Here is a 47,948-nt window from a genome sequence, read left to right as displayed (position 1 = left end):
AACGTCTTTCTTGCCTTTCAGATCATATCCGAGGATCACATATACCGCTTGATCAGATACGCCTTTGTCACCGCGCATTGAAACATAGATACAGTCAACGAAGACAAATGGATAAAATGCCTTGAGCGGTCGATTTTGCCATTCATGCAGCTCGTCAAGCACACTGTCTGTAATATGCGAGATTTGCTCAGCACTGAGCATAAAGCCATAGATGTCATCGATGGTGGAGGAGATGTCTCGCTGACTCATTCCTCTGGCATACATCGCGAGGACTTTTCCTTCAATGGACGAAACGTCCGTCTGTCTTTTGGGAACGATTTGCGGTGTAAAAGAGCCGTCACGGTCTCTTGGGACGCTGATGGGAACCTCGCCTGCTGAGGTTTTGAGGACTTTGGGGGTATATCCGTTGCGGCGATTTGCTGTATCCTTTTCGCTGCGCTCGTTGCTCATGTAACCGAGATGGTTTTCCATCTCGCCGTTGAGCATGGCTTCAAACATGGGACCGAAGATTTCTTTGAGGGCGTTTTGCATGTCTTCTACACTCTTGGGCTGATACTCTTCGATAATTGCCTTAGCGAGCGTTGCACCGCGCCGTGGGAGCCTCTTTGACATAAGGGTTCCTCCTTAGTTTTTGACTTCCCCTCACCGGGAGTGTTCCTAAGCTGTCTTCCTACTTACACAGTTTATTATACACTCCCCGCTTCACCGCGAAGGATTCTCCCTTCGCGCCATAGCCGCACGGGTTGGATGCTCGCACACGGCGATCCACTATGAGCTTAAGCGGGGGACACCCGAACGCCAAGCTGCTCGCGGGCGGTCTCCACAATATACGGCAAGGCGTGGGCAACGGGCTTACCTCGAACATCGAAAGAACTCCAAACGACCGTATAAGCTTGACAGCGCAGGCTGTGCCCCATTCCTGCGTTGGATGACCGAAAGAATCCGTAAGAACAAGTGGTCGAGCGACATGTGCGTCGGGGATGCTAGGGCGAACAAACGGTTCGACGAGGATGGTATCCCATGCACCAAGACGCTTTACAATATGCTGTGGGCGGGTAGGATTCCGCTGACGCTGTTCGATGTCCCGCAAGCGCTCGGACGAAAGTGCAAGCGCAAGCCAAACCGCAAGAACAAGCGCCTGAAAGGGCGTAGCATACAGGAGCGTCCTGCCCTTGTGGACGAAGGCACGGAAATCGGACACTGGGAAGCCGACACCGTTGTCGGATCGCGAAAAGGGCGCGGCGCAGCCGTATTTACCGCTGTGGAAAAGGTGACGCACGACTACATCGCAATCCGCATCTCGGGTCGCACGTGCGCCGGCATTGAAGAAGCCATCGCCCATTTGAAATCGGAATATGGAGAGGACCGTTTCAGCCAAGTGTTCAAGACGATTACCGTTGACAACGGGACAGAGTGCGAGACGTTCACGCAGCTTGAGAGCCTCGGCACGAAGGTGTACTTCGCTCCCCCCTACAGCTCATGGGAACGCCCGCAGAACGAGCGTCACAACGGCATCCTCCGCCAATATATCCCCAAAGGAACGGGCATCGACGGATACAGTGACGAGGACATCCTAAACATAGCGGATGAGATAAACAGCCGCCCTCGTCGAGTGCTCGACTATCAAACACCAGCAGAACTGTTTAACACCTTCTTGGATGAAGTATACGCTATTGAAAATGTTTCTTAATTAAATCACTGTTCAACTTGCTCTTGCAATTCACGGTTAAAAAATAATTATTGATTGCGAAGAAATAACGACGCTAAGCGCGAAAAGCCCACCCTGCCGCAGCCTAAGTGATGCGGTAGTTTCGATGCATAGCTAGGAATTGAGACGAACGCGAGGAAGGCGTAGATGAATCCTACGTCGACGAAGCGTTTGACGAAAATGACGACGCTAGGCGCGAAAATCCCGCATCACGCCTATATACAGAAAAAGACTCCCGACATCCTCGGGAGCCTTTTATTCGCTTCAAATGGAGCTGATTATAGGACTTGAACCTACGACCTGCTCATTACGAATGAGCTGCTCTACCAACTGAGCTAAATCAGCATTGCTAAGTAAGTATATCCAAAAACCCCCATGCTGTCAACCCTGCGCATCAATATTTTTCGATACATCCGCCGAAAATTCAACGTCTCCCTAATGCATTTTTCAACGCGGTTTAATGAACATTTGAAAGAATACGCTTGTAATGAATAGAGAGCGGGGCTTTGCGCCCCATACCCCGGGAGTGAACGATATAATGATACAAAAACTATGCGGCGCTGTCATCGCCGTCTTCTTTGTCCTCTGTCTGCCCCTGCCCTGCCCGGCAGGCGCCGCGGCGAAGATCATCGAGGCGAACGGCGTATACACGATGGGCGACAACGACTCGCCGAAGATCGCGCGCGACGCGGCACGGCAGGAGGCGATGCGCTCCGCCACCGAACAGGCAGGCGTCTACGTCGAGAGCTATACGGAGACGCAGAACCTCACACTCACAAAGGATGAGGTGCGCATGGTCGCGGGCACAGTTCTGCGCGTTTTACAGGAGAAAGCAACGCCGGAACTCATCGGCGACGCATGGCGCTACAGCGTGCACCTCGTCTGCGAGGTGGACACGGCAAAGGTCGATCTCGCATCGCTCGCGTCAAATAAGGCGGAGATCGCGCGTCTCCAGAAGGAGCGCGATGCGCTGAAACAGCAGAACGACGACCTCCTCGCCCGCTACGAACGCGCGCAGGGGACGGAGAAAGCGGCGATCGGTGTCCAGCTCGAGGAGAGCTACACGCTCGGGCGCGTCTTTGACGAGGCGGCGGCGATGATCCAGCGCGGCGAGGAACGCCGTGCGATCGGGGAACTCTCGCATCTCATCGACGATCCGCGCGTCACGGGCAGCCCGCGCGCATACGCCTACTATCTGCGCGGACGCGCCTACTACGAACTGCACAGCGACGATCTCGCCCTCGCGGACTTTTCCTCCGCGGACCGCACCCCGCATACGGACGACCTCTATCCCATCTGGCGCCTCCATCAATACCGCGGGCGCATCTATTACGAGAAAGAACGCTATGACGATGCCGCCGCAGAGCTGCGTCTGGCGTGGGACGCCTCGGACAAGACGGACGACGAACTCTGGATGAACCTGCGGCGTGCCGAACAGCGTGCGGATCAGGAGCGCCGCCATATGGAGCGCGGCGACGGCGGCGCGCGGCGCGGCATCAACTGGACGCAGGTCATCACCGAGATCATCCGGGGATCGATGCAGCAATCGCAGGGGGAGTAAATCATGGGCAAGCGACTGCTCTTTCTGCTTTGCCTGACGCTGGCATCCTTTTGCAGCAGCCCCGCATCTGCCGCGCCGCAGACCATCACCGCCGAGGGTACCTGTATCGTCGGTGACACCGACGCGCCCAAAGACGCCCGCGATACCGCACGCAAAGAGGCGCTGCGCGCGGCGACCGAGCAGGCGGGCGTCTACGTAGAGAGTTATACCGAGGCGAAAAACCTCACCCTCACCAAGGACGAGGTACGCGTTGTTGCGGGCAGTATTCTGAAGGTTCTCCGGGAGGAAGCCATTCCCGAGATCGTCGACGGCAAGACATGGCAGTACCGCGTCCGTCTCACCTGTACCGTGGACACAGACGCGGTGGACGTCGAGTCCCTCGCGCATAAAAAGGAGGAAATCGCGCGTCTCGAGCAGGAGCGCGATGCGCTCCGCGCACAGAACAGTGCGATGCGCCTGCGCGAGCAGGTCGCAAAGAACGCCGCTGACGCCGCGCGCGGATCGCGGCTCGAGGACGCCGTGCCCTACAGCGACATCTTCGACGAGACGCAGCGTCTGATCGATGCGGGCGAATCCGCCGCAGCGGTACAAGAGATCTCGCGGCTCATCGGCGATCCGCGCGTCACGGGCGACGCGCTCGCCTATGCGCACGTCCTGCGCGGGCGCGCGTACTACGAGCTGGGCGACGACGAGAATGCCGTGCGCAGTTTTGCCGCCGCGGACGAGATCACACAAGAGAGTACGGTCTATCCCCTGTGGCGCGGCGATCAGTACTACGGACTCATCTGCGAACGTCACAAGAAATACAAATGGGCCGCCAAATTCCTCCGGCGCGCATGGGAAGCCTCCGACAAAACGGATACAGAACTCGCCACGCAGCTTGAACGCGTCGAAAAGCGCGTCAAAAAACACGGCGGCGCCAATATCATCGGCAATGTGATCGGCGGCATCTTCCGCGGTCTCGGCGCTATAGTAGGAATTGGCTAGTCCATACGGGTCATATGTCCTGAATTTGACACAAATGTTTTTATCATAGTATACTAAGTTTATCATTTTTTTATGATCAATGGGTCGGACTCTCTGCCGGCCAAATGCTTCACTGTACGATTGAAGGAGGATCTTCATGTCTCAGCATTCGATGCGTCGTGCCCTCTCCGTTCTCGCCACCCTAGGAATTCTCTGCGCTCCTCCCCTTCTAATGACCGGCTGTCTTGGCGGGAACTCCGCCGAGAAGGCCGACTCTGCGGTCTCCGGCGTCACATCCATGCTCGCGGGCGACTCCGTGGAGAGCAAGACGGCGGCGCTCGCGCCCTATGTCGAGGCAACGAACAGCTACAACGACAGCGCTGTCACCTTCGCCTTCAGCTATGATCCGAGCCTTCAGAGGATGCGCAGCGGCGAGCAGGTGGATAATATCTCCGTACCGAGCTTTGACCGGCTGCTCGAGGCACTTGAGAAGGCACGTGCGGACAAATCAACCGACGGTGTCTTCAAGGACGTCGACGAAGCCGCCGACGGCGTCATCGCCGTACTGAAAGACCTCGCTCCGCTCGCGCAAAAGATGGACAACTACTACTCAGCCAAGACCTATATGACGGACGGCTACAAAGGCGGCACGGAAATGATCGCCCAGTATCTCCCGCTCTATGACAAGTTCGAAGCCGCCTATCAAAAACTCGACGACGCCGTTTCCGTCCACCACAAGGAACTGCGTACCGCACAGCTCGAGCAGATGCGCAAAGACGGCAAACCCAACGCCGCGAACTTCATCGAAGCAACCATGAAGGTGCGCGACCTCGTCGATATGCTCGACCATGAACCGGTTGATCAGGCGGCGGCGGAGGCAAAGATCGGCGAGATCACGAACCTCGTCGGACAGCTCCCCGATACGAGCGAGACCAAGTCGTACAAGCGTGACGTCAATACCTTCATCGGTACGTTCCGCAGCTACCTTGCAGGCAAGGAAAAGAGCAATGAGGTCATCGACGACTTCAACGACACTGTGAACACCTCCAACCGCGTCGACCTGAACGAACTCGACGGTGGGAAGAAGTAACACACCTGCGAAAACAAAATCCAAAAGAGACGACCGCACTGCATTCGGCGCAGTGCGGTCGTCTTTTTTGCACAGTAAAAACCCCGGCGATGCTTACCGCCGGGGTTCTCTCTATGCGCCGAAGCGCTTTTTGGATTAGGCGAGCGCCTGCGTCTCAACGGTCTGCACCTCGATCTCCTTAATAGAGACCGGATATGCCGTGCCGGAGACGATCGCCTTCTTGTCAATGACGTTCTGGAGACAGCTCGTGACCTCCGCCTTCGTGAGATCGTCCTTCGGGTCGGCAAGGCTCATCGTAATGGTCTTGCCGCTCGTGAGTCCGAGCGTCATGCGCAGCTTCTTCGTTTCCATCGTGCGTTCCTCCTTTCTTCTCATTCATTGTTCGGTCAACCCTCGAGGACTGCCGAATCCGTGCGCGTTACGGTTCCGAGACCGTGCTTTTGCAGCCCCGCGAAGCCCTTGCCGATGGCGAGTGCATCCTCGTCGGTCAGCGCAGGCGCGATGTTGCCGATTGAGCGGTTCGCGTAGGTGTTCTTGCCCGTCGCGTCAACGCCCGTTGCAACCTTCAGCGTGAGTCTGCTCGTCGCATTCTTGCGTGCCATGGAAATCAACTCCTTTCTCTTCGTTCTCGTAAGCCTTACACCCGTGTAACTGCCGGCGCTCAAAAAAAGAGGAGTCGTTGTTAAAAATTTTCTTTACATAAGAACATATTTTCTATATAATATCAATCAGAAAGAAACAGGTGATCCAATATACATGTGCTCGCCGCAGTATGATCTCGCCAATCGTGCGCGGCAGCCGGAGAAAGGAGATCCGAATATGAATTTTTCCAAAAGAGAAAAACTGATGCAGTGCCTGCCCCCGGCGGCGGACATTCTGGCAGTCGTTCCGGTGACGGGTGCAGACGGCGGAAACCAAACGCACATCTACCCCGTCGCGGGCGGCAGTTTTCCTCTCATCGCCGCGGCAGAATATGTGCTCTCCTGTTTGGCGGAGCGCGAAGACAAGGATCTGCGGCTCATCCGCCGCAACGCGGGGCGCCAACTCGCACGGCGGCGCAACATCCCGCTGCCCATCGACATCGGCTGCGTCCTCATCCCCGTGATGATGCGCCCCGTGGACGGGCGGCGCGGCACGCTCGGGTATATCAATATTTCACACGACCATGTGATCGCGCCGGGCAAGGAACAAGGCGCGGACATCCTGCTGCTCAGCGGCGACGTTGTGCGCGCGCTTTGGCAGGCATCCACCATCGTACAGATGCGGAACGAAGCGCGCGGCGTCCACTGGAAGATGATCGTCACGGAGCGCCGCCGACTCTCTGTCGCAGAGGAATATGCCTGTACCGGCACACTGCATTGAATCCTGTACGGCGCCGCGTCCAATACGACAGGAAACGCTTGCATTTTTCTCACCTCCATTGTATGATAACGATACATAACACCGGAGGATACAATATGCAGATTTCAAGTCGATTTACCATTGCCGTGCACATTCTCATCTGTATTGACGTCTTTGGCGATACGGAAACCGAGACCAGCGAGTCCCTTTCGGGGAGCATCGGCGCGCATCCCGTCGTCATCCGCCGCATCCTCGGACAGCTGCGCCGCGCGGGTCTGATCCGCGTCATGCGCGGGCGCGAAGGCGGTGCATACCTCGTGCGCCCACTCTCCGAGATCACGCTCGCGGATGTCTTTCACGCGGTCGAGAGCCTTGGGGGAGACACGCTGTTCAGCTTCCACGAGAACCCGAACCCCGCCTGCCCCGTCGGACGCAGCATCCACGATGTCCTCGACAACCGGCTTGCGGGCATCCAGCGCGCCATGGAGCGCACCATGGAGGGGATGACGCTCGCGGACATCGCAGAGGATGCGCGGCAGGAGATAAAGCGCACGGCGCAGGCGTAACCAAATGAAGTGGATCAGCCACATAACGCTCTCCGGAGTGGTCGCCTACGCGGCAACGCAGGATCCGCTCCCTGCTGCGGCTGCAGCTGTCGGCGCTGTCTTCCCCGACAAAGTGGAGGGGACGCCCGGCTCCGTCGGCTGGAAGTCGTGGCGCAGCCGCCACCGCGGATGGTCGCACTGGCCGATGCTCTACATCGCCCTTCTCGGCATACTATCGCACACATCGGGATATTTCTTCTACGATGCCGCTTTTTTCTCCATCCTTCGCTGGATGCTGCTCGGCGCGCTCATGCACATCGCCGAGGATGCCGTCTGCGGCAAAGTCCCGTTCCTCCTGCCGTCCCAAAAAATCGGTGTACGTCTCTTCACCGTCGGCTCCTTCCGCGAGTATCTCTTTGTGCTCGGGTGTATCGCGCTTGTGTATGCCGCCTCCACTCTCCACGGCGATCTCTAAGCGCATGAATAACCTTATTATGATATAAAAATTCCCGCACAGACGCGATCTGTGCGGGGATTTTTTCCCCATCGTCCGTACTGCGTCTTTGCCGGCTATGCTATAATGGCAGTAATATAGACGCCAACACAGGGGGATCCTATGGAACAAAAAATTTACTGCCGGAGAGCAGCCGATTTTTCAACAAATTATTGCTCGTGCTCCTCTTATCCATTGCATTCGCCGCAGCCGTCAATCACTATGAGGCGACCGCCCTCGTACTGCGCTCTATCCTGCAAGTGTTCTATCCAATCTTTGTGGGCGTCGCCTTTGCCTTCGTCCTGAGCATTCCGCAGGAGGCGTTAGAGAAGATTCTCGGCCGGCATCGGCAAATGCGGTCACATGCAAGAAGCATTTCGATTGCGCTCTCACTGACGGGCGGCATCATCATGCTCTTTCTCTTCGCAAACGCCTTTATTCCGCAATTCATTCAAACACTGCGCGGTTTTGGAACGGCACTGCCGGAGGCGCTGCATGAGGTCGCGGCGGCGCTCAGCGGCGTTCCTACGCTGCAAAAATACGTCGTTGAACTCGAGTCTGTGGACTGGAACCAAATGATGCAGCGCGTGCAGGAATATCTCGCGAGCGGGCAGACAGAAGCAGTCTACAGCGCCGTCCACACGACCGCAGAGTTTGTCACAATGATGGTCGAGACGTTCGTCGGCATTATCCTCGGCATCTATTTCCTCGGTGCAAAGGAAATGCTCACGCGGCAGATGCGGCAAATGCTCTATGCCTTCTGCACACGAAAAAATGCCGACCACATCGCACATATCGGCGGCGTTTTCCGGCAAAAATTTTATGCGTTCGTCTGCGGTCAAATGCTCGATTCCTTTATCTTTATGATGGGACTCTTCACCGGGATGATCCTGTTCGGCATCTCACATGCCGCGATGGTCTCCGCTATCGTCGTCTTTACCGGGCTGATACCGATGGTCGGCGGTGTCATCGGCGGCGCGATCGGCGCAGTCTTCATCTTTGTCGAATCACCGACACAGGCGCTCATCTTCATCATCCTCCTCATTGTCCTTCATCAGATCGACAGTAATTTCATCTATCCCCGGATCATGGGGCGCTCGCTCGGGCTGCCCGAAGTATGGAGCTTCATTGCGATCATCGTCGGCGGCGGACTCTTCGGCGTCCTCGGGATGCTGCTCGGTGTCCCCGTCTTCAGCGCCGTCTATACGCTGCTCGGCGAGTATACGCGCAATCGCCTAAAGGAAAAGGAACATATGCCGTAGGATGATCAGCAGTAAAAGCGATCGTCAAGCATCTCCCATTCCTCTAATACCATATTTTTTTATTATTTATCGATATTTTTATTTATTTATTGTAATTTATTTTATCAAAAACAATTCCATTAATAAAATCGCCTGCGGTACGGATTTCTCCGGTACTGCAGGCGATTTTTCAGTTCCTCATTGTATCTCCGCCCGGTCACTTGGGCGGTATTTTATTTTTTGCTCGCAACCGCAATGTAGGAGAACTCCTTATTGTGGTCGAAGAAGAAATTGAACATCTTGCGGAAGCGGTCGATGTTCTCCAGGCGCAGCCCGTTGCGGATGATCTTCATCGCACCGTCGAATCCCTCGTCGCGCACGAGTCCGGCAGGATCGAGCAGCGTCATGTCGCCCGTCTGCACCTCGGGGGCAAAGCCTGCTTTTTCAAACAGCCCTGTCCACATATCCTTTGTCAGCGGATCGACGTTGACGCCGATGGCACGGGAGATCCCCGCGCGCAGCTCCGCCGCGTGCTCCTCGTCCCGTGCGCGCAGGGCGACGTCATGCGTGAGGAGAATGCCGCCCGGACGCAGCACGCGGAAATATTCGCCGAGTGCGACGGATTTCTTCTCGCGCGGAAGCATGGTGAGCATTGCCTCGTTGATGACGACGTCGAACGAGGCATCGGGGAACGGCAGTGCAAGCGCGTTGCCCTCGACAACGTCGATGACGTCCCGGAGCCCGTGTTTTTCGATATTTGCACGCGCCTTCTCGAGCGCCTTTGGATTCATATCGAGCCCTGTGATGCGGCAGCCGTGGAGTTCGGCGAGCGCAACCATGGTCGTCCCCATGTTGCAGGCAACCTCGAGCACGCGCGTGTCGGCGGTAAAGTCCACATGACTGAGCAGCCACTCCGTCGCCTCGCGTCCCCCCGGGCGCAGACGCGTCTTGCCAAGCCGCGCGAGGAACTCATGTCCGGGTTCGGGTCTTTTCTCTTCCGGCATCGGTATCACTCCTTCTATGTAAATGAAAGTTGTTTTCATTAATAGACATAGTATAGCCGAACCTGGAATATGCTGCTGTTGCTCAAGTTACATATGCGGAAAATACGATTTTTTAATGAAACAACACAAAAAAGACCGCCGCACGCTGCCTTTCAGGCGGCAGTATGCGGCGGGTCCCCCCCATTTCACGCGTATGTTGTCAGTGGGCGTCCGTGTTCCATGTGGTCTCTGTAAAGAGATCAAGCGACTCCCCAGGCAGGGCACGCTGTGCCGAGATCTCAAAAGGGATACGCTGCTGCCGGACGCAGGCGATCGCGAACATATTGAGCGCAGTGGACATGTTAATGCCAACGGCGGCGCAAAAACTCTCAAAATTCTTTTTGAGCTCTGTATCCATGCGAATGCTGATGCCGGTCTGTGCCATGTGAACAGCTCCTTTATACACCCGTTACCGGCTATAGCATAGCACATTTCTCATGCAGGTGCAATAGGAAGAGCGGCATTCGCGCGTAATTTTCGCAGTAGATTTGCCTTGCCCTTGCTGACAGCATCGGCAGATGTGCCGAGAACGTCCGCAATGCGGCGCAGGGTGAGATCGCCGTAATAGTGCAGCGATAGGATTTTCTTTTCCCGCTCGGTCAGGCGATGCATGGCGCGCGTGAGAATGTCATGCAAGAGGAGGCGGCGATCCGCATTTACGCTCGGATCGCTCATCCCGCCGATACGCTCCCATGCGTCCCTGCCGCCCTCATCCTGCTCCGGGTGACTTTCCCGCTCCCACAGGCGGCGCTCGCGGCGGAACGCACCATAGAGCGCCATATGGACGCGGCTTTTGACAAAGCCCGCAAAGGGCGCGCCGTGCTTCGAGTCGTAGTCGTGCAGCGCCTCGATAAAGGCAAGCTCGGCGATGCTCTCGGCCTCATGTGCAAGCGCGGTGTTCCTGAGATAGGACGCACGCGACTGATTGACGATCAGTCCGCGGTACCGCCCGAGAATCTCTGCCAATGCCGCCGCCTCCCCGCGCACCGCACGCACAATGAGGTTGTCTTCCTCTGCCTTTGTCAGCGGCTGATATGCGCGGCGTTCATAAGGATCTCGAAGGATGCTTCATGTCTCTTCATCATACATTTTTCTACTCCTTTTCAAACAAATGTTTTATTTGATAGGAGTATAGCAGACACCAAGATTCGGTGCAAAACGCGTATCAGCGCGATATGAGAACGATTTGAAATGCTGCGAACGGCGAAGCCGCATCCATTTACTTGACACCTTCCTCCGCGTCAGGCATCTCTTTGAGTTGTAGGATCTCTTGATCGGCATCCCAAAAGACGCCGATTCTGATTGTTTCCCAAGGAGCTTCATACAGCGGTGCACGGATGGTAAGAATCAATTTTTCCATATCGTCGATCCTGTCACAAAATGCGATACAATCGGCAGGCGTCAGCAGCGCCGGCGCGGCGCGATAAAGATCGTCCCGCGCGGCATAGACCGTCCACGCATCGCCGCGTTTGCCGACGATCCAGAATCCTTCGTGAACACTGAACGATCCGCCGTATCCCGCCTGAACCACGAAGAGCTGCAGAGACGGATCCTCCGTATGAACCCCAACAATGTAAAACGGGTAAAGCCGCGCCGCATCGATATCGACATTTCCCCTGCGATCACCCGCAACGAGGCGCAGCAGCTCCTCATCCTCTATGTTCAAAAGGCGCAGCGCATTGCCCTGCTTGATGAAGCGCAGCGGCGGCGCATCCGCAAAATATATGGGCTGCATATCGCCGTCCCGCAGCAAAAAAGGCGCATAATCCACCGTCGTCACACTGGAAAGGATCCGGGAGGCATCCGCCCGCACTGCAGGAAGGCAGAGCATACACGCAAGCAGTAAAAACAAGGGCAGCAAAAGCAGTTTTTTCCGCATAGAATCTCTCCTTTTCGACGGGATCCCGCTTCTCCATGATACCCGGCAATATTAGCATATTTATCTTATAAAATTGCAAGAATAATAATTTGATCTCAATGCGAAAGAATAGTTGATTTCCTGTAGGTGAATCGATACAATTAAATTGGACACATGCATCAATGGAAGGAGGTTCTCATGGATAAAATTGCACAACTCAGAGACATTCTTACCGCGAGCAGGCGCGCTGTCTTCTTTGGGGGCGCAGGAATGTCAACGGAATCGGGCATTCCGGATTTCCGCAGTGCGGGCGGCATCTACAGCGAGTCGCTGCACAAGGAATACACGCCCGAACAGATGGCGTCGCACTCGTTTCTCATGGCGCATCCTGAGGAGTTCTTTGATTTTTATCGATCACGCTTCGTGTATCTCGCGGCTGAGCCGAACCCGGGGCATTATGCGATCGCGGAGCTCGAGCGGCGCGGCATTCTCGCTGCCGTTGTGACGCAGAACATCGACGGTCTGCATGAGGCGGCAGGGTCAAAGACGGTCTATGAGCTGCACGGCTCCATTCGCCGTGCGCACTGCATGGACTGCGGCGCGCATTACGAGCTCGACTTCATCCTGCATCATCGTCCTGTACCGTATTGCACGGACTGCGGCGGGATTGTCCGTCCGGATGTTGTCCTCTATGAGGAAAGTCTCGACAATGATACGATCGAGGGTTCTATTGCGGCAATCCGCGCTGCCGACACGCTCATCATCGGCGGCACTTCCCTCATCGTCTATCCTGCGGCAGGACTGATCGATTATTTCCACGGGCAGCACCTCGTTCTCATCAACCGTACCGAGACACGCGCGGACGGGCGTGCGGAACTGGTGATTCGAGAACCGATCGGCGACGTATTGCACGAAGCACTTCCCATATCTTAACGGATCTATGAACCTGTTGACGAATTATGATTGAAATGGTAAAATAAAAATACAAAAGGCACTGCCGATATGCGGTCGCCCCTTGTAATCGGAAGAATTATCCGCCTACGAATTGGACGCTCGAGGCGGGTTTTTCTTTTTTATAACTTGATTGCGAGAATCAAGGCGATGAACAGGATCATAAAGATAAAAATCTCATAAATATCCATATCATCACCCCCTCTCAATAAAATGAAAGGGGCAAAGAATGACCGCCTACCGTTGTGAGCAGTGCCTATATGCAGTATAACATAAGAACATATGTAACACAATATAATTTCAAACCAAAAATCAAAGGATCGTACTGCCATTAAAACAAATCGTACTACGATCCAAATGCCCATACCTCTTTCCGCCGCATGGGCGTTTATTGTAATATCCTTCTCTGATGAAGGATTTTTCTAATAGAATGCAAAAAGCGCCCTGCAGGGCGCTCAGTCAACAAAAACGGAACGTGACGATATCAAATATCAAGATTCCGCACAAGCCGCGCATTCTCCTCGATGAACTGGCGGCGCGGCTCGACCTTATCCCCCATGAGGATGGTGAAGAGCTCGTCGGCGGCTTCGGCGTCCTCGGCGGCGACGCGCAGCATGGTGCGCTCGGAAGGATTCATGGTCGTCTCCCAGAGCTGCTCGGGGTTCATCTCGCCGAGACCCTTGTACCGCTGGATGGTCACGCCGTCGCGCCCGATTTCGTCGAGTTTCTTTGCCTGCTCCTCGTCGGTGTAGGTGTAGAAATGCTTCTTGTCCTTTCGAATCTGATAGAGCGGCGGCTGCGCGATGTAGACGTGCCCGTGGTCGACCAGCGGGCGCATGTAGCGGTAGAAGAACGTCAGCAGGAGCGTGCGGATGTGCGCGCCGTCGACGTCCGCATCGGTCATGATAATGATCTTGCTGTAGCGGCGCTTGCTGAGGTCGAACTCCTCGCCGATGCCCGTGCCGAACGCGGTGATCATCGTGCGGATCTCGGCGTTGGCAAAAATTTTATCAAGGCGCGCCTTCTCGACGTTGAGGATCTTGCCGCGCAGGGGCAAAATGGCTTGGAAGCGGCGGTCGCGTCCCTGTTTCGCCGAACCGCCCGCGGAGTCGCCCTCGACAATGTAGATCTCGCATTGGTCGGGATCTTTGACGGAGCAGTCGGCAAGCTTGCCGGGCAGGCTTGAGACCTCGAGCGCGTTCTTGCGGCGCGTCAGCTCGCGTGCCTTGCGCGCCGCCTCACGGGCACGGGACGCCATGAGCGCCTTATCGAGCACCTTTTTCGTGACATTCGGGTTCTCCTCGAAATACTCGGTCAGTCCCTCGGTGACGATGGAGTCGACGATGCCGCGCACCTCGGAGTTGCCGAGTTTCGTCTTGGTCTGCCCCTCGAACTGCGGCTCGCGCACCTTCAGACTGATGACGGCGGTGAGCCCCTCGCGCACGTCCTCACCCGAGAGATTGCCGTCCTTTTCCTTCAGCACGCTGAGGCGGCGGGCAAAGTCGTTCGCCGCGCGCGTGAGGGCGATCTTGAAGCCCGCGAGGTGCGTGCCGCCCTCCTCGGTGTTGATGTTGTTGACGAAGCTGTAGATGTTCTCCTGGTAGCTGTCGTTGTACTGCATGGCGATCTCGACAACGGTGTCGTCCTTCACGCCGTTGAAGTAGATCGGCTCCTCATTGATGGTCTCCTTCTTGCGGTTGAGGTGGGAGACAAAGGAGCGGATACCGCCGTCAAAGTGGAACGTCTCGCTGCGCAGCTCCTCGCCGCGCTCGTCGGTGAGCGTGATGGTGATGCCGTGGTTGAGAAACGCGAGCTCGCGCAGGCGGTGTTTCAGCGTCTCAAAGCTGTATGTGGTGACAGTGAAAATCTCGGGATCGGGGACGAAGTGAACGCGGGTGCCGGTGGTCTCGGAGGTGCCGACCTCATGTAGCTTCTCGGTCGTATTACCGCGTGCAAAGGCGATCTCGTAGATATGTCCGTCACGGCGCACCTGTACGTCCATGGAGGAGGAGAGGGCGTTAACAACGGAGACGCCGACACCGTGGAGACCCCCGGAGACCTTGTACCCGTCGCCGCCGAATTTACCGCCCGCGTGCAGGACGGTGAGCACGACCTCAACGGCGGGCATACCGCTCTCGTGCATGTCAACGGGGATGCCGCGTCCGTTGTCGACGACGGTGATGCTGTTGTCCCGGTGGATGGTCACGGCTACGGTATCGCAGTAGCCCGCGAGCGCTTCGTCGATGGAGTTGTCGACAACCTCATAGACAAGGTGATGTAGTCCGCGTTCCGATGTAGAGCCAATGTACATACCGGGGCGTTTTCGTACTGCCTCGAGTCCCTCGAGCACTTGAATCTGCCCCGCGCCGTAGTCGGCGTCAACGGCAGTGACATCCGCGCCCATCTCCTCGGCGGAGATCGCAATCCCCGACAGATCGGGAGCGTCCGCCATCTCGGCGGCTTCCTTCATCTCCTCTGGTGTGAGCGGGCGGACTTCGGTCTGCTCTTCCTGCGTTTCGGGGGATATTTTTTTTGCCATTATTTCCTCTCCTTACGACGTAATACGGGATTTTTATCTATAAAAATATGGATATGAGAGCGTATGAATTGTAAAAACCTACTCCTGCGAAGCGTTCGACGAATAACGACGCTAGGCGCGAAAATCCCGCGTCACGTCTCCCTCACGCCGCAACTTAAGTGAGGCGTCAGCTTTGATGCACAGCTAGGAATAACAAAAATGCGAGCGCAGGCGTAGTTTAAGACCTACGTCAAGCGAAGCATTCGATGTTATGACAACGCTGTGCGCAAAGATCACGTCTCACACCTTGCGCTTCTTCATCTCTTCCCAAAATTCCTTGGTCGTCACAAGTTCGTTGCGCAACTCCCAAAATGTCAATCGAATATGTTTCGTTGTGACCTGATCGCGCGGGATACTGCGGTGAAGCATCGTGATCATATAGGCGTTGTCACTCGTTTGATCTTTGTACTCGGTCGTGTTTGCGATCTCACGGACAAGATCGGCACGCTCACTGCCGAGAAGGAGCGCATCGCAAGCGGGAACCTCTCTGACAACATCCGCGAGCTTTGCCCATGGTTGTGCACGTAGAACACGGCGCACGGCGCGCCGCAGTTCGCGCTGCTGCGCGCGCGCGCAGTCGTGACAATGCGTTCCTTCGATGAGGCGACCGCACGAGGGACACGGTGTATAGCCGCGGCTTTCCTTCAGGCGGCGCGCCTTGCGCGATACCTGATAGGCGCGCCGGATGCGTTTGCCCAGCTCCGCATCCTCTGCGGCGTCTGCGATGGATGCACCGCGCGCGATCTCCGCATCGTTCAGTCCCGTTTTCTTCAGGGCGCGCGCGTATGCCGCAGGGGTCTCTGTGTCCGCGCCCTCCTCGTCCGGGATCTCGGCGCGCGCGCGGCGGGTAAAGGCGATCTCCCGCACCATGCGGCCGCCTGCGTAGTTGTTGACACGCTGCACGATCTCGGGCGCGCTCATGCGCATTTCGTTTTTCCAAACGGCATCGGGCGCATAGAGGAAAAGTTTGCCGTCCTTCACATAGACGGCGTGCACGCGGCGTGCGACCATCTCCCCCATGATGTCATGCCAATGCCCCAGCGTTGTATGGACAATATAATTGCGTTCAAATTTCGCGCCGAGCCGCCGAAGCGCGGCGCGTACGTCCGCATCCGCACCGGCAGTGCCGAGTGTGGTTCGCATCGCATGACACCTCCTTGTTCATTTATTTTCACTGCGGCGTCGATAACACACCGGTTCGCCGCCGCCTTCAAAAACGATGATACGTCTATCGATCTTCTACAATTCCATTGCGTACATACCGCACCGTCCCCATTTGTTCTTCCGGGAAATACGCCGCATCCGTAGCTGTAATAAACGTCTGGATGTGCTCACTGCGGATGAAGGAGAGGAGTGCAGCGCGGCGGTCGGCGTCAAGCTCACTCATCACATCGTCGAGCAGCAGAATCGGTGCCTCGCCTACACTATCCCGCAGGTAGAAGAGCTCCGCGAGTTTCAGCGCGAGCGCACCCGTCCGCTGCTGCCCCTGTGATCCGTAACTCCGAAGACTCATGCCGCCGACTGAGAGGACGAGATCGTCGAGATGCGGCCCCACCCCCGTCGAACCGCGCGCAATATCGCGGAAACGGAATTCAGATAACGCTTTATTATACCACACTTCGAGCCGATCTGCCATGCCGTCTTTTTCCCCGGGCAAATCATCGGGCACATGCGCGATCTCATAGGAGATCGTCAGCTCTTCGCCCGCGGCGAGCACCGCCTGAACCCGCCCGGAGAGCGCGCCGAGACGCTCCGCCGCCGCGATCCGACGCGTGACGATACGCGCTGCGCTCCGTGCAAGCTGCACGTCCCACGGCTCGAGTGCATCGACAGGGACAAGACGCTCGCGGATGTCCTTTAGGATCGCGCCGCGCTGACGCAGGATGTGCGTATAGCGCAGAAGCTCTCCATAGTACGCGGGGCTTGCCTGAGAGAGCTCAGCGTCGAGGTAGCGCCGACGGAGTGCAGGCGCGCCCTTAACGAGGAAGAGATCCTCCGGGGAAAAGAGCACCATAGGGAGAAGACCTACAAGCTCACGCTGACGCAGCGGCTCTCCCGCACGCAGAATACGCCGCCTGTGCCCACGCTCAAATGTAAATGATAGCTCTCCCGGAACATCATGACGCAGAAATGAGAGATCAATCCGCCCCGCGCTCTCCCCCATACGAATGAGCTCCGCATCGCTCGTCGTGCGATGGGAGCGTCCAAACGAAGCGTAGTAAAGCGCCTCGATGATATTTGTCTTGCCCTGCGCGTTTGCGCCGAGAAAAATCTGAACACCGGGATCAAACCGGAGATCCAGGATTTCATAATTACGATAAGAGTGAAGCTCGAGTCGTGTGATCCGCATAATTACAAAGCAGTGACACGGTAGATCCCGCCGCCCTCTATTGCAACAATATCTCCCGGCACAAGTTTACGCCGGCGCGCTGTCTCAACAGCGCCGTTGCGTTTGATGCGCCCCGCTGCAATCAGCTCTTTGACCATGCCGCCGCTCGGCACTTCTCCCGCAAGTTTCAAAAACTGATCAAGCTGGATGTACGCCGTATGAATCTCTATATCCATCACGTCAATGTATCCTCATCGTGTTCTTACAGGCGTTACAACGTATATATAATCCTTATCCGCCTCCTCACGAATGGTGATCGGCGAGAGGTTCTGCCCCTGCTCGTTTGGTGCCTGCAAAGAGAGGATACAGATATCGCTGTCGAGCGATTTCATCGCGTCAAGCAGATAGGAGGCGTTGAATGCGATGACCGCAGGATCGCCTTCAACTTCGGCTTCAATGGTCTCCTCGGCACGTCCAACATCGGGGCTGTTCGATGTGATATGAAGAAGGTTATCCTCAAATTCAAGTTTCACAATGTTATATTGATCCGTGCGCGATATAAGTGATGCGCGCTCAACAGCAGCGGCAAAATCTCCGGCATTCATCGTGACCTTTGTACGAATGTTTTCGTCTCTTGGAATGACGCGGTGATAATCGGGGAAACTGCCCTCAATGAGTCGTGAGGTCATATAGATGCCCTCTGCCGACATGCTGATTTGGTTGTAGGAGCAGACAATCTCGATGTCCGTCGGAACTTCACTCGTGATGGTGCGCGTTACTTCTTCAAGGAATTTCGCAGGAATGACGACGCGAATCTGCCCTGCATCCGATTCGATGTGCTCGCTTTTTACAGCAAGACGATGTACGTTCGTCGCCGCAAGCGTGATCTCTCTTCCCTCGACTTCGAGCTGACAGCCGGTAAATACGGGACGGCGGTCGCGCTGTTCTTCCTTCATGCAGGCAAATGCAGACTTCTTGACAAGATGTGCAAGTACACGGTCTTTGATAGTGAACCGCAGTGTTCCGTCCATACGCTGTAATTTTGGGAAGTCATCGACTTCCATTTGGCGCAGTGTAAAGCGTGCGTTTCCTGATGTGATTACGCCAAGACCGTCTTCGCTGATACAGTCGATAGATACCTCGTCGGCCGGGAGCTTTCGTGTGAACTCTGTGAGATATTTTCCGGGAAGAATTGCTGCGCCCGGCGTTTTGACCTCTGCGGGGATGGTGAGGATGAATCCGATCTCGTAGTTTGTAGACTGAAGTTCAAGCTGACCGTCCTTTGCAGAGAGATAGATTCCTGAGAGGATGGGTGTTTGCGGCTTCGTCGAGAGTCCTTTGCTGACAATTTGAAGAGCGGTGAGGAGGTCGCTTTTGCCGAGCGTGATGTTCATATGGTGTCCTTTCTGCGGAGGAAGCGCGCCGAAGGGCGTGCCGTTTTTCTATGGTCACTTGTATAAAATAAATATAGTAGCCGTAGTAGTAGGGGCTGTGGATTTGTTGAAATGTGGTTGTGTGTATCGTAATTGCTTGATCTTGATTGTGGAAAAATTGTGGAGAATAGTTGTGCGGTTATCCACAGTTTAGACAGATCGGCAGCAGATGTTGAGTTATGCACAGTACGTCCACATGATATGAGGGGGAAAATTCACATAGATATGCACAGGGAGTTTGGTCTTAGATTACCGTTGTCAACCTCAATGTCCGAATACATGGCACAGCGATGCGTAAAAACCCCCGCGTTATACCGAAAAACTAAGAGATGTGTCAGCTTGGATGCATAGCTAGGTATGAGGAGAATCCAAGCGAAGGCGTAGTGTGCAACCTACGTCGAGCGAAGGATTCGACGAATAACGACGCTAGGCGTAAAAATTCGATAAAAACGATACCTGAGTGAATCGGAAGCTTTGATGCATAGCTAGGAATTGCGGCGAACGTGAGGAAGGCGTAGTCAAAAGCCTACGTCGACGAAGCGTTTGCCAAAAATGACGACGCTAGGCGCAAAGATCCCGATTCACGCCTAAATGCCGCGGATCTGGACGGTCAGACTCTTTATCAGCGCATCCGTCGCCGCATCTTCGCTCACAAGGCTTTGAATCTTTTTATGTGCGTGGATCACCGTCGAATGATCGCGGTTAAAGAATCCGCCGATCGTCGGCCACGATACATCCGTCAGCTCATGGCAGAGATACATCGCCACCTGCCGCGGAAATGCAATATCGTTGCTGCGCTTGGTTGAGCGGATATCTTCGCTCTTTATCTTGAAATGGGTGCAGACCATGCTCTCAATGACTTCCATTGTGATCCGCCGCCCCGTCTCTCCGCGCAGATAATTTCCGAGCGCCGCCACGCATGTCGACTCGTCGATCGGCAGGCGCATGGTTGACGCGTATTTGATGAGACGCGTGAGCGCGCCTTCGAGTTCACGGATATTGCTGTCCACGCGGCTCGCGATATAGGTCATCACATCGCCGGGAATGTCGATTTCCTCCGACTGTGCCTTTTTTTGAAGAATTGCCATGCGTGTTTCGAACTCCGGGGGCTGAATATCCACGACGACGCCGCCGGAAAACCGCGATATGAGACGATCCTCAAGTCCCTTGACTTCCTGCGGCTGGCGATCGCAGGTCATAATGATCTGGCGCCCGCTGTCGCGCAGCTTGTTGAACATTTGGAAAAACTCCGCCTGTGTTTGCAGCTGTCCGGAGAAGAATTGAATATCGTCGATGAGCAATACGTCAATAGCATAATATTTTTCACGGAACTCATCCGTATTTTTTTTGCCGATGGCACTGATGAATTCGTTCGTGAAATCCATGCTGGCGATATAGAGCACGCGCTTATCGGGATGATCTGCGAGGATCTTATGACCGACCGCGTGCATCAAATGTGTTTTGCCGAGCCCCACACCGCCGTAAATGAAGAGCGGATTGTTGGAAGGCAGTCCCGGTGCCTCTGCGACGGATTTTGCCATGGCATAGGAAAACTGATTTGATCGTCCTGTGACGAATGCATCAAAGGTATATTTCGGATTCAGCGTTGTTGCATCGTCCGGCGCCGCTGCGTGAGAAGTTCCGGCATCCGGTACGGGCGGCGTGAGCGTGAGTGCGCCCTGTGCAGGCGAAGAACTGCCGTAGGAAGCAATCTCATCTGCCGTCGTGCCCGCACCGTCCAAAGAACTGCTCGCATGTTCCCGTGGTGCAGGGGATTTCGGTGCTGTGGAGGGATCCACAACGAGGCGGAACGTGTAGGCGGCATCGAGCGCGGCATGTGCCGCGTCGCTGAGCAGAACGAGATAGCGCTGTTCGATGAACTGTTTTGTAAATGCATCCGGCACGGCAAGTACCAGCTCGCTGCCGTTTTGCGTGATGGGAACGATCCGCGGAAGCCACTTCGTCACTGCTTCCTGCGGCAGGATACCATCCGTCTTTTCTAAAATCTGCCGCCATAGAGCGGTAATTTGGGGATGCTTTTCTTCCGACATGCAATCGAATCCCTTCAAAAAATTTTTTGGTACCTGTTTATCAACAGGATTATTCACAGTTGTTGATAAGTTCATCGGTGCGAACTATAAGAAAATGCAAGTATGTGAAAAATTATGCACGATTTTTGCACAGGTTTTCAACAATGGAGTGGGGATATTTCAGCAAAAATAACAAGCTTATCAATAGCAGTTTCGGCTCGTTTGACAAAAAGCACACAAAAATAGACCCCACGCACTTTGACAGGAATATTTTAGCAAAAAGTAATGGACTTATCAATATTGGCTTTTGACTCTTTGACGAAAAAAACATAGCAAAATACACCCCGCGCGCCTTGACAGCGCGGCTTTTCTTCGTCTATAATGACCGAAGTGAAATCATAGATTTGAAAAGCTGCAATCAATGCAGCGGTAAAGGAGGTGACGATGAGGTGAAGAGAACGTATCAGCCGAATAACCGTTGGAGAAAAAAGACACATGGATTCCGTGAGCGCATGAAAACGAAAGGCGGCCGCCTCGTACTACAGAGAAGGCGTCGGCGCGGAAGAAAGAAACTCTCGGCGTAATGTGTTTGGCACCGATCGAATCACGCGAGACGGCGCCGGACTGAAAGCAGGAGGTCACCGCGGGTGACCTCTTTTTTATGAATCATGAACAAGCAGAGATATACGCTCTCGCGCGCGCAGATGATCAAGCGGCGCAGCGATTTTCAAAACGTCTATCATAAAGGAACCGCCTTCCCGGGGCGGTATATAATCCTCTATATCCTGCGCGATGCGCGCGTTGCGGGCAAAGTCGGCTTTGCTGCGGGGAAAAAATTGGGATCTGCACCCGTGCGCAGCCGCACAAAGCGTCTTATGCGCGAAGCATACCGTCTCATGCAGTACGAACTGCGCCCCGATGTCGGCATCCTGCTCATCGGACGCGCAGGGCTTGCCGACCATAAAATGCAGGATGCCGCTGCAGATTTGAAGAAACTCGCGCGCCGTGCAAAGATTCTCATTCCTGCGGGACATGCGCCGCGCCGGGAGGGGCATTCATGAAGCGGATTCTTCTCTTTGTCATTCGGTTTTACCGCAGCTGCATCTCGCCATTCCTCCCGCCCATGTGCAGGTATCAACCCACCTGCTCCGCGTACGCGATGGAGGCGATTGAGCGGTACGGCGCGCGGCGCGGCGGATGGATGGCGGTGCGGAGGATACTCAGGTGTCATCCGTGGCATGAGGGCGGCTACGATCCCGTAAGGCGTGAGACGTGATCTTTGCGCACAGCGTTGTCATAACATCGAATGCTTCGCTAGGAGTAGCTTTTTTACTACGCCGTCGCTCGCATTCTCGTTATTCCTAGCTGTGCATCAAAGCTGACGCCTCACTTGCTATACGGTGTGAAACGTGACGCGGGATTTTGGCGTAATTACATCGTGGGAAAAACCTGCACGTGATACGCGCCCTCCTGTCCGCTATGACGGCGCATCGTATAATCATCAGCCGGTGAAATGGGGATCGTATTCTTTAATATGGCGCACGTCTCACACCATGTTCCGATTGTGCGTGCCGTTTGTAACGCGGTGAGAAAGATACCCTGAGCCGCGCGTCAACCCTGCGCTGCCCTAATGTTTTTCGCATCGCACGCCGTTTGCGCAGCGACAAGAATGTGCCCGCGAACTAAAGATACAATTCATCTCGAATCCAAAAATCATACCCCATAGTTTCAAAAAACAAATAAAACCGCAGAATATTCACAGTATTGCATATGCGCAACAAAAACCGCGCGCATAGAGGAGGAACAATCCTTGATCGAATTTTTCAGCAGCCTGTTCGCGCCGATCATCCACTTGCTTCAGATGATCCTCGGCGCATTTTACACCGTTACCGGCGCCGCCGGACTCGAGAGCTACGGCTTCCCCATCATCCTGCTCACCATCCTCATCAAACTGGTCACCTACCCCCTCACCGTCAAGCAGGTCAAATCCATGAAGGCGATGCAGGAAATCCAGCCGAAGATGAAAAAAATCCAGGAAAAGTATAAAAACGACCCGCGGATGCTCCAGCAAAAGACCGGCGAACTCTTCCGTCAGGCAGGCGTCAACCCGCTCGCCGGCTGTCTCCCGCTCCTCGTCCAAATGCCGATCCTCATGGGCATGTACTACGCACTCTTTAACTTCGCCTACCCGAGCGAAGCCGCCGAAGCGTTCCTCTGGATCCCGCACCTATCCGCGCCGGATCCCCTTTACATCCTGCCCGTCCTCTCCGCATTGACCACATTCCTCCAGCAGAAAATGACGAGCACCGAGATGAATCCGCAGATGAAAATCATGATGACCGTCATGCCGCTCTTCATCGGCTGGATCAGTCTGAACTTCCCCGCAGGACTCGTCCTCTACTGGGTCACCATGAACATCGTCCAAATCGCGCAGCAGTGGTGGATGTACCGGGGTGACGAAAAAACCGTCCCCAAGGAGGCAGCATAACATGGCAGAAATCGTAGAAAGCACAGGAAAAACCGTAGAAGACGCACTTGCCGCCGCCCTCGACAAGCTCGGCTGCGGACGCAGCGAAGTCACCTATGAAATCATACAGGAACCCTCGAGCGGATTCCTCGGACTCTGGGGCAAGCGCGAGGCGCACATCCGCGTCACGACGCGCCCGGTCATCCCGGCGCAGCGCAGCGAAACGAGCAATATTCCCGCCCCACCGTCACCGCAGCGGCAGACGAATTCCCGCGTCCACAGAAACGTTTCCATACCGACCTTCGCAGCACTGCCCGCGCTCCAAAACCGGAGCAAGGCAGCCATACATCCGCCGTGCATCCTGAGCGCACGGAACGTCCCGAGCGGCGCAGCCGTTATGACCGCGACAACAGCGAACGCTCTGCACGACGCCATCAGGAGGATCGCCCCTCCTATGACCGCCCGCGGTACGAAGAACGTGCCAAGAGAGAGGGCGAACTGCCGCTCATTCCCGCATCGCCCGAGATGCGCGCCCGCGCCGAAGGATTCCTCAGCGAAATATTTGCCGCTATGGGACTCACCGTCACCCTCATCCCCAGCGAAACCCCCATCGGACTCGTCTACAACATGCAGGGAGACAACCTCGGCATTCTGATCGGCAAGCACGGACAGACGCTTGACTCCCTCCAGTACCTTACCAATCTCGTTGTCAACAAGAATCCCGGCAGCGGCTATACCCGCATCATCCTCGATGTCGAGGACTACCGCGCGCGCCGCGAAGAGACCCTCACGCGCCTCGCGGGACATCTCGCGGACAAGGCATGCCGCATCGGCGAAGAGATCCGTCTCGAACCCATGAGCCGCCATGAACGCAAGATCATTCACATGGCGCTCCAGGACAATCGCCGTGTTACCACCTACAGCGCCGGCGAGAATCCTCGCCGCTACGTCGTCATCGTTCCCAAGCGCCGCCGCTATAACCGCGGCGGATATGAAGATGCATCGTTTGAATAACATCTTTAAGAATCGGTGCCATCAAAAAAGGACAATCCGCATGGGTTGTCCTTTTATATTGTCATATATTGAGCAGGTCGGCATGTGTCCCCGTGCGCGACAGTGTAAGGACGAGTTGGTTGTTCCTGATGAAGTAAATGAGCAGCCAATCCGGAGCGATATGACATTCACGATAGCCCTTAAAATTCCCCGTCAATGCGTGATCACGATACCGCGACGCTAATTTTTCACCGCGTGCCAACGCATTGACAACATTGGTCAGTAACGATAAATCATAGCGGCGTTTTTCTATACGCTTTAAGTCTTTTTTGAATTGCCCAGTGAGCTTGATTTCAAGCATGAAGAATATCCTCGATGAACTCCTCTGCCGAGCGATAGGATTTCGCAGGGATGCGCCCCTCCGCGATGTCGCGCGCCTCTTCCATAGCGGCTAGCGTCCGTGCATTGTAATGCGGTGTCTGCACCGGGAACGGCAGTCCGCGATGCAGGAGAACCTGATGCAGGAAAATCGTCACCGCTTCACCCGTGGACAGCCCCAATGGACGCAGGGTCGTTTCCACATCCTCTTTCAGGTCAGGTGTCACACGGATATGCAGTGTCTCTGTCTTTGGCATAGTATCATCTCCCTTTTTCGATTGTATCACGTTTGTGATAGAACCGCAATACAACTGTAGCGATGAATATCTTCGGTTTATATCTCCTTTTCCCGTGCCTGAAACAAGCGAAGGATCATCCGGATTTTATCAGAAATAATATCGAAATCGTCATTTTTTGTTGTATTTGATTTCGTTAAGCGGATGTGGTTTTCCTGCAATGAGATGTTAATTTTTTGAAAACATATCTTTGTTTTGTGCCGCATCATGTCGAATACTTTCTCCGAGGTAAGTACTGTGCGCAAAGGTGCGTTCTTGTCACCGCGGTGCGCCGGCGCTATACTTTCTTCGAGAAGAAAGTGAGGCGCTTTGATGAAAACACTCGTTATTGCGGCGCATCCCGCGCTGAAAGACTCTGTGATCAATAAACGCTGGCTCAGAGAGCTGCAAAAGTATCCCGATCAATATACGATTCATATGCTTGCGGACGTCTATCCGGACGGCCGCATTGATGCGGCGCGCGAGCAGCATTTGGTTGAGACGCACGGCAGCTTGATCTTTCAGTTCCCGTTTTATTGGTTTTTCTGTCCGCCGATCCTCAAAGCATGGTTTGATACGGTGCTGACACACGGATGGGCCTATGGGAGAAACGGCGGGGACAAGCTCGCGGGGCGCAAAATCGCTCTTGCTGTCAGTACCGGCATCCGCGCGGAGGATTATGACCGCGGCGGCCGCTATCACTATACGCTCGCGGAACTCCTCGCACCGTTTGAAACGATGCTGCGCATCTACTGCCGCGCGGATTACCGACCGTTCTTTGTCTTCTACGGCGCCGAAGATGTGCCGGGCGAAGATTACAGCTCGCCTGCGTGGGAGGTTGAGGCGAGCGCGCAGGAATATGCCCGCTTTGCGGCGGCGTTGTCATAGGGTTTTGCGCATATTGCGGTGGCGCTCCCCCCAATCGCACATCATGTAGAGGATGGGGATCAGCGAGCGTCCGCGCTGTGTGAGCGCATACTCTACTTTGGGAGGAATCTGCGGGTATTCCGTCCGCGCAACGAGTCCGTCACGGGCGAGTGCGCGCAGTACGGAGGCGAGGGTCTTGAACGATATGCCCGTAATGCGGCGGTGCAGCTCGTTGTGCCGCAGGGCGTCGTGTTCTGCGAGCAGGTAGAGCACAGCCATTTTATATTTACCGCCGATCAGCGACAGTGTATAGTGAAATCCGGTACGTTCGATTTCTGTTCCCTGTGGGATACAGCTTGCTTCCTTCATAAAATCTCTCCCGTAATCATTACCGATAGAAAAAGGACACGTTTCATCGTGTCCTTTTTTGTATAGCCAAGTGAAAAGCGAAAATCCCGCGTCACGCCACACCGTACAGTGAGTGAGCCGTAAACTTTGATGCACGGCTAGGAATGAGGTGAACGCGAGCGACGGCGTAGTAAAAAGCTACTCCTAGCGAAGCGTTCACCGATATGACAACGCTGTGCGCAAAGATCGCGGCTCACGCCTTACACTTTCTGTCCTAACAGCTCCCGCGTATGCCTTGCCACATCCTCCGGTGTGATGTCTGTCTTGCGTGCGACACCCGTCTCGAGTGCTGCCTTTGCGACGGCGGCGGCGACAGTCGGGGCGACGCGCGGGTCGAGCGGGCTCGCGATGATGTTGGTCTCGTTGAGCTCGCTCTCGGGGATGAGGGACGCGATGGCACCGGCGGCGGCGATCTTCATCTCCTCGTTGATCTCCTTGGCACGGACGTCAAGGGCGCCGCGGAAGATGCCGGGGAATGCGAGGAGGTTGTTGACCTGGTTCGGGAAGTCGGAACGACCCGTGCAGACGATGCGCGCGCCCGCTTCCTTTGCCTCGTCGGGCAGGATCTCGGGGACGGGGTTTGCCATCGCCATGACGACGGGCTCCGGGCTCATGGTCTTGATCATCTCCTGCGTGAGGCTGCCGGGGGCGGAGACGCCGATGAAGATGTCCTTGCCCTTCACGACCTCGGCGAGTGTGCCGCGCTCTTTCTGGAGGTTGGAGACCTTTGCAATGCTCTCCTTGTACGGGTTCATGTTCTCGGGGCGCCCCTCGTAGATCGCACCCGTGGTGTCGCAGAGGACGACGGTGGTTGCGCCGTACGCAAAGAGGAGACGCGCGATCGCCTGTCCTGCAGCGCCTGCGCCGTTGATGACGATCCGCGCGGTGCGCAGGTCGCGCCCGAGGTACTTGTACGCGTTGAGCAGCGCGGAGACGACGACAATGGCGGTGCCGTGCTGGTCGTCGTGGAACACGGGGATGTCGAGGGTCTTCTTCAGCTCGTTTTCGATGTCAAAGCACTGGGGCGCCTTGATGTCCTCGAGGTTGATGCCGCCGTAAGTCGGGGCGATGAGCTGGCAGACCTTTACAACGTCCTCGACCTTGGGGCTGTTCACACAGACGGGGACGGAGTCGACGCCGGCGAATCCCTTAAAGAGGATGGATTTGCCCTCCATGACGGGGAGTCCTGCGCCTGCGCCGATGTTGCCGAGCCCGAGGACGGCGGTGCCGTTGGTGACGACGGCGACCATATTGCCCTTCGTCGTGTAGTCGTAGATGCTCTCGGGGTCGTCCTTGATCGCAAGGCACGGCGCCGCGACACCCGGTGTGTAGGCGCGGCTGAGATCGTCGCGCGAGGTCAGCGGGACGGTCGGGGTGACGGCGAGTTTGCCGTGGTGGCTCTTGTGGAGGTCGAGTGCTTCTGCATCAAATTTGCTTGCCATGGTGATGGACTTCCTTTCTTTCTCCTAAATTACTCTTGTTTCCCGGTGCCGGCAGTGCCCCGTGTGGGGGCGTTGCTTTGCGCTCCGCCGGAAGAGCTGCGCGCGTCGGTGCCGCTGCCGTTCTCGCGCGAGGAGGCATGGCGCCCGGTGTCCGGTGACTCTGTCGATGTGCTGCCGCCGGTGCTTCCACGCGTGCGGGTGGAGGACGATGTGTCTCCGTCCTTTCCCGATGCGGCGGAGGAACTGCCCGGCGTTCGGGATTTGGAGGATTTGCCGCCGCTCTTGGCGTCTTTGTCCTCCGCATCCTTTTTGCCGTTCTTTTCTCCGCGCGCCTCGTCGGCACTGACGGCGCGCCCGACGGAGGTGTCGCCTGCCGGGAGTTCGGTGGCGCCCGCCGGGATGGATTCCTCGTACTCGCGCACGGCGCGTTCCATGCGGCTGCGCTCGGCGGAGCTGAGGACGATGCCGAGGTTGCTCGCCATGGAGCGGCGGAGCTCCGACATATTCGGAATCCAGTAGCTCACCTCGTCGATATACATCGGGCGCCCGGGAACCATCTCGGTGCGCAGACCGTGCGCCTGGGATTCGCGCAGTGTCCCCGCGAACTCGAGGAGCTGGCGCAGGGAGAGATCGGTCTTTACGCTGTCGATGACGCTGCTGATAATGCCCGGCAGACGCGGGAGGATGGCGGGTGTGGTGATGGCGTCGACGCACGCCTTCATAAACTTTTGCTGACGCCGGACACGCCCGATGTCCCCTTCCTCGTCGCGGTAGCGCACGTAGGTGACGGCGGTTTTGCCGTCCATGTGCTGCATCCCGGGGCGCAGGTCGATGATGAGACCGCCGTCATCGTCCCACGGGTCTTCATAGTACATGCGCTTTTCCACGTTGATGTCGATGCCGCCGATGGCGTCGACGATCTTTTGAAAGGCGTGCGTGTTGATGATGACATAATGGTCGATGCGGATGCCGAGGAAATCCTCGACCGTGCGCTGTGTGAGCTTCTCGCCGCCGTAGGCATAGGCGGCGTTGATTTTATCGTAGCCGTTGCGCGGGATGGCGACGCGTGTGTCGCGCGGGATGGAGAGGAGCGCCGTCTCCTTTTTCGCCGGGTCGATGGTCGCGACCATGAGCGTGTCGCTGCGTCCCACGTCGTCCGCGCGCTCGTCGACGCCCATGATCATGATGGTCGCCTTGTCCTTGGCGGTCAGGAGCTCTTCTTTTTGCTGCGTGTCACTGCGCTTGTCGAGCAGACTGCTCTCGGCGAAGAACACGCCCGCGATCGCCGCAAGGACAAAGATGAAGATCGTACCGAGGACGACAAACGGCCAGATACGTTTCTTTGGTCTTGTCGGTCGGAGCGGAGGTGGTAATTTGCTCAATGGTTTAACTGTTCTCCTTGCACTTTCACGTCATTCTAGATTATACTACTATATAATATTCCCTTGGTATCACAATAATATATAGCAAACGGCGCCATTATGCAACCTATTTCATCAAGTATTCATAGAAGGGACGCGGTTCTCATGGGGGTTGAAATCGAGCGAAAATTTCTTGTGCGGGAGGATTTTCATCCGGATGCTGCCGGAACGCCGATCGCGCAGGGGTATCTCTCGCGCGATCCCGCACGGACGGTGCGGGTGCGCGTCGCGGGAGAGCGTGCTTATCTGACGATAAAGGGGAAAAACGTCGGTGCCGCGCGCGCGGAGTTCGAGTATGAGATCCCCGCCGCCGACGCGCGGGAATTACTCGCGCTCTGCGATGCGCCTCTTGTGGAGAAAACGCGCTGCCGGATCCCGCACGCGGGGCATCTGTGGGAGGTCGACATCTTTCACGGGGCGAACGCAGGGCTCTGCGTTGCCGAGGTGGAGCTCGGCGATGAGCAGGAGAAAATCGACCTCCCTCAGTGGATAACAAGAGAAGTTACGGGTGAAAAACGTTACTACAATTCGTCGCTGATCGCGCACCCCTATACGCTGTGGACAGCGGAGGAACGCGGTGTTCATCCACTCCGGTCTGTGGATAAGTGAGATGAGGTTCCCTACAAAATATAGGATTCAGATACTTTTCAGATTCTATATATAGGGTTATCCACTGCTTTATCCACATTATCCACAGAAATCGGAGCATCGTTCGGATTTTTTATCCACACTGTGCAAAGATATGTGGATAAAGGCGTTTTCGGGCTTTTACACAATTTTTTCCACAGACTTTTACACAGCTGGGGATAACTTATGACAATGTGTTAATTTTATGTTTTGCTCTCATCGGAAAGGTATTTTTACATATGCAAGAATGGGAAATCTGTCTGCGGCTCGTGCTCTCGTGCATCATGGGCGGCATCATCGGCTACGAGCGGCAGATGCGGCACAAATCGGCGGGTCTCAGAACGAACATGCTCGTCTCGCTCGGCTCGTGTCTCATCATGATCATGTCCGAGGCGCTCTATGACAACGTCGAGGGCAAGACGAACGCCGATCCCGCGCGGCTCGCGGCGCAGGTTGTCAGCGGTATCGGCTTCCTCGGGGCGGGCGCGATTATGAAGGAGGGGCTGACCGTCACGGGGCTGACGACGGCGGCGTGCCTTTGGGTTGTGGCGGGCGTTGGACTCGCGGTCGGCGCGGGATTTTACTTCAGCGCGACGGTGACGACGCTCATCGTGTTCCTCGTCCTCGGCAATCTCTCGCGGCTCGATGCGTGGGTGGACAGCGACCGCCTGCTCTCGCTCTCGGTGCACACGGTCGACCGCCCGGGACAGATCATGCGCATCAGCGCGTGCATCGAGGATCTGCATCTGCGCTCGCGCGGAGTGAAGGTGCATACGGACGAAGACGAGGCGCCGCAGGCGGGAGAGCGGCGCATTTACGTCAGTTTTGAGGTTTTTAACACGGAGAACATCAAACCCGCCTTTATTGTGGATGCGCTGCGGCAGGTGGACGGGGTGCTCCGCGTGGATGTGGCTTGATTGTGGAAAAGAGGAAGTACAATGATCATCACATGGGACGAGTATTTTATGGGTATCGCGATTTTCTCCGCCTATCGGAGCAAAGACCCGCACACGCAGGTCGGCGCGTGCATCGTCAACGAGGATAAGCACATTGTCGGCGTCGGCTACAACGGGATGCCGAACGGGTGCGATGACAGCGAGTACCCGTGGGGGCGGACGGGTGAGTTCGCCGATCAAAAATACCCCTACGTCGTCCACGCTGAGCTCAACGCCATCCTCAACGCGAGCACATCGCTCAAGGGCTGCCGCATCTATGTTTCGCTCTTTCCGTGCAACGAGTGCTGCAAAGCCATCATCCAGAGCGGCATCCGCGAGGTCGTCTATCTCTCCGATAAATACGCCGCCACCGACAGCACGAAGGCATCGAAGCGGATGCTCGCCTCTGCGGGCGTTGTGTGCCGGCGGATGGAGACGGATTTGACGGAGGTGCCGGTGTCGTTCACGCCGGTGGAGACGTGACGCGGGATTTTCGTTCCTAGCGTTGTCAGTTTATGCAGCAGTACGTTACGCCGCCATAGCGAGCTTGAGGGCACGGCAGCGCCGTGCCCCTACGGGGGCGGCGTGGATTGCTGCGGGTTCATAAGAAGGCACCGTCACTTGCATTCTCCTCATTCCTAGCCGTGTATCCAAACTTCCGCGTCACTTAAGTTGCGGTATTGAGAGGCGGGATTTTCGTTCCTAGCGTTGTCAGTTTATGCAGCAGTACGTTACGCCGCCATAGCGAGCTTGAGGGCACGGCAGCGCCGTGCCCCTACGGGGGCGGCGTGGATTGCTGCGGGTTCATAAGAAGGCACCGTCACTTGCATTCTCCTCATTCCTAGCCGTGTATCCAAACTTCCGCGTCACTTACGTTGCGGTGATGAGAGGTGGGATTTTTGTGCCTAGCGTCATTATTCGTCGAATCCTGCGGGGGCGCAGAGTTCCAACCCGATGTGCTGCATCTATGGAGGAAAGGAAATGGATCGAGATGCTTCGGATCGGATGCGCTGTATTTCATTGGCCGTTTACATGGCGGTGTCGTTTTATTTTGCCTTTGATTTGATATTTCTCGCTGTCTATACGCTGATTGCGTGCGGCAAGGGCGGCGCATACGGCGTCGGGGTCGCCGTTCCCGCGATTTTGGTGATCGTTCCGTTTGTTCCTATTGTCAAGGAAATCCCGTGGAGACGGCTCTGTCTCGCTGCCGGGGGCGGGGTTTTCCTCCTGTACGGCGCGGCGCTCCTTTTGGTGGAGCCGGAGCTTCTGGAAGATCGGCTGTTTGAGATTACGATTCTCGTGGTGTCGTACATCGTGATTCAACTGGTCGCGCTACTGCTTCTGCGATATTTTTTGACGGTATGGAAAAGCGCGGGCAGGGGTGAGCGTCGCCGTTTTCTGGGGCATATGGGGGCTATTCTATTATTTAGGAGGGACGCCCGTTCTTTCGAACTGGTTTTTCCGCGGCGCAGCATAATATTTATAGACGAGAAAAGCTGCCGTATTTGTCATGCGGCAGCTTTTTCATGCAGTGTTCTGTTATTTTGGGGCGGTCAATAATGTATGACGTTCTCGGCGCGCCGGATTGCACGGCGTACATCGGCGCTCTCCTCGGACGTCAGATAGGCAAGCGTCGGCGCGGGGACGAGATCGGCAAGCTCTTTCATGCGTCCCTCGCGGATGCAGGTGCGGACGCTCGATGCGCTGATGGGCGCGCCCGCATGCTCCTTGCGCGGGATGATCTCGCAGGTGATGCCCGCCTGCGGGAGGAGGCGGTGCATACTGTCGTTGTAGAGGCTCGTGACGTGACTCGCCTGCTCCGCGCCGACGAAGCGGCGCGTGATGCCGAGTGCGGCGGCAATCTCTGTAAAGACAACGAGGTCGAGCGCCGCATGTCCGCGGATCGCCTCGTCCTCATCCTTTTGAAAATAGCTCGGGAACGTCGCCTGACTGACGATGTAGGGACCGCTCGCGTGGCAGACGACATTCGGCAGATGCGCCGTGCCCGCCCGCACAAGTCGTTCACGCACGGCGCCGGGGAAAAAGCTCACGTCCTCACTGACGATAAAGACGTGCAGGAGGTCGCTGCGCGCGGCGGCGTATTCGATGAGATACTGGTGCCCGAGTGTGAAGGGATTCGCATTCAGAACGACCGCGCCGATATTCTCATACGTGCCGGCGGGTGTCTCCGCCTTCCATTTGGCAAGCATTCCGGAAAATCCGTCGGGGCGGTTCTCCATAAAGACCACGCGGTTCGGCACGCGCGCGACCTCGTAGAATCCGAGCTGCTTAAAATACGGTGCGGTCGTCGGTTTCGTATAGAGAAAGACGCTCTCGTTGCCGCGTGCCGCCTGTACGCCCATGAGGTGATCGAGCAGACGGCGCAGCATCCCCTCGCCGCGGTGTTCGGTGACGACGGCAAAACAGCGCAGGGTATTCCCCGCGCAGCTCCCCGTCGCAATGAACGTGCCGTCCGCATCGCGGATCGCGCAGGTGTAGTCCACGTGCGCGTCGAGCCGCAGCCCCTCGTGCTCTAAGAGGGCGCGCACGGCACTTATCCCCGCCGTGTCGTCCGGGGCGATATGGATGATGTTAGACATAGTGACCGCCTTTCCTATATACTCGGGTCTATTTCCCGTACGGCACGCGGAAATAGTCCATATACGCCTTGAATTTATCCTGCGCCGAAAGGCAGGTATCTATCAGATAGCCGCGTTCCGACGTCCATTCGCGCAGCCCGCGATAATAGAACATTTTTAGGTCTTCGTCGATGATAAACGGAACAATGCCGTGTCGGAGGCATTCTTTCAGCAGGATCAGCCGCCCCACGCGTCCGTTGCCGTCCTGGAACGGGTGGATCGCTTCAAACTCATAGTGAAACGCGATGAGGTCTTCGAATGTTTTTTTCTTCACGATGCGGTAGCGGCGCAGCAGCGCCCGGATGCGTTCCGGCACCTCTTCCGGCGCCGCGGTACGGCGCCCGCCGACCTCGTTGGGCAGCGTTTTGTACGCGCCCGCCGGGAACCGCCCTATGCGTGCGTCGCGGGTTCCGGTCTTGAGCGTTCGGTGGAGCGTCTTGATAAAAACTTCGCTCAGTGCGTAATTTGCCTGCTCGATGGCGAGGTCGATACAGCGGAAGTGGTTTGCCGTTTCCACGATATCGTCGACATTGACCGCTCCGGTTTCTGCGGCAATCGTGTTCGTTTCGTAAATATAACGCGTTTGGTCGTGTGTCAGGCGGCTTCCCTCGATATGATTGGAATTATAGGTAAATTCGATTTGTATCTTATGATAGATGCCGCCCTTGACGCGGTCTTTTTTTCTGCGCGCAGCACCTCCGCCAGATTCTTCGGCGTGGTTGACCTCGCATTTGCGCGCCCCGGACGCTGCGTATCCGCGGGGATGTTCCATGTCTTGCCCGTGATAAAGGCGTTTGGAATACGCCCTGCCGCACAGTAATTGCGCACGGTGCGCTCCGAGATCCCCCACTTTTTCGCCAGTTCCGCCACCGATACATACGTCATAAACTACCTCCATATTTCTTATTATAGGATATAATCGGCAAGAAAACAACGTAATACAAATGATAAAATCCGATATTTTTGCCGTTGTCGGCAATCCGGTCGCCTCGTGCGTAGACTTTTCCCCGCGAAAATGCTATAATGACCGTGGATTTTTATGAGACGAACACGAAGAGGTGACATTTTGGATTTGAATTTTGGAGAGGGCCGCGTCGTCCCGGTCAATCTCGAGCACGAGATGAAGAACTCCTACATCGACTACGCGATGAGCGTCATCGTGGCGCGCGCGCTGCCGGACGTACGCGACGGGCTAAAGCCGGTGCACCGCCGCATCCTCTACGCGATGCAGGGCTCCGGCATGACGAGCACGAAGCCGTACAAAAAATCGGCGCGTATCGTCGGTGAAGTGCTCGGTAAATATCACCCGCACGGCGACAGCTCGGTCTACGACGCCATCGTGCGCATGGCGCAGGATTTCTCCATGCGCTACATGCTCGCCGACGGACACGGCAACTTCGGCTCGGTCGACGGCGACTCCGCCGCGGCGATGCGCTACACCGAAGTGCGCATGTCGAAAATCTCGGAGCTGATGCTGCGCGACATCGATAAGGAAACGGTCGATTTCACGGACAACTACGACGGCTCGGAGAAAGAACCGACCGTCCTGCCGGCAAAGTTCCCGCAGCTCCTCGTCAACGGCACGGCGGGCATCGCGGTCGGCATGGCGACGAACATCCCGCCGCACAACATGACCGAGGTTATCAACGGCACGCTCATGCTCATCGACAACCCCGACACGACCGTCGAGGAGCTGATGGGCGTCATCAAAGGCCCCGACTTCCCGACGGCAGGACTCATCCTCGGCACGGAGGAGATCCGCAAAGCATATACCACGGGACGCGGCGTCATCAAGATGCGCGCGCGCGCCCACATCGAGACCATGTCGAACGGCAAGCCGCGCATCATCGTCACGGAGCTCCCGTATCAGGTCAACAAGGCGCGTCTCATTGAGAAAATCGCCGAGCTCGTTCGCGACAAGCAGATCGACGGCATCACGGATCTCCGCGACGAATCCGACCGCAGCGGGATGCGCATCGTCATCGAGCTGCGCCGCGACAGCGCGCCGAACGTCATCCTCAATCAACTTTACAAACACACGCAGCTCCAAGACAGCTTCGGCGTCATCATGCTCGCGCTCGTTGACGGACAGCCCGTCATCATGAATTTGCGGTCAGTCCTTGGGCATTATATTAGTCACCAAGAGACCGTCATCACGCGGCGCACCCAGTACGAGCTCGCAAAGGCGGAAGCGCGCGCCCATATCCTCGAAGGACTGACCATCGCGCTCGACCACCTCGACGCCGTGATCACGACCATCCGCGAGAGCCGCACCGCCGACATCGCGCGCACCGCGCTCATGGAGGGCTTCAAGCTCACCGAAAAACAGGCGCAGGCGATCCTCGATCTGCGTCTCCAGCGTCTCACGGGACTCGAACGCGAAAAGATCGAGCAGGAGTATCAAGAAGTCCTCGCCGCGATCGAAGAGTTCAAGAGCATCCTCGCCGACCGCAATAAAGTCCTCGCCATCATCAAAAACGAGCTCATCGAGGTGCGCGACAAGTACGGCGACGAGCGCCGCACGGAGATCACCTTCGACGCGAGCGAGATGGACATCAAAGACCTCATCGCCGAGGAGGACGTCGTCGTCACCCTCACCATGAGCAACTACATCAAGCGCATCCCGCTCGACACCTACCGCCGGCAGCGGCGCGGCGGCGTCGGGGTGAAGGGCATGGGGACGAAGGAAACGGACGTCGTGAGCGACCTCCTCATCACGACCACGCATCACGAGATCCTCTTCTTTACGAACCGCGGGCGCGCCTTTGTCCTGAAGGCGTACGAAATCCCCGAGAGCGGGCGCGCGGCGAAGGGCACGGCGATCGTCAACCTGCTCGCCGTCGAAGCGGACGAGCGCATCACCGCCGTCATTCAGGTGCGCGAGTTCAAGCCCGACCGCTTCCTCTTCCTCGGCACGCGCAAGGGCGTCGTGAAAAAGACGCCGCTCGCCGAATTTGCGAATATCCGTAAGAGCGGCCTGCGCGCCGTCAACCTCGACGAGGACGACGAGCTCATCGGCGTGAAGTTCACGGACGGCGAGAACCGCATCATGCTCGGCACGCGCCTGGGTAAGGCGATCACCTTCCCCGAGGACGGCGTGCGCTCCATGGGACGCATCGCGCGCGGCGTGCGCGGCATCACCCTCTCCGACGGGGACGAGGTCGTCGCCATGGACATCCTAAAGAGCGGTTCCGAGGTGCTCACCGTCACCGAAGGCGGCTACGGCAAGCGTACCGCGGCGGACGAGTACCGCACGCAGACGCGCGGCGGCAAGGGCCTCATCAATATGAAGGTCACGGAGAAAACGGGTCCCGTCGTCGGCATCCGCGTCGTGCGCGGCAGCCAGGAGCTGATGCTCATCACCACCGAGGGCATCGTCATCCGCACCACGGTCGACGAGATCTCCCTCATCAGCCGCAACACGCAGGGCGTCAAGCTTATGACGATCGCCGAGAACGACCGCGTCGCCTCCATGGCAACCATGAACATGACCGTCGATCCGCCGATGGAATAAGAAAATATCAAAAACCGCATAGAAAACGGAGCCGATGCACAGCGAAAATGTGCGTCGGCTCCGTTCTTTTCGTTGGGGCTCAATTTTCATTTTTTGACGAGTCGGGCGATGCCGATGATGCCGGCGACGGCACAGACGAAGGAGAATGCGGCGAACATGAGAGAGCCGTCGGTTGGCGCGACGACGAGCGGGTCGAGGAGCCTGCGGAGCGGTATATCGTGGGCGAATGAGATAAATTGCAGGATACCGAAGGATTCCGATATCGGCAAGAGCGCGAAGGGAATGGGAATGAGCGGAGCGAAGACAAAGACCGCCTCATAGGGACTGCGTCCAAGCGTGCGCAGGCGGCGGATGACGAGCGGGAGCGCAGCGATGGGATAAAGCGCCGGAGCCATGGCGAATAGGTGCATATGTGTGCCGAATGGCAGGACGCCGAGCCCTATGAGGATAAAGAATATCGGAACGCTGACGAGATATAGGGCAATTGGGACGATGATGCCCGCGGCAGTAAGGAGCAACAGCGTTTGTACGATGAACGGTCTGCGCTCGATACTGCCGTTCGTGGAAAGGAAGGCCGCGCGCATAGGCGGGAGCTTATTAGAGATAGACGGAGCCCCCCAGCGGTTCTCAGCGGGACTGCCTTTTTTGAAGAAGAGAAATGCAGCGTAGGCTGATAGGAGCGGAAGGGTGACCATAAATATGAGAACGATGAAAAAAATCGAGCCGGCGAGAATATCATTCATATCAGTCGTCAAGTGGAATCCGCCGATGTATCCGGTCGGGGTGCCGCTGATCATCACCGACAAGGTAATGCCGATGCTTAGGAGGGACGAGACGAGCGTGAGCCCAAGGATGATGAGCGAGCACGGGACGAGCGGCAGGGCGAGCCAGCCGCTGCAGTTCATATCGTGCAGGCGGCGAATGACGGCGGGGAGCGAGAGCGTCAACAGGGCGAGGCAAACGGCGATACACGCGATGAACCAAGCGCCGGTCATCATCGTCCAGAATGCGGTCGTCATATCGCGAAAGAAAAATGCCGCGACGTAGTAGATGAGAGGAATGGAGAGCACCTCTAGGAGCAGGAATATGAGGCCGGAGCCCCCGAATAGGATGCCGACGGTCAGTGCAAAATCACGCCGCGAGAGTCTGCCGCTGCGGGAAAAAAGATCAAGGGGGATATATTCTCCCTTCTTTGTGTGCCTATTGTGATTTTCGCCTTGCTGTGTGGCGGGTGTGCCGGGGGCGGCGCATACGGGGGGTGGTTCTTTCGTGAAATCGCGTATGTCGGCGGATCCGAGCGGATCGTGGCCGAACCGGTTGTCGCCCTCCGTTCCCTTTGCAAATATGAGATACAGACAGAGGATGACATCGACGAACGGGACGAGGCGGAGCAACAGGAAGAAGCCTGACAGGTTAAGGTCGTGCAGGCGGCGAATCTGGAGCATGACACTGGATACAGCGTATGTAAGTACCACGACCCCCATGAGAGCTATGATGATCCATGTGACGATTTCACTATGGCGCAAATGCGGACTGAGCAGATCTAAGACGGAGGCAAGCAGGAGCATAGCTGCGCACATGAGGCCGAAGACGGCAAGCTGCCGCTTGAAATGACGCATGCGGTTGAGACGGCCGCGCCACGCGAAGAAGTGGGCGCGGAAGCCATGGTCGATCGGGTGCATGGGAATCCTTTCATTTACGGTATCGTGAAAACATTAAAAGTTGTGCAGAGGAAAAGCAAAGGGGTGTCACACGAAACAAACTCGTGCGGCACCCCCTCGTTTCATATGATATTATTCTTTCGGCGCGGTATCTGTGCGGGCGTAGGGATTGTCGTTATGCTCCGGCACTGCGGGCGCAGTCTCGCCGTAGACATACCCCGTCATATCGAGAGGATCGGAACCGTAGTCGTTGTCGCCCTCGGTTCCCTTTTTGAAGAACAGGTAGAGCCCGAGGCCGATGTTGACGAGCGGCACGAAATTCAGGAGGCAGAAGAAGCCCGACATATTGAGATCGTGCAGACGGCGGATCATCAGCATGTAGGCGGAGACCGTGAGCGGCAGGCAGAGCAGGAAGAACAGACCATATAGACCGAGCATCGCCGCCGTAAGTGCCCCCCCGTTCTGTGCGGGCTGCGGCTGGATGCCGGCGGCGATTATAAAGAGGATCATGATGATGATGTAAAGTGCAAAGCCGATGCCGAACAGCGCAAGGTTGCGGAAGAGATAGCGTTTCCGATTGAGCCGTCCTTCATAGTTGAAGAAGTTCTCCTTGATTCCGTTGTCGATGGTGTGCATAATAGCTCCTTTCATAATACGATGATCGTATGTTTGTCATTATACCATAGAAACGTGACGCAGCTCAAATGTATTGTCGGGTGTCCTTTTGGAGCAAACGGGCGATACTGACAATACTGACGATGCAGCAGAGGACGGTGAGTGAGACGAGCGCAGCGGAGATCAGGCTCGGCACCGCATTGTGGAATGAGAGAACGGCGGCGGGGACGGCGAGCAGCGGGAAGAGGAACAGACCGATGAAGAATGCGGGCAGAGAACTTGCGGTGTTGAGGAGCCGGAATGCCCGAAGCGGCTCACCGGGGAAAGAAGCGGAGACACCGTAGACGATCGGGAGAGCCAGATTGTTATAAAACGTGAGAAAAAGCCCCGTCCCGCCGAACAGTGCGGCGAGCGTCAGGGCAAAACTGCGCCGGGACAATCGACCCGCCGTGGTGAAAAAGCGCAGGGACGATACCGTATGCATAAAGACTCCTCCCGGTGCCGCAAGCCGTTCCGAAGGCTTGCAGCATGAAAAATTTTCAATCAAATAGGTCACCCGCCTCAGTTTGCTGCGGATGACCTTTGGCGTATGGAGAATTTCTAGCCGCCGATCTCCTCGTCCTCAGAGGAGACGGCATTGCGCCCCTTTTCCTTGGAGACGTAGAGAGCGCGGTCGGCGCGGTCGATGAGGGCGCGCAGGCGATCCTTGTTCCCGTGCCATGTGGATACGCCAAAGCTCATGGTCACACCGGCGAGGGCGACCTCGAGTTTGCGGCGCAGATCCTCACAGAATGCGGCCATCGTCTCGAGATCATAGTGCAGGGCGAGCAGGATGAACTCGTCGCCGCCGTAGCGGATGAACACATGGCGGCGGTCGATCTCGTCGTGTACGGTGCGCGCGATCTTTTTGAGTACGTTATCACCCTCGAGATGCCCCTTCGTATCGTTGACCGACTTGAAATGATCCACATCAAAGATCGCAAACGAGAATTTGAATCCGCGCTCATTGGCAAGCGCAGAAAATGCATCGAAACTTTTTTGGAGTTGGAGCCGGTTATAGCAGCCCGTGAGTGCGTCCCGCACCGCCTCTTCCTGCGACTCGCGCAGCTCCTGCGATAGCTCCGTATTCTCGCGGGCGAGCTTTGCGTCGCTCAGCATTTGCTCGCGCATGAGGAAGAAGATGAACGGCAGGGTCGTATAGACGGAAAATACCGTCGTTGCGAGCATGACCGCCGTTTGATGGTACTCCCAATGATAGGCGTCGATGCCGCCGAAGATGACGAACGAGATGAGCGTCAAAGAGGCGTAGCGGCACGCGGGGTGATGCTTCCAGCTCGAACGGATCACGGCGTGGATGAGTACGAGGAACCCGACGAGCAGAACCGGATAATAGATGTAGAGGAAATTCGTATAGCCGCTCAGACCGACAATCTCGGTCAGCGATGAGACGGCAAAGACCAGGACAAAGATGCGCCAGGTCGATTGGATCCGCCCGATGAAGCGCGGCGAGACGATCTCCCGGATGACCGGGATCACGGAAAGCGGCAGGATATAAAGCGTGACGAGATGGAGCTCGCACCATAGGTGGCTCATGCCGAAGACGCGGGGAAAGAACGATGAGGTTCCCGCCGTCCATAGGATAAAGACGCCGAGGAATGTGATGAGATAGAGATGGGTCTTTCGCCTGTGTGTCGAGTCGCGCCACATGAGCCCCATGAGGAGGAGCATGATCAGCGTGACGGCAATCGACAAACTCGAGATGTAGATGGCATCCGTCGTACTGAGTTTGCGTATCAGGTTCCCCTCGTTGCCAAATGCGAGATAGCCGATGCTTCCCAGCCAGTTCGGATCGGAGCTGCGCAGCATGATGGTCAGGCGCTTGCCCGCGAGATTGCTGTCAAAGTGCACATAGTGAAACGCACGCCCGCGCGTGTCGAGCAGCGACGACCAATCGCCGTGTGTGTAGACGAGATCGTTGTCCGCGTAAACATAGGCATCCTGATTTGACGTTGTGAAAAGGATGTGATCGCCGACGAACCGTGCCGAAACCGGAATCTCAAACGAAATATAAACGGTCGTCGTTCCCTTCGGCACCTTTGGCGGCACCGGAAAATCATAAGGGTGCCAATCGTAGCGATCCGCACGGAATCCAATGACATCCTTATAGTCCGGTTCGCCCTCGATGTACGCATACTCCGCCCGGATCGAGGGATCGAGCGGTGTCTTGAGTGTATGCCATGCCGAGGCAACGATGAGTGTCAGCAATGTAACGGAAAGCAGGGTAATCCAATTGCCCCGCGGGAAAGATACAATCTTGTTCATACAGGCATCCCCCCGGCTGCCATATTCTCCCCAATAAGAACATTAATTTGATTGCAGATATATTTACATATTTTTTTCATTATAGCACAGTCCAAGCAGAAAATATATCCTTTTTATGAAAAACGCACTGCCTCTCTATTGAAGAAGGCAGTGCGTGGTAGGAGTATTCTGTACTATACGCTAAAACAAGATAGATTGATATGGTCAAAGCCGGAAAGAAATGATTTAACGCGCCGTTCAATCTCATCTGCGCCGCCCTCGGCGTTCGACTCGATATTGAGCGGCATATTCGGATCGTGCAGGGATATGCGCAGGAGTGCCCAGCCGTCCGGGAAAACGACGCGTACGCCCTCGTAGGAGGGGGCGGCAATCGAGAGACCCGCATCCCGTACGCGCTGCTCGAATGCAGCGAGAACCTTCGTGCCGTATGCTTTTACATCGTTCGCGCCTTCAATTTTGATGCGCAGCTCGCGCGCTTCCTTGGGGGCGCGCAGCGGGGCGATGAGATCCGCGAGAGTGCGCCCCTCGCTGTGCGCTTTTGCGGCGGCGATGAGGAGTTTCACCGCGAGATACGCGCCGTCGTCGAGGTAGTAGTTCTCACTGAGCGCGCCGTGCCCCGAGGTCTCAATCGCGAGCGGGGAGACCTCCCCTGCTTCATTCCGGCGGATACATTCGTTGATGACGTTCTTGTAGCCGCGCATGTAGCGGAGATGTTTGAGCCCGAGATGATTTTCGAGGAACTCGGTGAGCCCGTCGGAGGTCACGGAGTCGGTGACGATGGTGTTGCCCGGATAGTCGGGGGCGAGAATCGCCGCCATCATGGCAATGAGGGCGTTCCTGCTGATATCCGTGCCGTCTGCGAGTACGGCGCTCATGCGGTCGACATCGGTGTCGAAGATGAGCCCGAGGTCGGCGTCCGACTCGATGACGGCTTCCTTGACGGCGCGCATGGCGGCGGGATCCTCGGGGTTCGGCACGTGGTTCGGGAAACGCCCGTCCGGGTCGAGGTAGCGGCTGCCCGTCGTGTCCGCGCCGAGCGGGGTGAGGATGCGGCCGGCGAAAAAGCCGCCCGCGCCGTTGCCCGCATCGACGACGATATGCATTCCTGTGAGCGGCTGCGCACCGCCGCCGAGCGCCGTGCGGATTTTGTCCACGAGATATTCGCTGTAACGCCCGATGAGGTCAAATTTCATCACATGGTCGAGCGTACCGTGCGCCTCCTCCGCCTCCGATGCGTATGTGAGGATTTTGATGATATCCTCTTTGTCCGTGCCGCCTGCCGGGGTGAAAAATTTCAGCCCGTTGCGGTTGTACGGGAGATGGCTCGCGGTGATCATGACGGATCCGTCGGCGGCAGTATCCTCAAAGATGGTCGCCATGAACATGGCGGGCGTCGAGGCGAGTACGCAGTCGATGCCGTGTGCGCCCGTGTGGGTGATGCCCGTCAGCACGCAGTCCTTGATGGCGAGCGCGGAGATGCGCGAGTCGTGCCCGACGGCGATGCGCAGCTCGTCGGGATGCTTGCCCGTCTGCTCCGCGAGGAAGCGGATGAAGCCGGCCGCGATACGGTTCGCCGCCTCCGGGGTCAGCGTTACGGGCTCGCCCGGAACGCCGGGAACGGCGACGCCGCGGATGTCGCTGCCGTTTGCGAGCTTCATGAAGTCGGCGTGGGTTAAGGGCATGGTCATCCTCCTTGTTTATCGGTACAGTGAAGCGTGATCGCTGTGCGCCAAAGTCCCGCATCATAGCCGCAACCTGAGTGAGGCGCAAGCTTTGATGCACAGCTAGGAATGCGGAGAATATGAGCGCCGGCGTAGTTAAGAGCTACGTCAAGCGAAGTATTCGACAAATGACAACGCTGTGCGCAAAGATCGCGCCTCACGTCTATCCGAAGAATTCCTCCTCGGCAGCTATACACAGCGCATGATAGATCGGCAGATGATATTCTTGAATGACGTACGTCTCGCTTGCGGGCGCCTTGATTACGATATCCGCAAGATCGTCTGCCGCGACGCGCCCGCCGGGTGTTCCGGTGAGAGCGACCGTCGTAAGACCGAGTGCTTTTGCGATCTCAAATGCATAGATGACATTCTTTGAATTGCCCGAGGTCGTAATGCCGAGGAGTATATCCCCCTCCTTCCCCAGCCCCAATACCTGCTGCGCAAACGTCAGATCGGGCGCCTGGTCGTTTGAGAACGCCGTGCTGATGGCGAGCTGGGAAGGCAGCGAGATCGCAGGCAGTGCACCCTGTAAGTTCTGCATGAAATAATCGACGGCGCGCGGATCTTTCGCGTCACATACCGCGTGAAGCTTATCGAGCATTGCCTCATCGAGGTGGCGCGGCAGGAGGAACCCTTTCATCAGCTCGCCGACGATGTGCTCGGCGTCCGAGGCGGAGCCGCCGTTGCCGCAGACGATGAGCTTGCCGCCCGCCCGGTAGCATTCGCAGAGCGCCGTGATTGCCGCGCGGATATCGGTGCCGCATCCCTCGAGTGCGGGATAGCGTGCAATGAGCGTATCAACGGCGGCATAGGTGGATGGTTTGACCATGATGTTATGCTCCTTTATGATTCTTACTGTACCTTCTATTATAGCGGCTCGGCCGGCTTTTTCAAGAGGAGAGAGGCAACGGGGGCTTGGCGCACGCAGTGTTATATCCGGCGGCGATACGTTGTACCCGGCAGTTGCCGGGGGCGATACGCGGGGGCTTCCCGGGATCTATATGCGTGCAGCAACAGAATACGAATGTTTTGCACTGTTCAGAGGGAGGATCTCCATCGAATTTAAGGCTATTTATCTTTATTTATAGATATTTATATTTATTTTATTGAATTGATTTTTATTTATTTTCCTACAGACGGTTTTAGAGGAAAAATAAGACCGCCGTGCGAAATACAAGCGCCCGGCGGTCATTTTAGATGCAGTGATGCTGTGAAATTATAGTGTTTGGCGGCAGCTTTCCGGGGTGAAAACAAGGACGCGTGCGGCAAAGGGGCATTTTTCTTTCATGCGGGTGAATAATGTGCCCTCTTTGAGGAAGGATGCGGTTCCCGTGAGCAGAAATCCGGTGCCGGGGCCGATATATCCCTCGACTTCGCGCGCTCCGAGTGTGAGTTCGACATGGGGGTTCTCTTTGCTGTTCTTCTCGGTCTTGCGCATCCCTGCCGCCGGGATGAGGATCTGCTCCTCGTCCGTGACGATCAGGTAGCTGTTCCACGTATTCGCGATATGTGCTTCGCCGCTTGCGGAGGCGGTGCCGATGGCGACGACGCCTTCATATTTCAGGCAGTCAAAGAATTTTTCAGGAAGCATAGCGATCTCCTTTATGGATAAAACCGCCCTCGCGGGCAGTTTAGGTGCATTCTCGTTTTAGCGATTGCGATAGCGGTCGGCGATGCTGCGGGGGCTGTCGTCCATATTTATATCGGTCGGCAAGGGAGCGGAGACGCCCTGCGGACGGATGTCGGTGACGGTGGGACGCGGGGCGATGTCCTGCCTGCGCGGGGCACTGCGGTAGACGTTCTCCTCTTCTTTACGACCGCGGAAGCGGTTCCAGATCCAGCGGATCGCCATGACAGCGATAAAGACGAGAGCGACGTTTGCAAGGACGCCGAGGATGTCGGCGAGGAAGCCGCTGCCGAGCCCGAACATGGAGGCGAGCATGGAGCCGAGGAGCATTCCGCCCGCGAGGAACCCGATGCTGCGCAGGGCGTTGCCCCAGCCGGTGCCGCTCCTTGCGGCGTTTGCCGTGCCCGCCGCCGTGCCGGGCTTGGCGGCGTTCGGAGCGGTCTTGCCGAGATCATTTGCGCTCTTGGAGGGGGCGTAGCTGCCCCCGTTGCCGGAGACGGATTTGCCGCTGCCGCGCTGTGCGGGTGCCGCCTTTGGTGCGGCGGGGGCGGAGCGCGGTGCGATACGGGCGCCGCCGCGGGCTGCCTCCGCCTCTGAAATGAGGACACCCTGCACGGCGTTCGGTATGATGATCGGTGCGGCTGCGACGGTCATGGAGGTGATCATCGCGGCGGCGAGGATTTTCTTGAGGTTCATTTATGATTCTCCTTTTTTATGTAAAATTCGGTGTATGATGTTTACGTCTATTTGTCCCGCGGCGGCGCCGCTTGGCATTTGCCTTGTCAAAAAAGCGGCGCTTAAAAATCGCTGCGGCAAACGCCGCGCGGCTGAGCCCTCAAACGATTTAGGGCGGCATAACGAATCGCCGTATGAAATGACACCGCTATACGCCAAAATCCCGCAGATCAAACCGTACAGTAAGTGACGCGGAAGTCTGGATGCAGAGCAAGGAATTGAGGAAAACGCGAGGAAGGCGTAGATGAGCCCTACGTCGACGAAGCGTTTGACGAAAATGACACAGCTATGCGCCAAAATCCCGCGTCACTCCTTATAAGACTTCACATCTTCGGGAAACGCATAAATCTCCCCCACCGTATCAAGCTCTCCCGACAAATAGCGGTCGATATCGTCAACGTCAATGTAGAGTTTGCAGTCGATGTCGAGATAGCCCTGTTCGCGCCCGTCGGAGAGATCGCGGATCGCGATGAGCTTCTCGCGGAGTTTCAGCAGGTCGCTGCGCGCCGCATGGACATCCAGCCGCAGCTGCGGTACGCCGTATTCTTTGAGGACTTCTTCCATCGTCATACGCTGTGACATAGGTATCTTCCTTTCTTTCGTATGTTCAGTCTATCATATGTCGCTGAAATCAGAATGAAATGATTCCGGTTTCATTTTGTCTGCTGCTGTCTCTGCTTGAGGGAATGGAGCGCACGCTCAAGGGTGCGCTTTTCGTGCAGATAGGATTCGTAGTCGAGATCCCCGGCAGCGCCGCGCATCCGCACATTCAGTGTTGCGATTGCCGCCTCTAGGCGGCGAACTGCGCTGTCTTCAGCGGTCATAGTCCCCTGCTCCTCCTCCGTATTCATAAGTATTCGGCGGGTGCCGCGTCACAAAAGGAACGGGCGCCATTCTTCTTTTTCTGTTACTTCATAGGGGATGTGCATGGTCTCGAGAAGCACGGCGGTGCGCCGCATCGCGTCCTCAATGTCCGACTGCGCGGAGTATAATTCCTTGGCGGGATTATATACGCCCGGTGAAAAGTAATAGGTGCTGCTTTGTCGACCGTCTTTTTGTCGGATGCGGATGGACATGCTGTATTGGTCTGCCTCCGAACATCATGCGGCTCCTTTCCTTTTGTGCACGTGTGAAACATGATTGCTGCGCGTATTATAATTTCCGCGGATGCGAAAAGGGACTGCTGCACAGTTCCCTCATGCAGCAGCTCCTCATAGGCGGCGCGCCGTTAGAAGAAATATCGTTCGAGATTGTTTTGCAGCACGCCCTCATCGGAGAAGATGCCGGTGCCGAACCGCAGCACGAGGGTGTGCGGCAGCGCTGCGGCGCGGATGGTGACGGTATCGGCGGCGAGATCCCGTGAAAAGGAGATCGCTTCTTTGGGCGCGAAGTATTCCTCCCCCGCCGTTTCATTCCGAATGGCGATGCCCTCCCGATAGAGGATGATCTCGTGATGCCGGTCGGTCTTTTTGCGCAGCTCAATGACCGTGAAGATGATCATGAGGACGCTCATCAGGTTGAGCTTTCCGGCGTTCCAAAAGCCATCATGAAAAACATCTCTTTTGGGCGAACGATTCGTCCGGTCAGATTATGATACGGCGCCCGCACTGTCTTTTTTGGTGCGGATGATTTATAATATACGTTGCCATTGTTACAAAAAGATTGGAAGGAGAGGCGTCCTTTTGAAGAAAGATTTTTATGAAAACGCATGGGAAAATGCACTCATGCTCGCGGCATCCCTGCGCAGGGAGCATCGGCGGCTCGTGTTCGCGCGTACGCTTGTGTTCCCGGCGGCGGGGGCGGCGCTGATCCACGGATATGATCGCGGAGCGGCGGGAGAGATGCTGCTCGGGCTGTTCCTCGTCGTCCTCTTTGCCGTGCTCGTGGCGCGGCACGCCCGCCTGGAGAGGCGGCGGCGGTTCATGGAGGCGTATCTTTCGGTCGTGGCGGGGTATCTGGCGCGGTTCGCGGGGACGTGGAAAAGCGAGCCAGTGACGGGGGCGCAGTACCGCAAGGCGAAGCGTCCGCCCGATGCGGATCTGCACATCTTCGGTACGGCGTCGCTCTATCAGTACCTGTGCTGCGCGCGCACGCTCGCAGGGCGGGATCGGCTTGCCCGCGCGCTCACGGCGAC

At 56.6% G+C, this 47,948-nt stretch carries 51 protein-coding genes, 1 tRNA gene and 3 pseudogenes; 21 read left to right on the top strand and 34 right to left on the bottom strand.

The genetic code is table 11. The annotated features are described in order from the left end of the window. On the bottom strand, window positions 1-612 hold a 612-nt coding region (locus HMPREF9162_RS00265; RefSeq protein WP_009437969.1), incomplete at its 3' end, for an IS256 family transposase. Between the two features lie 73 nt (window positions 613-685). Here HMPREF9162_RS00265 and HMPREF9162_RS00260 point away from each other — a divergent pair. Further along, the gene (locus HMPREF9162_RS00260; RefSeq protein WP_371067608.1) at window positions 686-1,690 is read left to right on the top strand and encodes an IS30 family transposase; all 1,005 of its coding nucleotides are present in this window, start codon (window positions 686-688) and stop codon (window positions 1,688-1,690) included. A gap of 287 nt (window positions 1,691-1,977) precedes the next feature. Here the strand turns inward: HMPREF9162_RS00260 and HMPREF9162_RS00255 are convergent. After that, window positions 1,978-2,053: transfer RNA gene (locus HMPREF9162_RS00255), tRNA-Thr, on the bottom strand. Between the two features lie 193 nt (window positions 2,054-2,246). On the opposite strand from HMPREF9162_RS00255, the gene HMPREF9162_RS00250 reads away from it, so the two are divergent. The 3 genes from HMPREF9162_RS00250 (at window position 2,247) to HMPREF9162_RS00240 (ending at window position 5,325) form a co-directional block, all read left to right on the top strand. Further along, window positions 2,247-3,269 (top strand): hypothetical protein, encoded by a 1,023-nt coding sequence (locus HMPREF9162_RS00250; protein ID WP_009752475.1) that lies wholly within the window; start codon window positions 2,247-2,249, stop codon window positions 3,267-3,269. 3 nt (window positions 3,270-3,272) lie between these two features. After that, window positions 3,273-4,256: a hypothetical protein gene (locus tag HMPREF9162_RS00245; protein ID WP_009752488.1), complete on the top strand. Its 984-nt coding sequence runs from the start codon at window positions 3,273-3,275 to the stop codon at window positions 4,254-4,256. 136 nt (window positions 4,257-4,392) lie between these two features. Next, window positions 4,393-5,325: a DUF3829 domain-containing protein gene (locus HMPREF9162_RS00240; RefSeq protein WP_009752476.1), complete on the top strand. Its 933-nt coding sequence runs from the start codon at window positions 4,393-4,395 to the stop codon at window positions 5,323-5,325. Between the two features lie 135 nt (window positions 5,326-5,460). Here the strand turns inward: HMPREF9162_RS00240 and HMPREF9162_RS00235 are convergent, their stop codons facing one another. Continuing rightward, window positions 5,461-5,676: a DUF2922 domain-containing protein gene (locus HMPREF9162_RS00235; protein ID WP_009658806.1), complete on the bottom strand. Its 216-nt coding sequence runs from the start codon at window positions 5,674-5,676 to the stop codon at window positions 5,461-5,463. Between the two features lie 35 nt (window positions 5,677-5,711). Continuing rightward, on the bottom strand, window positions 5,712-5,927 hold the full coding sequence (locus HMPREF9162_RS00230) for a DUF1659 domain-containing protein (RefSeq protein WP_009437973.1): 216 nt from the start codon (window positions 5,925-5,927) through the stop codon (window positions 5,712-5,714). A 217-nt stretch (window positions 5,928-6,144) separates the two neighbouring features. Here HMPREF9162_RS00230 and HMPREF9162_RS00225 point away from each other — a divergent pair, with 217 nt between their 5' ends. From HMPREF9162_RS00225 to HMPREF9162_RS00210, 4 genes are all read left to right on the top strand, one after another. Continuing rightward, window positions 6,145-6,687, top strand: a complete 543-nt coding sequence (locus tag HMPREF9162_RS00225; protein WP_037349978.1) for a hypothetical protein — start codon at window positions 6,145-6,147, stop codon at window positions 6,685-6,687. Window positions 6,688-6,782: 95 nt separating this feature from the next. Then, complete coding sequence (locus HMPREF9162_RS00220; RefSeq protein WP_009752479.1) at window positions 6,783-7,232, top strand: Rrf2 family transcriptional regulator; 450 nt, start codon at window positions 6,783-6,785, stop codon at window positions 7,230-7,232. 4 nt (window positions 7,233-7,236) lie between these two features. Further along, window positions 7,237-7,686: a metal-dependent hydrolase gene (locus HMPREF9162_RS00215; protein WP_009437994.1), complete on the top strand. Its 450-nt coding sequence runs from the start codon at window positions 7,237-7,239 to the stop codon at window positions 7,684-7,686. Window positions 7,687-7,883: 197 nt separating this feature from the next. Then, the gene (locus HMPREF9162_RS00210) at window positions 7,884-8,966 is read left to right on the top strand and encodes an AI-2E family transporter (protein ID WP_254655331.1); all 1,083 of its coding nucleotides are present in this window, start codon (window positions 7,884-7,886) and stop codon (window positions 8,964-8,966) included. Between the two features lie 212 nt (window positions 8,967-9,178). On the opposite strand, the gene HMPREF9162_RS00205 is transcribed toward HMPREF9162_RS00210, so the two are convergent. From HMPREF9162_RS00205 to HMPREF9162_RS00190, 4 genes are all read right to left on the bottom strand, one after another. Then, the gene (locus HMPREF9162_RS00205) at window positions 9,179-9,949 is read right to left on the bottom strand and encodes a class I SAM-dependent methyltransferase (RefSeq protein WP_009437967.1); all 771 of its coding nucleotides are present in this window, start codon (window positions 9,947-9,949) and stop codon (window positions 9,179-9,181) included. 199 nt (window positions 9,950-10,148) lie between these two features. Next, a complete protein-coding gene (locus tag HMPREF9162_RS00200; protein ID WP_009350879.1) occupies window positions 10,149-10,373 on the bottom strand; it encodes a type II toxin-antitoxin system RelB/DinJ family antitoxin in 225 nt (74 codons plus the stop codon). A 50-nt stretch (window positions 10,374-10,423) separates the two neighbouring features. Then, entirely contained in the window at window positions 10,424-10,984 is a 561-nt protein-coding gene (locus tag HMPREF9162_RS00195) for a sigma-70 family RNA polymerase sigma factor (protein WP_009437993.1), read from the bottom strand. A 223-nt stretch (window positions 10,985-11,207) separates the two neighbouring features. Then, the gene (locus tag HMPREF9162_RS00190; protein ID WP_009752486.1) at window positions 11,208-11,867 is read right to left on the bottom strand and encodes a hypothetical protein; all 660 of its coding nucleotides are present in this window, start codon (window positions 11,865-11,867) and stop codon (window positions 11,208-11,210) included. Window positions 11,868-12,044: 177 nt separating this feature from the next. Here HMPREF9162_RS00190 and HMPREF9162_RS00185 point away from each other — a divergent pair, with 177 nt between their 5' ends. Then, window positions 12,045-12,779: an NAD-dependent protein deacylase gene (locus tag HMPREF9162_RS00185; protein WP_009437970.1), complete on the top strand. Its 735-nt coding sequence runs from the start codon at window positions 12,045-12,047 to the stop codon at window positions 12,777-12,779. 502 nt (window positions 12,780-13,281) lie between these two features. Here HMPREF9162_RS00185 and gyrB read toward each other — a convergent pair. The 6 genes from gyrB to dnaA form a co-directional block, all read right to left on the bottom strand. Continuing rightward, a complete protein-coding gene (gene gyrB, locus HMPREF9162_RS00175) occupies window positions 13,282-15,336 on the bottom strand; it encodes a DNA topoisomerase (ATP-hydrolyzing) subunit B (RefSeq protein ID WP_009752472.1) in 2,055 nt (684 codons plus the stop codon). A 279-nt stretch (window positions 15,337-15,615) separates the two neighbouring features. Then, window positions 15,616-16,518, bottom strand: coding sequence for a DUF721 domain-containing protein (locus tag HMPREF9162_RS00170; RefSeq protein ID WP_009437990.1), 903 nt, complete (start codon window positions 16,516-16,518; stop codon window positions 15,616-15,618). Between the two features lie 85 nt (window positions 16,519-16,603). After that, window positions 16,604-17,725 carry a DNA replication/repair protein RecF gene (gene recF, locus HMPREF9162_RS00165; RefSeq protein WP_009752477.1) on the bottom strand — a complete coding sequence of 374 codons (1,122 nt, stop codon included), beginning with the start codon at window positions 17,723-17,725 and terminating at the stop codon, window positions 16,604-16,606. A gap of 2 nt (window positions 17,726-17,727) precedes the next feature. Beyond that, entirely contained in the window at window positions 17,728-17,943 is a 216-nt protein-coding gene (locus HMPREF9162_RS00160) for an RNA-binding S4 domain-containing protein (RefSeq protein ID WP_009752484.1), read from the bottom strand. 12 nt (window positions 17,944-17,955) lie between these two features. Continuing rightward, window positions 17,956-19,098, bottom strand: a complete 1,143-nt coding sequence (gene dnaN / locus HMPREF9162_RS00155) for a DNA polymerase III subunit beta (protein WP_009658851.1) — start codon at window positions 19,096-19,098, stop codon at window positions 17,956-17,958. A gap of 626 nt (window positions 19,099-19,724) precedes the next feature. Then, window positions 19,725-21,188: a chromosomal replication initiator protein DnaA gene (dnaA, locus tag HMPREF9162_RS00150; RefSeq protein WP_009752478.1), complete on the bottom strand. Its 1,464-nt coding sequence runs from the start codon at window positions 21,186-21,188 to the stop codon at window positions 19,725-19,727. Window positions 21,189-21,616: 428 nt separating this feature from the next. Between dnaA and rpmH the strand changes: the two genes are divergently transcribed. The 5 genes and pseudogenes from rpmH (at window position 21,617) to jag (ending at window position 24,648) form a co-directional block, all read left to right on the top strand. Further along, window positions 21,617-21,751, top strand: a complete 135-nt coding sequence (rpmH, locus tag HMPREF9162_RS11790; RefSeq protein ID WP_009350867.1) for a 50S ribosomal protein L34 — start codon at window positions 21,617-21,619, stop codon at window positions 21,749-21,751. An 84-nt stretch (window positions 21,752-21,835) separates the two neighbouring features. Continuing rightward, the gene (gene rnpA, locus HMPREF9162_RS00145) at window positions 21,836-22,228 is read left to right on the top strand and encodes a ribonuclease P protein component (RefSeq protein ID WP_009752473.1); all 393 of its coding nucleotides are present in this window, start codon (window positions 21,836-21,838) and stop codon (window positions 22,226-22,228) included. Then, complete coding sequence (gene yidD / locus HMPREF9162_RS00140) at window positions 22,225-22,443, top strand: membrane protein insertion efficiency factor YidD (protein ID WP_009350865.1); 219 nt, start codon at window positions 22,225-22,227, stop codon at window positions 22,441-22,443. Before rnpA ends, yidD begins: the two co-directional genes overlap by 4 nt. Window positions 22,444-22,977: 534 nt before the next feature. Then, window positions 22,978-23,655, top strand: a complete 678-nt coding sequence (locus HMPREF9162_RS00135) for a YidC/Oxa1 family membrane protein insertase (protein WP_009437982.1) — start codon at window positions 22,978-22,980, stop codon at window positions 23,653-23,655. Between the two features lies 1 nt (window position 23,656). After that, window positions 23,657-24,648 (top strand): annotated as a pseudogene (jag, locus tag HMPREF9162_RS00130) (RNA-binding cell elongation regulator Jag/EloR). 61 nt (window positions 24,649-24,709) lie between these two features. On the opposite strand, the gene HMPREF9162_RS00125 reads toward jag, so the two are convergent. Next, window positions 24,710-24,988, bottom strand: a complete 279-nt coding sequence (locus tag HMPREF9162_RS00125; protein ID WP_009437976.1) for a type II toxin-antitoxin system YafQ family toxin — start codon at window positions 24,986-24,988, stop codon at window positions 24,710-24,712. Then, window positions 24,981-25,262 carry a type II toxin-antitoxin system RelB/DinJ family antitoxin gene (locus HMPREF9162_RS00120; RefSeq protein ID WP_009437968.1) on the bottom strand — a complete coding sequence of 94 codons (282 nt, stop codon included), beginning with the start codon at window positions 25,260-25,262 and terminating at the stop codon, window positions 24,981-24,983. Before HMPREF9162_RS00120 ends, HMPREF9162_RS00125 begins: the two co-directional genes overlap by 8 nt. Window positions 25,263-25,613: 351 nt before the next feature. Between HMPREF9162_RS00120 and HMPREF9162_RS00115 the strand changes: the two genes are divergently transcribed. Further along, window positions 25,614-26,168 (top strand): NAD(P)H-dependent oxidoreductase, encoded by a 555-nt coding sequence (locus HMPREF9162_RS00115; protein ID WP_009752480.1) that lies wholly within the window; start codon window positions 25,614-25,616, stop codon window positions 26,166-26,168. On the opposite strand, the gene HMPREF9162_RS00110 is transcribed toward HMPREF9162_RS00115, so the two are convergent. From HMPREF9162_RS00110 to HMPREF9162_RS00100, 3 genes are all read right to left on the bottom strand, one after another. After that, complete coding sequence (locus HMPREF9162_RS00110) at window positions 26,163-26,516, bottom strand: helix-turn-helix domain-containing protein (RefSeq protein ID WP_009437992.1); 354 nt, start codon at window positions 26,514-26,516, stop codon at window positions 26,163-26,165. The genes HMPREF9162_RS00115 and HMPREF9162_RS00110 overlap by 6 nt on opposite strands. Window positions 26,517-26,755: 239 nt before the next feature. Beyond that, on the bottom strand, window positions 26,756-27,997 hold the full coding sequence (locus HMPREF9162_RS00105) for an NADP-dependent malic enzyme (protein WP_009350846.1): 1,242 nt from the start codon (window positions 27,995-27,997) through the stop codon (window positions 26,756-26,758). Window positions 27,998-28,026: 29 nt separating this feature from the next. Then, entirely contained in the window at window positions 28,027-29,379 is a 1,353-nt protein-coding gene (locus tag HMPREF9162_RS00100) for an LCP family protein (protein WP_009752482.1), read from the bottom strand. Window positions 29,380-29,523: 144 nt separating this feature from the next. Here HMPREF9162_RS00100 and HMPREF9162_RS00095 point away from each other — a divergent pair, with 144 nt between their 5' ends. The 4 genes from HMPREF9162_RS00095 (at window position 29,524) to HMPREF9162_RS00080 (ending at window position 32,540) form a co-directional block, all read left to right on the top strand. Further along, entirely contained in the window at window positions 29,524-30,027 is a 504-nt protein-coding gene (locus HMPREF9162_RS00095) for a CYTH domain-containing protein (protein WP_009437971.1), read from the top strand. A 257-nt stretch (window positions 30,028-30,284) separates the two neighbouring features. Further along, window positions 30,285-30,962 carry an MgtC/SapB family protein gene (locus HMPREF9162_RS00090; RefSeq protein ID WP_009350843.1) on the top strand — a complete coding sequence of 226 codons (678 nt, stop codon included), beginning with the start codon at window positions 30,285-30,287 and terminating at the stop codon, window positions 30,960-30,962. A 21-nt stretch (window positions 30,963-30,983) separates the two neighbouring features. Further along, complete coding sequence (locus tag HMPREF9162_RS00085; RefSeq protein ID WP_009350842.1) at window positions 30,984-31,463, top strand: dCMP deaminase family protein; 480 nt, start codon at window positions 30,984-30,986, stop codon at window positions 31,461-31,463. Window positions 31,464-31,961: 498 nt separating this feature from the next. Continuing rightward, a complete protein-coding gene (locus HMPREF9162_RS00080) occupies window positions 31,962-32,540 on the top strand; it encodes a hypothetical protein (RefSeq protein WP_009437980.1) in 579 nt (192 codons plus the stop codon). On the opposite strand, the gene citC is transcribed toward HMPREF9162_RS00080, so the two are convergent. The 3 genes and pseudogenes from citC to HMPREF9162_RS12910 all read right to left on the bottom strand — a co-directional run. Next, window positions 32,534-33,580, bottom strand: a complete 1,047-nt coding sequence (citC, locus tag HMPREF9162_RS00075) for a [citrate (pro-3S)-lyase] ligase (protein ID WP_009437989.1) — start codon at window positions 33,578-33,580, stop codon at window positions 32,534-32,536. The two genes, HMPREF9162_RS00080 and citC, sit on opposite strands and share 7 nt — an antisense overlap. Before the next feature lie 28 nt (window positions 33,581-33,608). Beyond that, on the bottom strand, window positions 33,609-34,391 hold the full coding sequence (locus tag HMPREF9162_RS00070; RefSeq protein WP_217490375.1) for a Fic family protein: 783 nt from the start codon (window positions 34,389-34,391) through the stop codon (window positions 33,609-33,611). Between the two features lie 41 nt (window positions 34,392-34,432). Further along, window positions 34,433-34,504, bottom strand: a pseudogene (locus HMPREF9162_RS12910) (DNA-binding protein); the annotation flags it as partial. Window positions 34,505-34,685: 181 nt separating this feature from the next. Here HMPREF9162_RS12910 and gyrA point away from each other — a divergent pair. Then, a complete protein-coding gene (gene gyrA / locus HMPREF9162_RS00065) occupies window positions 34,686-37,133 on the top strand; it encodes a DNA gyrase subunit A (RefSeq protein WP_009752474.1) in 2,448 nt (815 codons plus the stop codon). 86 nt (window positions 37,134-37,219) lie between these two features. Here gyrA and HMPREF9162_RS00060 read toward each other — a convergent pair whose 3' ends face one another. The 12 genes from HMPREF9162_RS00060 to HMPREF9162_RS00010 form a co-directional block, all read right to left on the bottom strand. After that, window positions 37,220-38,815: a DUF805 domain-containing protein gene (locus HMPREF9162_RS00060; protein WP_009752489.1), complete on the bottom strand. Its 1,596-nt coding sequence runs from the start codon at window positions 38,813-38,815 to the stop codon at window positions 37,220-37,222. Between the two features lie 111 nt (window positions 38,816-38,926). Then, window positions 38,927-39,430, bottom strand: a complete 504-nt coding sequence (locus HMPREF9162_RS00055; protein ID WP_009437984.1) for a DUF805 domain-containing protein — start codon at window positions 39,428-39,430, stop codon at window positions 38,927-38,929. A 64-nt stretch (window positions 39,431-39,494) separates the two neighbouring features. Beyond that, entirely contained in the window at window positions 39,495-39,893 is a 399-nt protein-coding gene (locus HMPREF9162_RS00050) for a hypothetical protein (protein ID WP_009437985.1), read from the bottom strand. Between the two features lie 116 nt (window positions 39,894-40,009). Then, window positions 40,010-41,731 carry a GGDEF domain-containing protein gene (locus HMPREF9162_RS00045; RefSeq protein WP_009752483.1) on the bottom strand — a complete coding sequence of 574 codons (1,722 nt, stop codon included), beginning with the start codon at window positions 41,729-41,731 and terminating at the stop codon, window positions 40,010-40,012. A gap of 173 nt (window positions 41,732-41,904) precedes the next feature. Further along, window positions 41,905-43,413, bottom strand: coding sequence for a phosphoglucomutase (locus HMPREF9162_RS00040; RefSeq protein WP_009437981.1), 1,509 nt, complete (start codon window positions 43,411-43,413; stop codon window positions 41,905-41,907). Between the two features lie 202 nt (window positions 43,414-43,615). Continuing rightward, window positions 43,616-44,281 carry an SIS domain-containing protein gene (locus tag HMPREF9162_RS00035; RefSeq protein ID WP_009350830.1) on the bottom strand — a complete coding sequence of 222 codons (666 nt, stop codon included), beginning with the start codon at window positions 44,279-44,281 and terminating at the stop codon, window positions 43,616-43,618. Between the two features lie 387 nt (window positions 44,282-44,668). After that, the gene (locus tag HMPREF9162_RS00030; RefSeq protein ID WP_009658827.1) at window positions 44,669-45,043 is read right to left on the bottom strand and encodes a pyridoxamine 5'-phosphate oxidase family protein; all 375 of its coding nucleotides are present in this window, start codon (window positions 45,041-45,043) and stop codon (window positions 44,669-44,671) included. A gap of 57 nt (window positions 45,044-45,100) precedes the next feature. Beyond that, window positions 45,101-45,775: a hypothetical protein gene (locus tag HMPREF9162_RS00025; protein WP_009437972.1), complete on the bottom strand. Its 675-nt coding sequence runs from the start codon at window positions 45,773-45,775 to the stop codon at window positions 45,101-45,103. Between the two features lie 345 nt (window positions 45,776-46,120). After that, complete coding sequence (locus HMPREF9162_RS00020; RefSeq protein ID WP_009437979.1) at window positions 46,121-46,396, bottom strand: hypothetical protein; 276 nt, start codon at window positions 46,394-46,396, stop codon at window positions 46,121-46,123. Window positions 46,397-46,467: 71 nt separating this feature from the next. Beyond that, complete coding sequence (locus tag HMPREF9162_RS12465; protein ID WP_009437988.1) at window positions 46,468-46,638, bottom strand: hypothetical protein; 171 nt, start codon at window positions 46,636-46,638, stop codon at window positions 46,468-46,470. A 48-nt stretch (window positions 46,639-46,686) separates the two neighbouring features. Then, window positions 46,687-46,890 carry a hypothetical protein gene (locus HMPREF9162_RS00015; protein WP_009437983.1) on the bottom strand — a complete coding sequence of 68 codons (204 nt, stop codon included), beginning with the start codon at window positions 46,888-46,890 and terminating at the stop codon, window positions 46,687-46,689. A gap of 152 nt (window positions 46,891-47,042) precedes the next feature. Next, on the bottom strand, window positions 47,043-47,327 hold the full coding sequence (locus tag HMPREF9162_RS00010) for a hypothetical protein (protein ID WP_009752490.1): 285 nt from the start codon (window positions 47,325-47,327) through the stop codon (window positions 47,043-47,045). Between the two features lie 112 nt (window positions 47,328-47,439). Here HMPREF9162_RS00010 and HMPREF9162_RS00005 point away from each other — a divergent pair. Beyond that, window positions 47,440-47,948 (top strand): annotated as a pseudogene (locus HMPREF9162_RS00005) (DNA mismatch repair protein MutS); the annotation flags it as partial.

The sequence above is a fragment of the Selenomonas sp. oral taxon 137 str. F0430 genome (assembly GCF_000183625.1).
GTDB lineage: Bacteria > Bacillota > Negativicutes > Selenomonadales > Selenomonadaceae > Centipeda > Centipeda artemidis.
The sequence above is the reverse complement of the archived record's forward strand: the minus strand, read 5'-3'. Positions and strand labels throughout refer to the sequence as shown.

Bases quoted from the DNA above. Each gene is read 5' to 3' on its own strand.
- HMPREF9162_RS00225 (WP_037349978.1), top strand. From the start codon at position 6,145: ATGAATTTTTCCAAAAGAGAAAAACTGATGCAGTGCCTGCCCCCGGCG.
- HMPREF9162_RS00040 (WP_009437981.1), bottom strand. From the start codon at position 43,413: ATGCCCTTAACCCACGCCGACTTCATGAAGCTCGCAAACGGCAGCGAC.
- HMPREF9162_RS00010 (WP_009752490.1), bottom strand. From the start codon at position 47,327: ATGAGCGTCCTCATGATCATCTTCACGGTCATTGAGCTGCGCAAAAAG.
- HMPREF9162_RS00120 (WP_009437968.1), bottom strand. From the start codon at position 25,262: ATGCCAAAGACAGAGACACTGCATATCCGTGTGACACCTGACCTGAAA.
- yidD (WP_009350865.1), top strand. From the start codon at position 22,225: ATGAAGCGGATTCTTCTCTTTGTCATTCGGTTTTACCGCAGCTGCATC.
- HMPREF9162_RS00080 (WP_009437980.1), top strand. From the start codon at position 31,962: ATGGATCGAGATGCTTCGGATCGGATGCGCTGTATTTCATTGGCCGTT.
- HMPREF9162_RS00025 (WP_009437972.1), bottom strand. From the start codon at position 45,775: ATGAACCTCAAGAAAATCCTCGCCGCCGCGATGATCACCTCCATGACC.
- HMPREF9162_RS00250 (WP_009752475.1), top strand. From the start codon at position 2,247: ATGATACAAAAACTATGCGGCGCTGTCATCGCCGTCTTCTTTGTCCTC.
- HMPREF9162_RS00090 (WP_009350843.1), top strand. From the start codon at position 30,285: ATGCAAGAATGGGAAATCTGTCTGCGGCTCGTGCTCTCGTGCATCATG.
- HMPREF9162_RS00200 (WP_009350879.1), bottom strand. From the start codon at position 10,373: ATGGCACAGACCGGCATCAGCATTCGCATGGATACAGAGCTCAAAAAG.
- HMPREF9162_RS00220 (WP_009752479.1), top strand. From the start codon at position 6,783: ATGCAGATTTCAAGTCGATTTACCATTGCCGTGCACATTCTCATCTGT.
- HMPREF9162_RS00050 (WP_009437985.1), bottom strand. From the start codon at position 39,893: ATGCATACGGTATCGTCCCTGCGCTTTTTCACCACGGCGGGTCGATTG.
- HMPREF9162_RS00170 (WP_009437990.1), bottom strand. From the start codon at position 16,518: ATGCGAACCACACTCGGCACTGCCGGTGCGGATGCGGACGTACGCGCC.
- HMPREF9162_RS00105 (WP_009350846.1), bottom strand. From the start codon at position 27,997: ATGGCAAGCAAATTTGATGCAGAAGCACTCGACCTCCACAAGAGCCAC.
- HMPREF9162_RS00015 (WP_009437983.1), bottom strand. From the start codon at position 46,890: ATGTCCATCCGCATCCGACAAAAAGACGGTCGACAAAGCAGCACCTAT.
- HMPREF9162_RS00230 (WP_009437973.1), bottom strand. From the start codon at position 5,927: ATGGCACGCAAGAATGCGACGAGCAGACTCACGCTGAAGGTTGCAACG.
- HMPREF9162_RS00125 (WP_009437976.1), bottom strand. From the start codon at position 24,988: ATGCTTGAAATCAAGCTCACTGGGCAATTCAAAAAAGACTTAAAGCGT.
- recF (WP_009752477.1), bottom strand. From the start codon at position 17,725: ATGCGGATCACACGACTCGAGCTTCACTCTTATCGTAATTATGAAATC.
- HMPREF9162_RS12465 (WP_009437988.1), bottom strand. From the start codon at position 46,638: ATGACCGCTGAAGACAGCGCAGTTCGCCGCCTAGAGGCGGCAATCGCA.
- HMPREF9162_RS00190 (WP_009752486.1), bottom strand. From the start codon at position 11,867: ATGCGGAAAAAACTGCTTTTGCTGCCCTTGTTTTTACTGCTTGCGTGT.
- HMPREF9162_RS00035 (WP_009350830.1), bottom strand. From the start codon at position 44,281: ATGGTCAAACCATCCACCTATGCCGCCGTTGATACGCTCATTGCACGC.
- HMPREF9162_RS00205 (WP_009437967.1), bottom strand. From the start codon at position 9,949: ATGCCGGAAGAGAAAAGACCCGAACCCGGACATGAGTTCCTCGCGCGG.
- HMPREF9162_RS00060 (WP_009752489.1), bottom strand. From the start codon at position 38,815: ATGCACCCGATCGACCATGGCTTCCGCGCCCACTTCTTCGCGTGGCGC.
- citC (WP_009437989.1), bottom strand. From the start codon at position 33,580: ATGTCTAACATCATCCATATCGCCCCGGACGACACGGCGGGGATAAGT.
- dnaN (WP_009658851.1), bottom strand. From the start codon at position 19,098: ATGAACATCACGCTCGGCAAAAGCGACCTCCTCACCGCTCTTCAAATT.
- HMPREF9162_RS00215 (WP_009437994.1), top strand. From the start codon at position 7,237: ATGAAGTGGATCAGCCACATAACGCTCTCCGGAGTGGTCGCCTACGCG.
- HMPREF9162_RS00055 (WP_009437984.1), bottom strand. From the start codon at position 39,430: ATGCACACCATCGACAACGGAATCAAGGAGAACTTCTTCAACTATGAA.
- dnaA (WP_009752478.1), bottom strand. From the start codon at position 21,188: ATGTCGGAAGAAAAGCATCCCCAAATTACCGCTCTATGGCGGCAGATT.
- HMPREF9162_RS00235 (WP_009658806.1), bottom strand. From the start codon at position 5,676: ATGGAAACGAAGAAGCTGCGCATGACGCTCGGACTCACGAGCGGCAAG.
- rnpA (WP_009752473.1), top strand. From the start codon at position 21,836: ATGAACAAGCAGAGATATACGCTCTCGCGCGCGCAGATGATCAAGCGG.
- HMPREF9162_RS00030 (WP_009658827.1), bottom strand. From the start codon at position 45,043: ATGCTTCCTGAAAAATTCTTTGACTGCCTGAAATATGAAGGCGTCGTC.
- HMPREF9162_RS00240 (WP_009752476.1), top strand. From the start codon at position 4,393: ATGTCTCAGCATTCGATGCGTCGTGCCCTCTCCGTTCTCGCCACCCTA.
- HMPREF9162_RS00245 (WP_009752488.1), top strand. From the start codon at position 3,273: ATGGGCAAGCGACTGCTCTTTCTGCTTTGCCTGACGCTGGCATCCTTT.
- HMPREF9162_RS00070 (WP_217490375.1), bottom strand. From the start codon at position 34,391: ATGGAACATCCCCGCGGATACGCAGCGTCCGGGGCGCGCAAATGCGAG.
- gyrB (WP_009752472.1), bottom strand. From the start codon at position 15,336: ATGGCAAAAAAAATATCCCCCGAAACGCAGGAAGAGCAGACCGAAGTC.
- HMPREF9162_RS00115 (WP_009752480.1), top strand. From the start codon at position 25,614: ATGAAAACACTCGTTATTGCGGCGCATCCCGCGCTGAAAGACTCTGTG.
- HMPREF9162_RS00085 (WP_009350842.1), top strand. From the start codon at position 30,984: ATGATCATCACATGGGACGAGTATTTTATGGGTATCGCGATTTTCTCC.
- HMPREF9162_RS00110 (WP_009437992.1), bottom strand. From the start codon at position 26,516: ATGAAGGAAGCAAGCTGTATCCCACAGGGAACAGAAATCGAACGTACC.
- HMPREF9162_RS00095 (WP_009437971.1), top strand. From the start codon at position 29,524: ATGGGGGTTGAAATCGAGCGAAAATTTCTTGTGCGGGAGGATTTTCAT.
- HMPREF9162_RS00185 (WP_009437970.1), top strand. From the start codon at position 12,045: ATGGATAAAATTGCACAACTCAGAGACATTCTTACCGCGAGCAGGCGC.
- HMPREF9162_RS00020 (WP_009437979.1), bottom strand. From the start codon at position 46,396: ATGTCACAGCGTATGACGATGGAAGAAGTCCTCAAAGAATACGGCGTA.
- HMPREF9162_RS00045 (WP_009752483.1), bottom strand. From the start codon at position 41,731: ATGAACAAGATTGTATCTTTCCCGCGGGGCAATTGGATTACCCTGCTT.